The 56,802-nt window shown below is 70.8% G+C and carries 56 protein-coding genes (2 of these 56 running past the window's edge); 46 read left to right on the forward strand and 10 right to left on the reverse strand.

The annotated features are described in order from the left end of the window. A protein-coding gene (rpsD, locus tag H9Y04_RS24180; RefSeq protein ID WP_187816086.1) for a 30S ribosomal protein S4 crosses the window boundary here: on the forward strand, nt 1–475 show its 3' portion. Its footprint begins 140 nt before the window's first position; 475 of the gene's 615 nt are visible here — the last part of the coding sequence; the start codon falls outside the window, past its left edge; it ends in the stop codon at nt 473–475. A 20-nt stretch (nt 476–495) separates the two neighbouring features. On the opposite strand, the gene H9Y04_RS24185 is transcribed toward rpsD, so the two are convergent. Then, entirely contained in the window at nt 496–2,664 is a 2,169-nt protein-coding gene (locus tag H9Y04_RS24185; protein ID WP_187816087.1) for an ATP-binding protein, read from the reverse strand. Nucleotides 2,665–2,866: 202 nt separating this feature from the next. Between H9Y04_RS24185 and H9Y04_RS24190 the strand changes: the two genes are divergently transcribed. The 15 genes from H9Y04_RS24190 (at nt 2,867) to nusB (ending at nt 17,064) form a co-directional block, all read left to right on the forward strand. Then, nucleotides 2,867–3,334, forward strand: coding sequence for a DUF948 domain-containing protein (locus H9Y04_RS24190; protein WP_187816088.1), 468 nt, complete (start codon nt 2,867–2,869; stop codon nt 3,332–3,334). Nucleotides 3,335–3,341: 7 nt separating this feature from the next. Next, nucleotides 3,342–3,716 carry a DUF6167 family protein gene (locus H9Y04_RS24195; RefSeq protein ID WP_187816089.1) on the forward strand — a complete coding sequence of 125 codons (375 nt, stop codon included), beginning with the start codon at nt 3,342–3,344 and terminating at the stop codon, nt 3,714–3,716. Continuing rightward, nucleotides 3,716–6,385, forward strand: a complete 2,670-nt coding sequence (gene alaS / locus H9Y04_RS24200) for an alanine--tRNA ligase (protein ID WP_187816090.1) — start codon at nt 3,716–3,718, stop codon at nt 6,383–6,385. The genes H9Y04_RS24195 and alaS overlap by 1 nt, the downstream gene beginning before the upstream one ends. Beyond that, on the forward strand, nt 6,385–6,858 hold the full coding sequence (ruvX, locus tag H9Y04_RS24205; protein ID WP_187816091.1) for a Holliday junction resolvase RuvX: 474 nt from the start codon (nt 6,385–6,387) through the stop codon (nt 6,856–6,858). Before alaS ends, ruvX begins: the two co-directional genes overlap by 1 nt. Before the next feature lie 122 nt (nt 6,859–6,980). Then, nucleotides 6,981–8,696: an endolytic transglycosylase MltG gene (mltG, locus tag H9Y04_RS24210; protein WP_187816092.1), complete on the forward strand. Its 1,716-nt coding sequence runs from the start codon at nt 6,981–6,983 to the stop codon at nt 8,694–8,696. A 152-nt stretch (nt 8,697–8,848) separates the two neighbouring features. Beyond that, on the forward strand, nt 8,849–9,271 hold the full coding sequence (locus H9Y04_RS24215) for a hypothetical protein (RefSeq protein WP_187816093.1): 423 nt from the start codon (nt 8,849–8,851) through the stop codon (nt 9,269–9,271). A gap of 98 nt (nt 9,272–9,369) precedes the next feature. After that, on the forward strand, nt 9,370–10,191 hold the full coding sequence (locus H9Y04_RS24220) for a shikimate dehydrogenase (protein ID WP_187816094.1): 822 nt from the start codon (nt 9,370–9,372) through the stop codon (nt 10,189–10,191). A 40-nt stretch (nt 10,192–10,231) separates the two neighbouring features. Continuing rightward, nucleotides 10,232–10,591, forward strand: a complete 360-nt coding sequence (locus tag H9Y04_RS24225) for a hypothetical protein (RefSeq protein WP_187816095.1) — start codon at nt 10,232–10,234, stop codon at nt 10,589–10,591. 142 nt (nt 10,592–10,733) lie between these two features. Next, on the forward strand, nt 10,734–11,918 hold the full coding sequence (gene aroC / locus H9Y04_RS24230; RefSeq protein WP_187816096.1) for a chorismate synthase: 1,185 nt from the start codon (nt 10,734–10,736) through the stop codon (nt 11,916–11,918). Continuing rightward, entirely contained in the window at nt 11,915–12,436 is a 522-nt protein-coding gene (locus tag H9Y04_RS24235; RefSeq protein ID WP_187816097.1) for a shikimate kinase, read from the forward strand. Before aroC ends, H9Y04_RS24235 begins: the two co-directional genes overlap by 4 nt. Then, entirely contained in the window at nt 12,433–13,527 is a 1,095-nt protein-coding gene (aroB, locus tag H9Y04_RS24240; RefSeq protein WP_187816098.1) for a 3-dehydroquinate synthase, read from the forward strand. Before H9Y04_RS24235 ends, aroB begins: the two co-directional genes overlap by 4 nt. A gap of 163 nt (nt 13,528–13,690) precedes the next feature. Continuing rightward, nucleotides 13,691–14,626 (forward strand): AAA family ATPase, encoded by a 936-nt coding sequence (locus H9Y04_RS24245; protein ID WP_187816099.1) that lies wholly within the window; start codon nt 13,691–13,693, stop codon nt 14,624–14,626. A 280-nt stretch (nt 14,627–14,906) separates the two neighbouring features. Continuing rightward, on the forward strand, nt 14,907–16,013 hold the full coding sequence (locus H9Y04_RS24250) for an aminopeptidase P family protein (RefSeq protein ID WP_187816100.1): 1,107 nt from the start codon (nt 14,907–14,909) through the stop codon (nt 16,011–16,013). Between the two features lie 47 nt (nt 16,014–16,060). Continuing rightward, nucleotides 16,061–16,627 (forward strand): elongation factor P, encoded by a 567-nt coding sequence (gene efp, locus H9Y04_RS24255; protein ID WP_187816101.1) that lies wholly within the window; start codon nt 16,061–16,063, stop codon nt 16,625–16,627. Nucleotides 16,628–16,629: 2 nt separating this feature from the next. After that, a complete protein-coding gene (gene nusB / locus H9Y04_RS24260; protein ID WP_187816102.1) occupies nt 16,630–17,064 on the forward strand; it encodes a transcription antitermination factor NusB in 435 nt (144 codons plus the stop codon). A gap of 154 nt (nt 17,065–17,218) precedes the next feature. On the opposite strand, the gene H9Y04_RS24265 is transcribed toward nusB, so the two are convergent. Both H9Y04_RS24265 and bldD read right to left on the reverse strand, forming a co-directional pair. Beyond that, the gene (locus H9Y04_RS24265; protein WP_236071266.1) at nt 17,219–17,548 is read right to left on the reverse strand and encodes a cyclic-phosphate processing receiver domain-containing protein; all 330 of its coding nucleotides are present in this window, start codon (nt 17,546–17,548) and stop codon (nt 17,219–17,221) included. A 169-nt stretch (nt 17,549–17,717) separates the two neighbouring features. Beyond that, entirely contained in the window at nt 17,718–18,218 is a 501-nt protein-coding gene (gene bldD, locus H9Y04_RS24270; protein ID WP_093608484.1) for a transcriptional regulator BldD, read from the reverse strand. A gap of 228 nt (nt 18,219–18,446) precedes the next feature. On the opposite strand from bldD, the gene pyrR reads away from it, so the two are divergent. The 16 genes from pyrR (at nt 18,447) to H9Y04_RS24350 (ending at nt 37,189) form a co-directional block, all read left to right on the forward strand. Continuing rightward, complete coding sequence (gene pyrR, locus H9Y04_RS24275) at nt 18,447–19,025, forward strand: bifunctional pyr operon transcriptional regulator/uracil phosphoribosyltransferase PyrR (protein ID WP_187816103.1); 579 nt, start codon at nt 18,447–18,449, stop codon at nt 19,023–19,025. 103 nt (nt 19,026–19,128) lie between these two features. Then, a complete protein-coding gene (locus H9Y04_RS24280; RefSeq protein WP_187816104.1) occupies nt 19,129–20,115 on the forward strand; it encodes an aspartate carbamoyltransferase catalytic subunit in 987 nt (328 codons plus the stop codon). A gap of 2 nt (nt 20,116–20,117) precedes the next feature. Next, nucleotides 20,118–21,404, forward strand: coding sequence for a dihydroorotase (locus H9Y04_RS24285; protein WP_187816105.1), 1,287 nt, complete (start codon nt 20,118–20,120; stop codon nt 21,402–21,404). Then, nucleotides 21,401–21,970 carry a PH-like domain-containing protein gene (locus tag H9Y04_RS24290; RefSeq protein WP_187816106.1) on the forward strand — a complete coding sequence of 190 codons (570 nt, stop codon included), beginning with the start codon at nt 21,401–21,403 and terminating at the stop codon, nt 21,968–21,970. Before H9Y04_RS24285 ends, H9Y04_RS24290 begins: the two co-directional genes overlap by 4 nt. Beyond that, nucleotides 21,967–23,115 carry a glutamine-hydrolyzing carbamoyl-phosphate synthase small subunit gene (carA, locus tag H9Y04_RS24295; RefSeq protein WP_187816107.1) on the forward strand — a complete coding sequence of 383 codons (1,149 nt, stop codon included), beginning with the start codon at nt 21,967–21,969 and terminating at the stop codon, nt 23,113–23,115. The genes H9Y04_RS24290 and carA overlap by 4 nt, the downstream gene beginning before the upstream one ends. Beyond that, nucleotides 23,108–26,416 (forward strand): carbamoyl-phosphate synthase large subunit, encoded by a 3,309-nt coding sequence (gene carB / locus H9Y04_RS24300; RefSeq protein ID WP_187816108.1) that lies wholly within the window; start codon nt 23,108–23,110, stop codon nt 26,414–26,416. Before carA ends, carB begins: the two co-directional genes overlap by 8 nt. Nucleotides 26,417–26,470: 54 nt before the next feature. After that, entirely contained in the window at nt 26,471–27,574 is a 1,104-nt protein-coding gene (locus H9Y04_RS24305; RefSeq protein ID WP_187816109.1) for a quinone-dependent dihydroorotate dehydrogenase, read from the forward strand. Beyond that, nucleotides 27,571–28,413 (forward strand): orotidine-5'-phosphate decarboxylase, encoded by an 843-nt coding sequence (gene pyrF, locus H9Y04_RS24310; RefSeq protein ID WP_187816110.1) that lies wholly within the window; start codon nt 27,571–27,573, stop codon nt 28,411–28,413. The genes H9Y04_RS24305 and pyrF overlap by 4 nt, the downstream gene beginning before the upstream one ends. 225 nt (nt 28,414–28,638) lie before the next feature. Next, nucleotides 28,639–29,523, forward strand: coding sequence for a dihydroorotate dehydrogenase electron transfer subunit (locus H9Y04_RS24315; protein WP_236071269.1), 885 nt, complete (start codon nt 28,639–28,641; stop codon nt 29,521–29,523). Next, nucleotides 29,520–30,470, forward strand: coding sequence for a dihydroorotate dehydrogenase (locus tag H9Y04_RS24320; protein WP_187816112.1), 951 nt, complete (start codon nt 29,520–29,522; stop codon nt 30,468–30,470). Before H9Y04_RS24315 ends, H9Y04_RS24320 begins: the two co-directional genes overlap by 4 nt. 221 nt (nt 30,471–30,691) lie before the next feature. Then, nucleotides 30,692–31,015: an integration host factor gene (locus tag H9Y04_RS24325; RefSeq protein ID WP_005319887.1), complete on the forward strand. Its 324-nt coding sequence runs from the start codon at nt 30,692–30,694 to the stop codon at nt 31,013–31,015. Nucleotides 31,016–31,053: 38 nt separating this feature from the next. Continuing rightward, nucleotides 31,054–31,611: a guanylate kinase gene (gmk, locus tag H9Y04_RS24330; protein WP_187816113.1), complete on the forward strand. Its 558-nt coding sequence runs from the start codon at nt 31,054–31,056 to the stop codon at nt 31,609–31,611. A gap of 43 nt (nt 31,612–31,654) precedes the next feature. Next, complete coding sequence (rpoZ, locus tag H9Y04_RS24335; protein ID WP_052577452.1) at nt 31,655–31,927, forward strand: DNA-directed RNA polymerase subunit omega; 273 nt, start codon at nt 31,655–31,657, stop codon at nt 31,925–31,927. A gap of 124 nt (nt 31,928–32,051) precedes the next feature. Next, nucleotides 32,052–33,254: a bifunctional phosphopantothenoylcysteine decarboxylase/phosphopantothenate--cysteine ligase CoaBC gene (gene coaBC / locus H9Y04_RS24340; RefSeq protein ID WP_187816114.1), complete on the forward strand. Its 1,203-nt coding sequence runs from the start codon at nt 32,052–32,054 to the stop codon at nt 33,252–33,254. A gap of 258 nt (nt 33,255–33,512) precedes the next feature. Continuing rightward, nucleotides 33,513–34,721 (forward strand): methionine adenosyltransferase, encoded by a 1,209-nt coding sequence (gene metK, locus H9Y04_RS24345; protein WP_187816115.1) that lies wholly within the window; start codon nt 33,513–33,515, stop codon nt 34,719–34,721. A 305-nt stretch (nt 34,722–35,026) separates the two neighbouring features. Continuing rightward, nucleotides 35,027–37,189 carry a primosomal protein N' gene (locus tag H9Y04_RS24350; RefSeq protein ID WP_187816116.1) on the forward strand — a complete coding sequence of 721 codons (2,163 nt, stop codon included), beginning with the start codon at nt 35,027–35,029 and terminating at the stop codon, nt 37,187–37,189. A 156-nt stretch (nt 37,190–37,345) separates the two neighbouring features. Here H9Y04_RS24350 and H9Y04_RS24355 read toward each other — a convergent pair whose 3' ends face one another. Continuing rightward, nucleotides 37,346–37,714 (reverse strand): winged helix-turn-helix transcriptional regulator, encoded by a 369-nt coding sequence (locus H9Y04_RS24355; protein ID WP_187816117.1) that lies wholly within the window; start codon nt 37,712–37,714, stop codon nt 37,346–37,348. A 154-nt stretch (nt 37,715–37,868) separates the two neighbouring features. Here H9Y04_RS24355 and H9Y04_RS24360 point away from each other — a divergent pair, with 154 nt between their 5' ends. Continuing rightward, a complete protein-coding gene (locus tag H9Y04_RS24360) occupies nt 37,869–38,510 on the forward strand; it encodes an NADPH-dependent F420 reductase (RefSeq protein WP_187816184.1) in 642 nt (213 codons plus the stop codon). Nucleotides 38,511–38,641: 131 nt separating this feature from the next. Here H9Y04_RS24360 and H9Y04_RS24365 read toward each other — a convergent pair whose 3' ends face one another. After that, nucleotides 38,642–39,199, reverse strand: coding sequence for a hypothetical protein (locus H9Y04_RS24365; protein WP_187816118.1), 558 nt, complete (start codon nt 39,197–39,199; stop codon nt 38,642–38,644). A gap of 283 nt (nt 39,200–39,482) precedes the next feature. Here H9Y04_RS24365 and fmt point away from each other — a divergent pair, with 283 nt between their 5' ends. The 3 genes from fmt to H9Y04_RS24380 all read left to right on the forward strand — a co-directional run bounded on the left by fmt (nt 39,483) and on the right by H9Y04_RS24380 (nt 42,643). Further along, entirely contained in the window at nt 39,483–40,415 is a 933-nt protein-coding gene (gene fmt / locus H9Y04_RS24370; protein WP_187816119.1) for a methionyl-tRNA formyltransferase, read from the forward strand. A 111-nt stretch (nt 40,416–40,526) separates the two neighbouring features. After that, entirely contained in the window at nt 40,527–41,951 is a 1,425-nt protein-coding gene (locus H9Y04_RS24375) for an RsmB/NOP family class I SAM-dependent RNA methyltransferase (RefSeq protein ID WP_187816120.1), read from the forward strand. Nucleotides 41,952–42,154: 203 nt separating this feature from the next. After that, complete coding sequence (locus H9Y04_RS24380; protein WP_187816121.1) at nt 42,155–42,643, forward strand: hypothetical protein; 489 nt, start codon at nt 42,155–42,157, stop codon at nt 42,641–42,643. 39 nt (nt 42,644–42,682) lie between these two features. Here the strand turns inward: H9Y04_RS24380 and H9Y04_RS24385 are convergent, their stop codons facing one another. Next, entirely contained in the window at nt 42,683–44,884 is a 2,202-nt protein-coding gene (locus H9Y04_RS24385) for an MMPL family transporter (RefSeq protein WP_187816122.1), read from the reverse strand. Between the two features lie 159 nt (nt 44,885–45,043). Here H9Y04_RS24385 and rpe point away from each other — a divergent pair, with 159 nt between their 5' ends. After that, complete coding sequence (gene rpe, locus H9Y04_RS24390; RefSeq protein ID WP_187816123.1) at nt 45,044–45,730, forward strand: ribulose-phosphate 3-epimerase; 687 nt, start codon at nt 45,044–45,046, stop codon at nt 45,728–45,730. Between the two features lie 141 nt (nt 45,731–45,871). Further along, entirely contained in the window at nt 45,872–46,921 is a 1,050-nt protein-coding gene (locus H9Y04_RS24395; RefSeq protein WP_187816124.1) for a sugar-binding transcriptional regulator, read from the forward strand. 29 nt (nt 46,922–46,950) lie between these two features. Here H9Y04_RS24395 and H9Y04_RS24400 read toward each other — a convergent pair whose 3' ends face one another. Genes H9Y04_RS24400 through H9Y04_RS24410 form a run of 3 tightly spaced genes read right to left on the reverse strand, consistent with a single transcriptional unit; the run spans nt 46,951 to nt 51,117 of the window. Beyond that, on the reverse strand, nt 46,951–48,072 hold the full coding sequence (locus tag H9Y04_RS24400; RefSeq protein WP_187816125.1) for an amidohydrolase family protein: 1,122 nt from the start codon (nt 48,070–48,072) through the stop codon (nt 46,951–46,953). Then, a complete protein-coding gene (locus H9Y04_RS24405) occupies nt 48,072–49,568 on the reverse strand; it encodes a glutamine synthetase family protein (protein ID WP_236071274.1) in 1,497 nt (498 codons plus the stop codon). The genes H9Y04_RS24400 and H9Y04_RS24405 overlap by 1 nt, the downstream gene beginning before the upstream one ends. Nucleotides 49,569–49,581: 13 nt before the next feature. Continuing rightward, nucleotides 49,582–51,117, reverse strand: a complete 1,536-nt coding sequence (locus tag H9Y04_RS24410) for an ATP-dependent DNA ligase (RefSeq protein WP_187816126.1) — start codon at nt 51,115–51,117, stop codon at nt 49,582–49,584. A gap of 144 nt (nt 51,118–51,261) precedes the next feature. Between H9Y04_RS24410 and H9Y04_RS24415 the strand changes: the two genes are divergently transcribed. The 6 genes from H9Y04_RS24415 (at nt 51,262) to H9Y04_RS24435 (ending at nt 54,926) form a co-directional block, all read left to right on the forward strand. Further along, nucleotides 51,262–51,699 (forward strand): guanyl-specific ribonuclease, encoded by a 438-nt coding sequence (locus H9Y04_RS24415; protein WP_187816127.1) that lies wholly within the window; start codon nt 51,262–51,264, stop codon nt 51,697–51,699. Further along, a complete protein-coding gene (locus tag H9Y04_RS24420; protein WP_187816128.1) occupies nt 51,696–52,202 on the forward strand; it encodes a barstar family protein in 507 nt (168 codons plus the stop codon). Before H9Y04_RS24415 ends, H9Y04_RS24420 begins: the two co-directional genes overlap by 4 nt. 63 nt (nt 52,203–52,265) lie before the next feature. Next, complete coding sequence (locus H9Y04_RS24425) at nt 52,266–52,808, forward strand: nitrobindin family protein (RefSeq protein WP_187816129.1); 543 nt, start codon at nt 52,266–52,268, stop codon at nt 52,806–52,808. 123 nt (nt 52,809–52,931) lie between these two features. Next, nucleotides 52,932–53,849, forward strand: coding sequence for an LLM class F420-dependent oxidoreductase (locus H9Y04_RS24430; protein ID WP_187816130.1), 918 nt, complete (start codon nt 52,932–52,934; stop codon nt 53,847–53,849). 104 nt (nt 53,850–53,953) lie between these two features. After that, a complete protein-coding gene (locus tag H9Y04_RS47545; RefSeq protein ID WP_268980502.1) occupies nt 53,954–54,085 on the forward strand; it encodes a hypothetical protein in 132 nt (43 codons plus the stop codon). A 130-nt stretch (nt 54,086–54,215) separates the two neighbouring features. Further along, on the forward strand, nt 54,216–54,926 hold the full coding sequence (locus tag H9Y04_RS24435) for a VOC family protein (RefSeq protein WP_187816131.1): 711 nt from the start codon (nt 54,216–54,218) through the stop codon (nt 54,924–54,926). Here H9Y04_RS24435 and H9Y04_RS24440 read toward each other — a convergent pair. Next, nucleotides 54,920–55,513: a ThuA domain-containing protein gene (locus tag H9Y04_RS24440; RefSeq protein WP_214661497.1), complete on the reverse strand. Its 594-nt coding sequence runs from the start codon at nt 55,511–55,513 to the stop codon at nt 54,920–54,922. The genes H9Y04_RS24435 and H9Y04_RS24440 overlap by 7 nt on opposite strands. Between H9Y04_RS24440 and H9Y04_RS46220 the strand changes: the two genes are divergently transcribed. Beyond that, nucleotides 55,505–55,789: an alpha/beta hydrolase gene (locus H9Y04_RS46220; protein ID WP_214661498.1), complete on the forward strand. Its 285-nt coding sequence runs from the start codon at nt 55,505–55,507 to the stop codon at nt 55,787–55,789. The genes H9Y04_RS24440 and H9Y04_RS46220 overlap by 9 nt on opposite strands. A 582-nt stretch (nt 55,790–56,371) precedes the next feature. Continuing rightward, on the forward strand, nt 56,372–56,802 hold the start of the coding sequence (locus H9Y04_RS24445) for a DUF5655 domain-containing protein (RefSeq protein ID WP_187816132.1). Its footprint extends 460 nt past the window's final position; 431 of the gene's 891 nt are visible here — the first part of the coding sequence; the start codon lies at nt 56,372–56,374; its stop codon lies beyond the right edge, outside the window.

Below are 56,802 nucleotides of genomic sequence, written 5' to 3' on the forward strand. Positions count from 1 at the left end.
CAAGGTCCGTCTGCTCGAGAAGCAGCGTCTGCGCGCCCAGTACGACGTCTCGGAGCGCCAGCTGGTCCGTGCCTACGAGCGCGCCAGCAAGGTGCAGGGCAAGACCGGTGAGGCGCTGATCATCGAGCTCGAGCGCCGTCTCGACGCCCTGGTCCTGCGTTCGGGCATCGCCCGCACCATCTACCAGGCCCGTCAGATGGTCGTGCACGGCCACATCGAGGTCAACGGTGGCAAGGTCGACAAGCCGTCGTTCCGCGTCCGTCCCGACGACGTCGTGACCGTCCGCGAGCGCTCGCGTGAGAAGACCCTGTTCCAGGTCGCGCGTGAGGGTGGCTTCGCCCCCGACGGCGAGACCCCGCGTTACCTCCAGGTCAACCTGAAGGCCCTGGCCTTCCGCCTGGACCGTGACCCGAACCGCAAGGAAATCCCGGTCATCTGCGACGAGCAGCTCGTCGTCGAGTACTACGCCCGCTGATCAAGCGCGCGTAGGACCCTTCAGCGGTCAGCCCGCCGCTTCCCCGCCCTTGGCGGGGGAGCGGCGGGCTTTCGCGTGCCGTCGGAGCGCCCCGGACGCGGCACGCTCACCCTCGCGGTGGACGGGGCCGGCGCCTGGTGCGCGGCCAGCGCACGTGCCACGGCCTCGTCGAGCGTCAGCGCCTTGCCCTTCTCGACGCACCGCTTGTACCGCGCGCGCCCGAGCAGCTCGCCCGCCTGCTGCTGGCACAGGGCCCGCGGTGAACTGAAGTAGCCCGAGCCGAACAGCGGCAGTCCCACCGATCCCCACACCGGCTCGGCGGCGCCCTGCAGCACGGCGGCCTCCGCGGGATCGCCCTCGCTGGCCGTCACCAGCGCAAGCAGCTCGATCGCGAGCACCAGGCCCACCAGATCGTGGAAGGTGTGGTCGATGGTGATGCACTCGCGCAGCAGCTCCCTGGCGCGGGTGAACTCGCCCCGGGTCCAGGCCGCATACGCCAGCACGTACAGCGCGTACGCCCTGGTCCAGCGCTCGCCGTGCTCGCGGCAGATCTCCTCGACCTCCTCGCACAGCTTCAGGGCGGCCGCCAAGTCCCCTTGGAACACCAGGGACATGGCGAGCTCGACCTGCCCCATCAGGACATTGCTGTTGAGCTCGCCGAGCTTCCGGTAGCGCACCAGCGCCTCGCGGATCAGCTGCTCGGCGCGCTCCATGTCGTCGGAGATCAGCGCGAGACAGCCCATGCGATGCACGGCGTACGCGACGGCGAGCGGGTTGTCCGTACGGTCGGCCTCGTCGCGGCACTCCTGCAGTGCGGCCAGGGCGTCCACGGTGTCGCCCTGCAGGATCGCGACGTAACCGAGCACCCACAGGGCCTTGAGCCGGGATTCCGGACAGTCCTCGGCGCCGTCCAGTTCCACGCTGCGGTCCAGCCAGTGCCGGCCTTCCGCGAGACGTCCGCAGCCGACCCAGTAGAACCAGAGCGTGCCCGCGAGGTACTGGCCGAGGTGGGTCTCCTCCGGCTCGGTCAGACAGAACTCCAACGCGGCCCGCAGATTGGGCAGTTCGCCTTCCACGCGGGTGGCGACGGCCGTCTGCCGCGGCGAGAACCAGTCGAGCTCGCACCAGGTCGCCAGGCCCATGTACCAGTCGCGGTGTCTGCGCCGCATCCGGCCGCCCTCACCGGTCGACTCCAGCCATTCACCGCCGTACGCGCGCACCGTGTCGAGCATCCGGTAGCGCACACCGGCCGGGGACTCCTCGCGGGTGAGCACGGACTGGTCGAGCAGCTCGCCGAGTACGTCGAGGACGTCCTCGGCCGGCAGGCCGTGGCCGCCGCACACGTACTCGGCCGCGTCCAGGTCGAACGAGCCGGAGAACACGGACAGGCGCGACCAGAGCAGACGCTGGTCGGGGCCGCACAGTTCGTGGCTCCAGCCGATCGTGGTCCGCAGGGTCCGGTGCCGGGGGAGCGCGCCGCTGCTGCCGCCCGTCAGGAGGGCGAAGCGGTCGTCGAGCCGTTCGAGCAGCTGCCCCGGCGACAGGACGCGCAGCCGGCCCGCGGCCAGCTCCAGCGCCAGCGGGATCCCGTCGAGACGCTGGCAGACATCGAGGAGCGCCGCTTCGTCGGCGGCCGGCCCGCACAGGGCCGCGCGCGCGACGAGCAGCGCGGCCGCGTCCTGCGGGGGCAGCGGACCGAGCCTGAGCACGCGCTCGCCCGCGACATTGAGGGGGCGGCGGCCCACGGCGAGCACCCTGAGCCCGGGGGAGCGGCGGAGCAGTTCGCGCAGCAGGGCGCCGCAGGTCTCGGCGAGATGCTCGAACCCGTCGACGACGAGCAGCAGTTCACGCTCGGCCAGATGCTCCAGGAGGACGGCCCGCGGCGGGCGCCCGGTGTGGTCGGTCAGGCCGAAGGTCTCGACGAGCGCGTGCTCCACCAGGTCCGCTTCCCGTACCGAAGCGAGCTCCACCAGCCAGACACCGTCGGCAGGACCGCGGCACACCCCGGCCGCCCGCAGCGCGAGACGGGACTTCCCGACACCGCCCGGGCCGACGACGGTGACCAGGCGCGCCGCGCCCATCAGGGCGTCGAGCTCGGCCAGTTCGGCGGCGCGCCCGACGAAGGCGTCGAGTTCCAGAGGGAGATTGCCCGAGGCCGGGCCGGGCAGAAGGCGCTGAGACCGTCGCATGGGGAACGGAGCGTACTCAGCCATACGCGGTCCGTACAATCGGATGCCGCAACTCCCCTCGCGGCGAGCGGGAATCCGGTACGGTCCGCCGGATGCGGCGCGATAAGGTCTGACGACTACTTGTTCAATGGCCGAGAAGGCTCGCAAGCCCCACTTGAGAGCTCCGTAGCTCCAAGGCCCCGACAGCAGAGAGCGGTGCAGCGTGACCGGTGGAGAGGTGGCCGGGATCCTCGTGGCCGTCTTCTGGGCGATCCTGGTCTCGTTCCTCGCCGTCGCGCTGGCGAGGCTCGCCCAGACGCTCAAGGCGACCACCAAGCTCGTGGCGGACGTGACCGAGCAGGCCGTACCCCTGCTCTCCGACGCCTCGGCGACCGTGCGCTCCGCGCAGACCCAGCTCGACCGGGTCGACGCGATCGCCGCGGACGTCCAGGAGGTCACCTCCAACGCCTCCGCGCTGTCCACCACGGTCGCCTCCACCTTCGGCGGCCCCCTGGTGAAGGTCGCGGCCTTCGGCTACGGGGTGCGCAGGGCCGTCGCGGGGCGCAAGGGCGACGCGACGGGCGATTCGCAGAGAATGCCGCAAAAGGCGCCCAGGCGTACGGTGATCGTGGGCCGGGCCGTGCCTGCCGCTCGCCGGGGCAAGCGGAACGACAGGAACGCGAGGGACTGAGGCAGCCATGTTCCGCCGTACGTTCTGGTTCACCGCGGGCGCAGCCGCCGGTGTGTGGGCCACCACCAAGGTCAATCGCAAGCTGAAGCAGCTGACCCCCGAGAGCCTCGCGGCACAGGCCGCGAACAAGGCGATCGACGCGGGTCACCGCCTCAAGGACTTCGCACTCGACGTCCGCGACGGCATGGCCCAGCGCGAAGCCGAACTCGGCGAGGCGCTCGGCCTCGAGCACGATCCCGACGCCGAACTGCCCGCGCAGCGGCGCGTGGCCGCGATCGAGAACCGCAAGCTGCTCACCGCCAAGCCCGTTCAGCACCAGAACAACCCGAACTCGACGTACGAGAACGGCTCGTACACGTACAACCGGAATGAGGACCACTGATGGAGTCGGCTGAAATCCGCCGCCGCTGGCTGAGCTTCTTCGAGGAGCGTGGGCACAAGGTCGTGCCGTCGGCGTCGCTGATCGCAGACGACCCGACGCTGCTCCTCGTCCCCGCAGGCATGGTGCCGTTCAAGCCCTACTTCCTGGGCGAGACCAAGCCGCCCGCGCCGCGCGTGACCAGCGTGCAGAAGTGCGTGCGCACGCCCGATATCGAAGAGGTCGGCAAGACCACGCGTCACGGCACGTTCTTCCAGATGTGCGGCAACTTCTCCTTCGGCGACTACTTCAAGGAAGGCGCCATCAAGTACGCCTGGGAGCTGCTCACCAGCTCCGTGGCGGACGGCGGCTACGGCCTGGAGCCGGAGAAGCTCTGGATCACCGTCTACCTCGACGACGACGAGGCCGAGCGCATCTGGCACGAGGTCGTCGGCGTGCCGAAGGAGCGCATCCAGCGCCTGGGCAAGAAGGACAACTTCTGGTCCATGGGCGTCCCCGGCCCGTGCGGCCCGTGCTCCGAGATCAACTACGACCGCGGCCCCGAGTTCGGCGAAGAGGGCGGCCCGGCGGTCAACGACGAGCGCTACGTGGAGATCTGGAACCTGGTCTTCATGCAGTACGAGCGCGGCCCGGGCACCGGCAAGGACGACTTCGAGATCCTCGGCGACCTGCCCTCGCAGAACATCGACACGGGCCTCGGCCTCGAGCGCCTCGCCATGATCCTGCAGGGCGTACAGAACATGTACGAGACCGACACCCTGCGCGTCGTCATGGACAAGGCCACCGAGCTGACCGGCGTCCGCTACGGCGCCGACAAGGGCACGGACGTCTCGCTGCGCGTGGTCGCCGACCACATGCGCACCTCCACGATGCTCATCGGCGACGGCGTGACCCCCGGCAACGAGGGCCGCGGCTACGTCCTGCGCCGCATCATGCGCCGCGCGATCCGCAACATGCGCCTCATGGGTGCCACCGGTCCCGTCGTCCAGGACCTGATCAACGTCGTCATCGAGACGATGGGCCAGCAGTATCCCGAGCTCATCACCGACCGGAAGCGCATCGAGACGGTCGCGCTCGCCGAAGAGGCCGCCTTCCTCAAGGCTCTCAAGGGCGGCACCAACATCCTCGACACCGCCGTCACCGAGACCAAGGCCGCGGGCGGCACGGTCCTCGCCGGCGACAAGGCGTTCCTGCTCCACGACACCTGGGGCTTCCCGATCGACCTCACCCTCGAGATGGCCGCCGAACAGGGCCTCTCGGTGGACGAGGACGGCTTCCGCCGCCTGATGAAGGAGCAGCGCGACCGCGCCAAGGCGGACGCGCAGGCCAAGAAGACCGGCCACGCCGACATGTCCGGCTACCGCGAGATCGCGGACGAGGCCGGCGCCACCGACTTCATCGGCTACACCTCCACCGAGGGCGAGTCCAAGGTCGTCGGCATCCTCGTCAACGGAGTGCCCTCGCCCGCCGCCGTCGAGGGCGACGAGGTCGAGATCGTCCTCGACCGCACCCCCTTCTACGCGGAGGGCGGTGGCCAGATCGGCGACACCGGCAAGATCCGGCTGCACTCCGGCGCCGTCGTCGAGGTCCGCGACTGCCAGAAGCCCGTGCCCGGCGTCTACGTCCACAAGGGCGTCGTCCAGGTCGGCGAGGTCACGGTCGGCGCCCCGGCCCAGGCGATCATCGACGGCGCCCGCCGCCGCGCGATCGCCCGCGCCCACTCGGCCACGCACCTCACGCACCAGGCCCTGCGCGACGCGCTCGGCCCGCAGGCCGCCCAGGCCGGTTCCGAGAACCAGCCCGGCCGCTTCCGCTTCGACTTCGGTTCCCCGTCCGCCGTCCCGACGGCCGTGATGACGGACGTCGAGCAGAAGATCAACGAGGTCCTCGCCCGCGAACTCGACGTCCAGGCCGAGGTCATGTCGATCGACGAGGCCAAGAAGCAGGGCGCCATCGCCGAGTTCGGCGAGAAGTACGGCGAGCGCGTGCGCGTCGTGACCATCGGCGACTTCTCCAAGGAGCTGTGCGGCGGTACGCACGTCCACAACACCGCCCAGCTCGGCCTGGTGAAGCTGCTCGGCGAGTCCTCGATCGGCTCCGGCGTGCGCCGTATCGAAGCCCTCGTCGGCGTCGACGCGTACAACTTCCTCGCCCGTGAGCACACGGTCGTCGCCCAGATCCAGGAGCTGGTCAAGGGCCGTCCCGAGGAGCTCCCGGAGAAGATCTCCACCATGCTCGGCAAGTTGAAGGACGCCGAGAAGGAGATCGAGAAGTTCCGCGCGGAGAAGGTGCTGCAGGCCGCCGCCGGTCTGGCCCAGGGCGCCCAGGACGTACGGGGCGTCGCGCTCGTCACCGGTCAGGTGCCGGACGGCACCGGCGCCGACGACCTGCGCAAGCTGGTCCTCGACGTCCGCGGCCGCATCCCGTCGGACCGCCCGGCCGTCGTCGCGCTCTTCACGACCGTCAACGGCAAGCCGCTCACCGTGATCGCCACCAACGAGGCCGCCCGCGAGCGCGGCCTCAAGGCCGGCGACCTCGTCCGTACCGCGGCCAAGACTCTCGGCGGCGGCGGTGGCGGCAAGCCGGACGTCGCCCAGGGCGGCGGCCAGAACCCGGCCGCCATCGGCGAGGCCGTGGCCGCCGTCGAGCGCCTTGTGGCCGAGACCGCCTGATGACTCTGCTCAGGCGGGGTCGCCGGCTGGCGATCGACGTCGGGGACGCCCGGATCGGGGTCGCCTCGTGCGACCCCGACGGGATCCTCGCCACTCCGGTGGAGACCGTGCCGGGACGCGATGTCCCGGCCGCCCACCGCAGATTGCGACAGCTCGTCGAGGAATACGAACCCATCGAGGTGGTAGTCGGACTGCCTCGCTCCCTCAACGGGGGCGAGGGTCCGGCCGCGGCCAAGGTGCGCCGCTTCGCACAGGAGCTCGCGAAGGGCATCGCACCGATTCCCGTACGTCTGGTCGACGAGAGGATGACCACAGTGACGGCCAGTCAGGGACTGCGCGCCTCGGGCGTGAAGTCCAAAAAGGGCCGGTCTGTCATCGACCAGGCTGCCGCTGTGGTGATTCTTCAGAACGCTCTGGAGTCCGAACGGGCGTCAGGTAAAGCCCCGGGCGAGGGCGTCGAAGTGGTCATCTGATCGCGATACGGTAACGTTCCGCGCGATGCGCCGGTGTTCGAAAAGCAGGCGTGTGCAGGAGAGGCGGAAACGGATCCGGGCGCACAGCGTCCGGCGGCCGCCTCGCGGCATGTAGGGGATCGATGACTGAGTATGGCCGGGGCCAAGGCCCCGAACCGTGGCATCCCGAGGACCCGTTGTACGGGGACCAGGGATGGTCAGGACAGCAGGCCGCCGGTGGCCAGAGTCCGTACGGCGGCCAGCCGCAGCAGCACTACCCGCAGCAGCCGCAGCAACACCAGCAGTACGACACGGGCCAGCAGCATGGCTACCAGTCGTACGACACAGGCCAGCAGCCCTCGTACGGAGGGGGTTCGCACGGTGGGTACGACACCGGGCAGCAGGCCTCCTACGGCGGCGGTGCGCAGAGCGGCTATCCGCAGCACGACTACAACGGCGGCTGGGACACGGGCCAGCAGCCCTCCTACGGCGCGGGGCCCGACCCCTACGGGCAGCCCGCGCAGTACGGCGGCGAGCAGCCCGACCACTACCGCACGCCCGAGGCCTTCCCGCCGCCGCAGCCTCCGGGGCGCCGGCGCGCGGTGCCCGAGCAGAAGCCCGACTGGGATCCGGGCCCGGACCAGGGCGAGCACGCGTTCTTCGCCGGCGGCGGTGACGACGGCGACGACTATGACGACGACCGCGGTCGCGGCGGTGGCCGCGGAGACCGAAGAGGCCGCGGCGGCAAGGGCGGCAAGAAGCGCCGCAGCGGCTGCGCGTGCCTGGTCGTGGCGGCGGTGTTCGCCGGCGGTATCGGTGGGGTCGGGTACTTCGGGTACCAGTTCTACCAAGATCGTTTCGGTGAGGCCGCGGACTACGACGGCAGCGGCAATGGCGAGACCGTGGCCGTGGAGATCCCCAAGGGCGCGGGCGGCAATCAGATCGGCCAGATCCTGAAGGACGCCGGCGTCGTCGCGAGCGTGGACGCGTTCGCCGCCGCGCAGGCGGACAACCCCAAGGGCCTCAGCATTCAGGCCGGCGCGTACATCCTCCAGAAGGAGATGTCCGCCGAGGCCGCGGTCGCGATGCTGCTCGACCCCAAGAGCGGCAACAACCTCGTCGTGATTCCCGGTGCCCGCAACACGACGATCTACAAGGAGATCGACAAGCGCACCGGTCAGGAGCCGGGCACCACGGCGAAGTACGCCAAGGAGCACTGGAAAGAGCTCGGCGTGCCCAAGTGGGCCCTGTCTCCGGACAAGGACGTCAAGGATCCGCTCGAAGGCTTCCTGCACCCGGCGACGTACGCGGTGTCCGAGGGCATGAAGTCCGAGGACGTCCTCAAGAAGATGGTGGCGGGCGCCACGACGCAGTTCGAGGACTACAACCTCGAGTCCAAGGCGAAGGGCCTAGGCCTGGACAACGCGACCGACATCCTCACCGTCGCGAGCATCGTCCAGAAGGAAGGCAACAACAAGGCGGACTTCGAGAAGATCGCCCGCGTTGTCTACAACCGCCTCAAGCCGGGCAACACCGAGACCTACGGTCTGCTCGACATGGACTCGACGGTCAACTACGCACGGGGCGAGTCCAAGCTCGGTACCGGCAAGGTCGACGACCTGCGTAACTACGAGGACCCGTACAACACGTACTGGCCCGGCCCGAACGGCTCGAACAAGGGCCTGCCGCCCGGCCCGATCAGCACCATCAGCAAGGAAGCCCTTGATGCGGCGCTGAACCCGGCGAAGGGCAACTGGTACTACTTCGTCTCGATCGACAAGGACACCACGCTGTTCGCGGTGACGAACGAGGAGCACAACAAGAACCGCGAGAAGTACCTCAAGGGGCAGGGCGACTGATCAGGAAGGGGCGAGCCGCCGCGAATCGCGGCTCGCCCCTCCCGGTGGCTCTCTTTCCGTACTGAATGTTCACCGGCCTGCGGCCTGAGGTTCAGAGCTCGGCGCATGCATGTCATGATCACGTCAAGTTCTGTTGATCCAGGGGTGGACTCATGCGTGTACGTGCGAAGTTGGGTGTCGTCGGTGCGACGGCCGCCATGTTGTTCGGCGCGATGGCCGGTGTTGCGCATGCGGATTCGGGGGTCGCCGGGTGCGGTGCCGAGCCGAGTGACGCGGGCGGCGTCAGCTGCACGTTCTGGTTCTACAAGCCCGATGGCAACACCGAGGCGGGCATCGCCGGCTTCGTTGCCTACGGCGAGCACATCAGCGCTCAGGACCGGGACGTCGACGGCAGGGGCGTCTTCATCTCGGCTTCCTGGAGCGGTGGCTACAAGGAGCTTTGGGTGACCGGTGGGGACACCAGCCGCAAGGAGGCGAACCTGTCGATCGCCGAGGGCGTCTCGGTGACCGTCAAGGCCTGCCAGACGAACAACGGTTCGCTGATCAACTGCGCCACGAGGACGGCGAAGGCCTGACCAAGCCGCTGATGCGGCATGATTTAGGCGCCACGGAGCGCCAGGCGTTCGGTGGCCGCACCCAGTCCTCGAAGCGCCAGCAAGGAGAACAGCGTCAGATGCGTACCCGGTCGGCGGTTCTCGGCTCGCCCATCGCCCACTCGCTCTCGCCCGTCCTGCACCTGGCCGCCTACGAGCGGCTCGGGCTGCGGGACTGGTCGTACGAGCGGTTCGAGGTGGATGAGGCGGCGCTGCCCGGGTTCGTCGAAGGGCTCGGCGAGGAGTGGGCCGGGCTTTCGCTGACCATGCCGCTGAAGCGGGCTGTGCTGCCGCTGCTCGACGAGGTCAGCGAGACGGCCGCGTCGGTGGAGGCCGTGAACACGGTGGTCTTCACCGAGGACGGCCGCCGCGTCGGCGACAACACGGACATCCCAGGGATCGTCGAGGCGCTGCGCGAACACGGCGTCGAGCAGGTGGAGTCGGCGGCGATCCTCGGCGCCGGTGCCACTGCTTCCTCGGCGCTGGCCGCCCTCTCCCGTGTCTGTACGGGGGAGGTCGTCGCGTACGTGCGCAGCGAGGCGCGGGCCATGGAGATGAAGCAGTGGGGCGAGCGCCTCGATGTCGACGTGCGTACGGCGTCCTGGAGTGACGCGGCGGCGGCACTCGAGGCGCCGCTGGTGATCGCCACGACGCCGGCCGGGACGACCGACGATCTGGCGCGGTCCGTGCCCGAGCGGCCCGGCACGCTCTTCGACGTCCTGTACGAGCCGTGGCCGACCGAACTGGCCGCGCGCTGGTCGATGTTCGGCGGTGCGGTGGTCAGCGGTCTCGATCTGCTCGTGCACCAGGCGGTGCTGCAGGTGGAGCAGATGACGGGGCGTTCGCCTGCTCCGCTGAACGCGATGAGGGCCGCGGGGGAGCGAGCGCTCGTGGAGCGCTAGGATCCCCGCGTTCTCGTTGTGATCCCGTGGGGGGACCTTTATGTCTGCGGACGTGACGCTGGCCTCGGTCGGCAGCAGGATTTTCGATGGTGTGCTCGGGTTTCTCCCCGACTGGATCCAGATCACCTTTGTGGCGCTGGTGCTGCTCGCCCTCGTCGCGAGCTGGGTGATGAAGATCAAGCGCAAGATCGCCCACCGTCGCGCGCTGCGGTCGGGTGTGCCCGTCCAAGCGGCGGCTCAGCGCGGCCGGCGCTCCGGCGCCGACTATCTGGGGCAGTACGCCCCGGGAGCCCAGCAGCCTGTGGTTCCTCAGCAGCCCGTGGTGCCGCAGCAGCGCAGCGGCGCCGACTTCCTCGGCAGCTACGCCCCGCAGCAGGACGACGGGCGGCGCGACGCCTGAGCCCGCGGATCGGTACGCGCGTCCGCCTGCTGGACCGGCGCCCTGTGCAGGGTGCCGGTCATGGGAGGATCTAGGCAGGCGGGCCAGGGCCGCGCACCCGGTCGCGCCGCCGCTTTACCAGGCGCGAGCATGAGGAGCACCGTTGAGCAGGTTGCGTTGGCTGACCGCGGGCGAGTCCCACGGCCCCGCACTCGTGGCGACCCTTGAAGGGCTGCCCGCGGGCGTCCCGATCACCACGGAGATGGTGGCGGACCACCTGGCGAGGCGACGGCTCGGCTATGGACGCGGCGCGCGGATGAAGTTCGAGCAGGACGAGATCACCTTCCTCGGCGGCGTGCGCCACGGCCTGTCGATGGGCTCCCCGGTCGCGATCATGGTGGGCAACACCGAGTGGCCCAAGTGGGAGCAGGTCATGTCGGCCGATCCGGTCGACCCCGAGATCCTCGACGGTCTCGCGCGCAACGCGCCGCTGACCCGCCCGCGCCCCGGTCACGCCGACCTCGCCGGTATGCAGAAGTACGGCTTCGACGAGGCCCGGCCGATCCTGGAGCGAGCCTCCGCCCGTGAGACCGCGGCCCGTGTCGCGCTCGGTGCGGTCGCCCGGTCGTACCTCAAGGAGACCGCCGGGATCGAGATCGTCAGCCATGTCGTGGAACTGGCGGCGGCGAAGGCCCCGTACGGCGTGTACCCGACCCCGGCCGACGTCGAGAAGCTCGACGCCGACCCGGTGCGCTGCCTCGACGCCGACGCGTCGAAGCAGATGGTCGCGGAGATCGACCAGGCCCACAAGGACGGCGACACCCTCGGCGGTGTGGTCGAGGTGCTCGCGTACGGCGTGCCGGTCGGTCTCGGCTCGCATGTGCACTGGGACCGGCGCCTCGACGCGCGGCTCGCCGCCGCGCTCATGGGCATCCAGGCCATCAAGGGCGTCGAGGTCGGCGACGGCTTCGACCTCGCGCGCGTGCCCGGTTCCAAGGCGCACGACGAGATCGTGCAGACCGAGGACGGTGTGAAGCGTTCGTCCGGCCGCTCCGGCGGTACGGAGGGTGGTCTGACCACCGGTGAACTGCTGCGCGTACGGGCCGCGATGAAGCCCATCGCGACCGTGCCGCGCGCGCTCGCCACCATCGACGTGGCGACGGGCGAGGCCGCCAAGGCGCACCACCAGCGCTCCGACGTGTGCGCCGTGCCCGCCGCGGGCATCGTGGCCGAGGCCATGGTCGCTCTGGTGCTCGCGGACGCCGTGGCCGAGAAGTTCGGCGGCGACAGCGTCGGCGAGACCCGGCGCAATGTGCTGTCGTACCTCGACAACCTGCACATCCGATGAGCCCGCAGGGTCCGCGCATCGTCCTCGTCGGACCGATGGGCGTGGGCAAGACGACGGTCGGCGAGCTGCTTGCGGAGCGGCTCGGCTGTACCTTCCGTGACACCGACGCGGACATCGTGGCCGGTGAGGGCCGCGAGATCGCGGACATCTTCCTGGAGGACGGTGAGCCGCGCTTCCGCGAGCTGGAGCGCGCGGCGGTACGCGAGGCGCTCGCCGGCCACGAAGGGGTGCTCGCCCTCGGCGGCGGCGCCGTGCTGGACGACGGCACGCGCGAGCTCCTCGCCGAGCACACCGTCGTCTACCTGTCGATGGACGTCGACGAGGCGGTCAAGCGCACCGGTCTGAACGCGGCACGCCCGCTGCTCATGATCAATCCGCGCAAGCAGTGGCGTGAACTCATGGAAGCGCGCCGCCCGTTGTACCAGGAAGTCGCCCGCGTGGTGGTCGCCACCGACGGCCGGGCCCCCGAAGAGGTCGCCGAAGCGGTCCTCGAAGCACTGGAGTTGAAGCAGGCATGACCGAGCAGCAGGTGACCCGGATCCAGGTCGGCGGTACGGCCGGGAGCGATCCGTACGAGGTGCTCGTGGGCCGCTCGCTGCTCGGTGAGCTCGGCGGTCTGATCGGGAAGACGGCGCAGCGGGTCGCGGTCATCCACCCCGAGGCGCTCGCCGAGACCGGGGACGCCCTGCGGGCCGACCTCGCCGAACAGGGCTACGAGGCCGTGGCCATCCAGGTGCCCAACGCCGAGGAGGCCAAGACCGCCGAGGTGGCCGCGTACTGCTGGAAGGCCCTGGGCCAGACCGGCTTCACGCGTACCGATGTGATCGTGGGCGTGGGCGGCGGCGCGACCACCGACCTCGCCGGATTCGTGGCGGCCACCTGGCTGCGCGGGGTGCGCTGGATCGCCGTGCCCACCACGGTGCTCGGCATGGTGGACGCGGCCGTCGGCGGCAAGACCGGGATCAACACCGCCGAGGGCAAGAACCTCGTCGGCTCCTTCCACCCGCCGGCCGGTGTGCTCTGCGATCTGGCCGCGCTGGACTCGCTGCCGGTCAACGACTACGTGTCCGGGCTCGCCGAGATCATCAAGGCGGGCTTCATCGCCGACCCGGTGATCCTTGACCTGATCGAGCAGGACCCCGAGGCGGCCCGTACGCCCGCGGGTCCGCACACCGCCGAGCTGATCGAGCGATCGATTCGCGTCAAGGCGGAGGTCGTCTCCAGCGACCTCAAGGAGTCGGGTCTGCGCGAGATCCTGAACTACGGTCACACCCTGGCGCACGCGATCGAGAAGAACGAGCGCTACAAGTGGCGGCACGGTGCCGCGGTCTCCGTCGGTATGGCCTTCGCGGCCGAACTCGGCCGTCTCGCGGGCCGGCTGGACGACGCCACGGCCGACCGGCACCGCAGCGTCCTGGAGTCCGTCGGGCTGCCGCTGAGCTACCGCTACGACCAGTGGCCCAAGCTGCTCGAGACGATGAAGGTGGACAAGAAGTCCCGCGGCAACCTGCTGCGTTTCATTGTCCTCGACGGGCTCGGCAAGCCCTCGGTGCTCGAAGGCCCCGACCCGGCGATTCTGCTCGCCGCGTACGGCGAAGTTTCTTCGTAAACAAGCCATTTGGGAACTTCCTCCCGCCCCTGGCCGTTCACACAACGACGGCCGGGGGCGGTACCGTTCCCTCACGACCTGGGAAGCAGGGACCCGACGCCGAGTTCCGCCCGACGAGGCGCCGACCGGCGCCAGTCGCCTGCACGAGACGGAGTGGCACCGGATGCAGCACGCAGTGGGCAACCCGCTGCCGCCCCATCAGCCGGGGCACGGACCGGCCGGCACGCACCAGGTTCCGCCAGGGGCCGGACCGGTGTACCAGGGTTCCGTGACCCCGCCCGGCCCGCCGCATGGCGCGGTGCCTCCGCCCGGACCGGGCGGGCCCGCAGGGCCTGCGGGCCCGCCGCCGCCCGCGGCGAACTTCCACAACGGTCCCCCGCCTCAGCCCGCGCCGACCCCGCAGCGCGCTCCGGCCCCGCACCCGCCCGCGCAGCCCGCGCCGCCGCCTTCGCGTGACACGACGGGCCATGTGCAGCTGCCGCCCGGCGGCCCCGTCGCCGTTCCGAGCCCGCCGCAGGGCCAGGCGCCCGTCGACACCGGGGCGACCACGCTGGCCGTGCTCCTGATCGGCCCCGCGGGAGCGGGCAAGACCTCCGTCGCCAAGCACTGGGCCGAGCACCGCAGGGTGCCCACGGCGCACATCAGCCTGGACGACGTACGGGAATGGGTGCGGTCGGGGTTCGCGGATCCCCAGACCGGGTGGAACGACCACTCGGAGGCGCAGTACCGCCTCGCCCGCCGCACCTGCGGCTTCGCCGCGCGCAACTTCCTGGCCAACGGGATCTCCTGCATCCTCGACGACGCGGTCTTCCCCGACCGGCCCGTGGTGGGCCTCGGCGGCTGGAAGCGCCATGTGGGCCCCGGCCTGCTCCCGGTGGTCCTGCTGCCCGGCCTGGAGATCGTCCTGGAGCGCAATGCCCAGCGCAGCGGCAACCGGCGGCTCACGGACGAGGAAGTCGCCCGGATCCACGGCCGGATGGCTGGCTGGTACGGCTCGGGGCTGCCCATCATCGACAACTCGCACTACGACGTGCCGACGACGGCCCGGGTGCTCGACGAGGTGCTGGCCCGGTCGATAGCCAGTCCGCCGCAGTGGTGAGCTTTCGGGGTGTGGCGGCGGGTCCGTCGCCGTCGTGAGCCTCAGGGGTGCGGCCGTTGCCATTGTGGGCTTCAGAGTGCGGCAGCGAGCCTGCCGCCGTCGTGAGCCTCAGGGGTGCGGCGTCAGGTTGTACGCGCTGACTCCTGCGGGGGAGTACGTGGGCGAACGCGTTGACCTCCGTGGGCGCGGTGCCTGGTCGGTGGGCGGGCCTTTGCGGGGACGGCGCCCGGTCGGACGCGCTGACCGGGCGGGGCCGCGCCATCGTTCGTACGCTCGGCTCATGTCAGAGGTGTACGCGGCTCGCAGGGAGCGGCTGAGGGAACAGTGCACGGCAGGCGGCAGCGCCGCGGCCGTGGTGTCCCGGCCCGCCAACGTCCGTTATCTCGCGGGCGCCTCGCCCCGAGGAGCCGTGCTGCTGCTCGGCCCCCGCGAGGATCTGCTGCTCTGCAGCCAGGTGCCGACCGGCGAGCCCGTCGAGGGCAGGCCGGACGAACATCTGCGGCTGCAGGTGCTCGGTGCGCCGGACGGCGACGCGGCGGTGGCCGCGGCCGGCCTGGCCGCCGCCGCGGGCGCCGAGTCGCTCGCCGTGGAGGAGCACCATCTGACGGTCGCCCGCCATCGGGCGCTCACCTCGGTCGCACCCCGGCTGCGCCTGGCCGACTTGAGCTGCGCCGTGGAGCAGCTGCGGCTCGTCAAGGACGAGGAGGAGATCTCCTGCCTCCGTATCGCCTCGGAGATCACCGATCAGGCACTCGGTGAGCTGCTCGAATCGATCCTGGTCGGCCGCACCGAGCGGCACCTGGCCCTCGAACTCGAACGCCGGCTGGTCGACCACGGCGCCGACGGACCGGCCTTCGCGACATCCGTGGGAACCGGGCCGAACTCTGGGCGCGGCGGTCACCGTCCGTCGGACCGCCGGGTCGAGGAGGGCGACTTCCTGTCCGTCTCGCTCGGCGCCAACTACCGCGGCTACCGCTGTGAGATCGGCCGTACCTTCGTCATCGGCACCTCTCCGGCCGACTGGCAGATCGAGCTGTACGACCTCGTCTTCGCCGCGCAGCGGGCCGGTCGTGAGGCCCTTGCGCCCGGTGTCGCCTACCGGGATGTGGACCATGCGGCCCGGCAGGTTCTGGACTCCGCCGGGTACGCGGAACAGCTTCCCGCGGCCACCGGACACGGCGTCGGGCTCGAAATCGGTGAGGACCCGAAGTTGGCCCCCACGGCCATGGGTAAACTGGACGCTTGCGTGCCGGTCACCGTCGAACCAGGGGTACACCTCCCGGGACGGGGTGGTGTCCGGATCGATGACACGCTCGTCGTGCGCCCCGAGGCGGACGGCGGACCCGAGCTACTCACCATCACGACCAAGGAGCTGCTCGCGCTGTAGCGCGGCCTGCCCTCGGTCCACCAGTCCAGTCCAGGAGATCCGCAACCGTGGCTTCCACGAACGACCTCAAGAACGGCATGGTGCTCAAGCTCGACGGAGGCCAGCTCTGGTCCGTCGTCGAGTTCCAGCACGTCAAGCCCGGCAAGGGCCCGGCCTTCGTGCGCACCAAGCTGAAGAACGTGATGTCCGGCAAGGTCGTCGACAAGACGTTCAACGCCGGCGTGAAGGTCGACACGGCCACCATCGACAAGCGCGACATGCAGTTCTCGTACATGGACGGCGAGTACTTCGTCTTCATGGACATGGAGACCTACGACCAGCTGCACGTCGACAAGAAGGCTGTCGGCGACGCCGCCAACTTCCTGATCGAGGGCTTCACCGCCACCGTCGCGCAGCACGAGGGCTCGGTGCTCTTCGTCGAGCTGCCGGCCGCCGTCGAGCTCGTCATCCAGGAGACCGAGCCGGGCGTCCAGGGCGACCGCTCCACCGGTGGCACCAAGCCGGCGACGCTGGAGACCGGTCACCAGATCCAGGTCCCGCTGTTCATCACCACGGGCGAGAAGATCAAGGTCGACACCCGTGACAGCAGCTACCTCGGCCGGGTGAACAGCTAACCGTGGCTGCCCGCAATACGGCTCGTAAGCGCGCCTTCCAGATCCTCTTCGAGGCCGACCAGCGCGGCGCCGACGTGGCGACGGTCCTCGCGGACTGGATCCGGCTCTCGCGGTCGGACACGCGCCAGCCGCCGGTCAGCGAGTACACGATGGAGCTCGTCGAGGGATACGTGCAGCACGCTGCGCGGATCGACGAGCTGATCGCCCAGTACTCCGTCGGGTGGACGCTCGACCGGATGCCCGCCGTGGACCGCAACATCCTGCGGCTCGGTGCCTACGAGCTGGTCTGGGTCGACGGGACGCCGGACGCCGTCGTGCTCGACGAGGCCGTGCAGCTCGCCAAGGAGTTCTCCACGGACGAGTCTCCGTCCTTCATCAACGGCCTCCTGGGCCGCCTGAAGGACCTCAAGCCGTCACTGCGCCGGGACGAGGCGTAAGTTTTCGTCGCATCGGCCGGCATGGCAAGAGCCCGCAACGCGTTGTGCGTTGCGGGCTCTTGCCGTACGGGTGGGGCTCGGTGCACCGGTGACGCATTCGCGGCTTCCGGCCGCCTGGCAGCTCCGAGGCGGTGGTCGGCGTGAGGGCGGGCGGTCAGGCCGCAGCCCGTCGTACCCGGTAGTTCCAGCGGCTCAGTGAGCGGACCATCGTCTCGGCGCCGATCGGGTTGGCGCTGTGGACGTACACCGTCCCGATGCGGAACGGGCGGCCTTGGGAGGCTGCCTCCTCCAGGAGCGTGACCACCGGCATGATGCTGTCCTCGCCGCCCAGGTCGTGGTCGAGCCAGAGCTCGTCGACGTAGCTGTCGCGGTGCTCCAGGAGCAGCTCGACGCCTTCGCGGCTGGTCCGGGCGAGACGCGTGGTGTGCGGGAGGGGGCGGAGGTCGTCGATGCCGAGGACGAGGGGCGCCCGGTCTTCGTTCACCCGCACATCCTCACAGCGCCACCGGCATGCGCACCAGCCGATAAAGGATGCCTTGGCATACCAAGCTCTGGCCAAGGGGGATCGGCGGCGGCGGAGAGTTCAGGCCAATGAAAAAGCCGCCTGGGCGGGACCGGTGGTCCCGCCCAGGCGGCACGTTTCTGCAGTGCGGTCAGGCCTCTTCGTGGGCCACCGCGCGACGGGCGTCGGCGTCCAGGACGCCCCAGCTGATGAGCTGCTCGGTGAGGACCGAGGGCGACTGGTCGTAGATCACGGCGAGGGTGCGCAGATCGTCCTGACGGATCGAGAGCACCTTGCCGTTGTAGTCGCCGCGCTGCGACTGGATGGTCGCCGCATAGCGCTGCAGCGGGCCCGCCTTCTCCTGCGGGACGTGAGCAAGACGCTCGAGGTCAAGGACCAGCTTCGGCGGCGGCTCGGCGGCGCCACCGGGCGTCGTGCCCGGGAGGAGCTCCTGCACCGGCACCCCGTAGAAATCGGCCAGCTCGGCCAGGCGCTGCACCGTCACGGCACGGTCGCCGCGCTCGTACGACCCGACCACGACCGCCTTCCAGCGTCCCTGGGACTTCTCCTCCACACCGTGGAGGGAGAGGCCCTGCTGGGTGCGGATCGCTCGAAGCTTGGCCCCGAGCTGTTTGGCGTATTCGCTGGACATATAGCTCCCGGACACCGATTCGATCTGCGGCCGGTCCAAGCCTGCCGCATGGCTGGTAACTCACTGTGAGGTTACGCAGCGTTACGTCCATGCGTCAAGCCGAAAGGTCCGTACCGCCCCTTCGAAGGGGGTGTGATCAGCGCCGTTGTCATTTGCTGGTACCGTGGTTGGCGCAATTACGACGTCCTTTAAGGTCCGTCCCGTGAGGCGGAGAAGGAGGTCCTTTTCATGGACTCAAGCGCGCATTCCGACGCTGCCCGGCCCGTTCTCGAAGGCCCGGACATCGCGCGGGTACTGACCCGCATCGCCCACGAGATCGTCGAACGCGCCAAGGGCGCCGACGACGTGGTGCTCCTCGGCATTCCGACCCGCGGCGTGTTCCTCGCCCGGCGCCTGGCCGCCAAGCTCGAAGAAATCACCGGACGCAAGATCCCGGTCGGCTCCCTCGACATCACCATGTACCGCGACGACCTGCGGATGCACCCGCCGCGGGCCCTCGCGCGCACCGAGATCCCCTCCGACGGCCTCGACGGCCGCCTGGTCGTCCTCGTGGACGACGTCCTCTTCTCCGGCCGCACCATCCGCGCCGCCCTCGACGCCCTGAACGACATCGGCCGGCCGCGCGCCGTGCAGCTCGCCGTTCTGGTCGACCGCGGCCACCGCGAGCTGCCGATCCGCGCCGACTATGTCGGCAAGAACCTCCCGACGTCGCTGCGGGAGACGGTCAAGGTCCAGCTCGACGAGGAGGACGGCCGCGACGCCGTACTGCTCGGCGAGAAGCAGACCTCCCCGGCAGGCGAGCGCTAGCACTCCCGTGGTCCGCAAGGACCCCGTGTGCTCACGCACGCCCGCATGCCCGTGAATCCGGGGAGACCCGGAAACTCCTGAACTGCCTTACGGAGCCTTCCAGATGATGCGTCACCTCATCTCGGCCGCCGACCTCACGCGCGACGAAGCCGTCCTGATCCTCGACACCGCCGAGGAGATGGCCCGCGTCGCGGACCGGCCGATCAAGAAGCTGCCCGCGCTGCGCGGACGGACGATCTGCAACCTGTTCTTCGAGGACTCGACCCGGACCAGGATCTCTTTCGAGGCCGCCGAGAAGCGGCTCTCGGCGGATGTCATCAACTTCGCGGCCAAGGGGTCCTCGGTCTCCAAGGGCGAGTCCCTCAAGGACACCGCCCAGACCCTGGAGGCGATGGGCGTCGACGCCGTCGTCATCCGGCACGGCGCCTCGGGTGCCCCGTACCGCCTGGCGAACTCCGGCTGGATCGACGCACCCGTCATCAACGCCGGCGACGGCACCCACCAGCACCCCACGCAGGCGCTGCTCGACGCCTTCACCATGCGCCGCCGGCTGCTCGGTCCCGACGCCGGGATCGGCCAGGACCTGTCCGGCAAGCGCATCACGGTCGTCGGCGACATCCTGCACAGCCGGGTCGCCCGCTCGAACGTCGACCTGCTGCACACCCTCGGCGCCCAGGTCACGCTGGTCGCGCCGCCCACGCTGCTGCCGGTCGGCATGGACGACTGGCCCTGCGACGTCTCGTACGACCTGGACAGCACGCTGCCGAAGAGCGACGCCGTGATGATGCTGCGCGTCCAGCGCGAGCGCATGAACGCCGCGTTCTTTCCCACCGAGCGCGAGTACAGCCGCCGCTACGGCCTGGACGGCGACCGCATGGCCAAGATGCCGGAGCACGCGATCGTGATGCACCCCGGCCCGATGGTGCGCGGCATGGAGATCACCGCCGAGGTCGCGGACTCCCCGCGCTGCACGGTCATCGAGCAGGTCGCCAACGGCGTCCACACGCGCATGGCTGTCCTCTATCTGCTTCTCGGCGGCAATGAGCCCGCCGTCACCCATGCCCGCCCCACCGATTCGGAGAGCAAGTAACCATGAGCAAGATTCTGATCCGCGGTGCGAAGGTCCTGGGTGGCGAGCCGCAGGACGTGCTGATCGACGGCGAGACGATCGCCCAGGTCGGTACGGGTATCGAGGCGGGCGACGCCCAGGTGATCGAGGCCGACGGCAAGATCCTCCTGCCGGGCCTCGTCGACCTGCACACGCACCTGCGCGAGCCGGGCCGTGAGGACTCCGAGACCGTTCTGACCGGCACCAAGGCCGCCGCGCGCGGTGGCTGGACCGCCGTGCACGCGATGGCCAACACCTTCCCGGTCGCCGACACCGCCGGTGTCGTCGAGCAGGTCTGGCGGCTCGGCCGCGAGTCCGGCTACTGCGATGTGCAGCCGGTCGGCGCCGTCACCGTGGGCCTGGAGGGCAAGCAGCTCGCCGAGCTCGGTGCGATGCACGAGTCCGCCGCCGGTGTCGTGGTCTTCTCGGACGACGGCAAGTGCGTGGACGACGCCGTGATCATGCGGCGCGCGCTGGAGTACGTGAAGGCCTTCGACGGTGTCGTCGCCCAGCACGCGCAGGAGCCCCGTCTGACCGAGGGCGCCCAGATGAACGAGGGCGTCGTCTCCACCGAGCTGGGTCTCGGCGGCTGGCCGGCCGTCGCCGAGGAGTCGATCATCGCCCGCGATGTGCTGCTCGCCGAGCACGTCGGTTCCCGTGTGCACATCTGCCACCTGTCGACCGCGGGCTCCGTCGAGATCGTCCGCTGGGCCAAGTCCCGCGGCATCGACGTGACCGCCGAGGTCACCCCGCACCACCTGCTCCTCACCGACGAGATGGTGCGTACGTACAACCCGGTCTACAAGGTCAACCCGCCGCTGCGTACGCAGAACGACGTGATGGCGCTGCGCGAGGCGCTGGCCGACGGCACGATCGACATCGTCGCCACCGACCACGCCCCGCACCCGCACGAGGACAAGGACTGCGAGTGGGCCGCGGCCGCCATGGGCATGGTGGGCCTGGAGACCGCGCTCTCCGTGATCCAGCACACGATGGTCGACACCGGTCTCCTGGACTGGGCGGGCGTCGCCCAGCGCATGTCCGTGAACCCGGCGAAGATCGGCCGCCTGGCCGGCCATGGACGTCCCGTCTCGGCAGGTGAGCCGGCCAACCTCACCCTGGTCGACCCGGCATACCGTGGGCCCGTGGACTCCGCGGAATTCGCCTCCCGCAGCCGCAACACCCCGTACGAGGGTCTCGAGCTGCCCGGACGCGTCACCCACACCTTCCTGCGGGGCCGCGCGACGGTCATCGACGGGAAGCTGGCGTGAGCACCTACCTCATCACTGCAGAACAGAAATCCGCCGAGGTCACGGACTGGGCGGCGCGGATCGGCTGGGTCGTCGGACTCCTGCTGTTCATCGCCCTCGTCTACTGGCTGATGCGGCAGGGCTGGAAGTGGCGGGGCACGCTGCAGAGCGATCTGCCCGAGCTGCCCACCGCGCCCGAATCGGCGGGTCCGGCGAAACTGGAGCTGAGCGGCCGCTACCACGGGTCCACCACGGCCGGGCAGTGGCTCGACCGGATCGTGGCCCACGGGCTCGGCACGCGCAGCCGCGTCGAGCTGACGCTCACTGACGCCGGTCTGGATGTCGTACGTCCTGGGGCGCAGGACTTCTTCGTCCCGGCCGCGGCCCTGCGCGAGGCCCGGCTCGACAAGGGCATCGCCGGCAAGGTGCTCGCCGAGGGCGGTCTGCTGATCGTCACCTGGGAGCACGGCGGGAAGCTGCTCGACTCCGGCTTCCGGTCCGACCACGCCGCGGAGCACGCGGCCTGGGTGGAGGCCATCAACTCCATGAACACGACCACCACCAGCACGGAAGGCGCCGCACGATGACGACCTCCACCAGGGGAGCCCGCAAGCAGGCCGCTCCCGCCGTACTCGTCCTGGAGGACGGCCGTATCTTCCGCGGCCGCTCCTACGGGGCCGTGGGGGAGACCTTCGGCGAAGCCGTGTTCTCCACCGGCATGACCGGCTACCAGGAGACGCTGACCGACCCCTCGTACCACAAGCAGGTCGTCGTGATGACGGCTCCGCACGTGGGCAACACCGGTGTGAACGACGAGGACCCCGAGTCCTCCCGTATCTGGGTCTCGGGTTACGTCGTACGCGACCCCGCCCGCATGCCGTCCAACTGGCGCGCCAAGCGCACGCTGGACGAGGAGCTCGCGAACCAGGGCGTCGTCGGGATCTCCGGCATCGACACCCGCGCCCTCACCCGCCACCTGCGCGAGCGCGGCGCGATGCGCGTCGGCATCTTCTCCGGCGAGGCCGTCGCGGACGACGCGGCGCTGCTGGCCCGCGTGAAGGACGCGCCGCAGATGAAGGGCGCGAACCTCTCCGCCGAGGTCGCCACCAAGGAGACGTACGTCGTCCCCGCGATCGGCGCCAAGAAGTTCACGGTCGCCGCCGTGGACCTGGGCATCAAGGGCATGACCCCGCACCGCATGGCCGAGCGCGGCATCGAGGTGCACGTGCTGCCCGCGACCGCGACGGTTGAGGACGTGTACGCGGTCAACCCGGACGGCGTGTTCTTCTCCAACGGGCCGGGCGATCCGGCCACCGCCGACCACCCCGTCTCCGTCATGCAGGCCGTCCTGGAGCGCAAGACGCCGCTCTTCGGCATCTGCTTCGGCAACCAGATCCTCGGCCGCGCGCTGGGCTTCGGCACGTACAAGCTGAAGTACGGCCACCGCGGCATCAACCAGCCGGTGCAGGACCGCACCACCGGCAAGGTCGAGGTCACCGCGCACAACCACGGGTTCGCCGTGGACGCGCCCCTCGACAAGGTGAGCGAGACCCCCTACGGCCGCGCCGAGGTCTCGCATGTCTGCCTGAACGACCAGGTCGTGGAAGGACTGCAGCTGCTCGACCAGCCGGCCTTCTCCGTCCAGTACCACCCGGAGGCGGCGGCAGGTCCGCACGACGCCGCCTACCTGTTCGACCGTTTCGTATCGCTGATGGAGGCCGAGCGTGCCTAAGCGCACCGATATCCAGTCCGTCCTGGTCATCGGCTCCGGCCCGATCGTCATCGGCCAGGCCGCCGAGTTCGACTACTCCGGTACGCAGGCCTGCCGCGTCCTGAAGGCCGAAGGCCTGCGGGTCATCCTGGTCAACTCCAACCCGGCCACGATCATGACCGACCCGGAGATCGCCGACGCCACGTACGTCGAGCCGATCACCCCGGAGTTCGTCGAGAAGATCATCGCCAAGGAGCGCCCCGACGCGCTCCTTCCCACCCTCGGTGGCCAGACCGCGCTGAACACCGCGATCTCCATGCACGAGCAGGGTGTGCTCGAGAAGTACGGCGTCGAGCTGATCGGCGCCAACGTCGAGGCGATCAACAAGGGCGAGGACCGCGACCTGTTCAAGGAGGTCGTGGAGGAGGTCCGCAAGAAGATCGGGCACGGCGAGTCCGCCCGCTCGGTCATCTGCCACTCCATGGACGACGTCCTCAAGGGCGTGGAGACGCTGGGCGGTTACCCCGTCGTCGTGCGTCCCTCCTTCACCATGGGCGGCGCCGGATCCGGCTTCGCGCACGACGAGGAGGAGCTGCGCCGTATCGCCGGTCAGGGCCTCACGCTCTCGCCGACCACCGAGGTGCTCCTGGAGGAGTCCATCCTCGGCTGGAAGGAGTACGAGCTGGAGCTGATGCGCGACAAGAACGACAACGTCGTGGTCGTCTGCTCCATCGAGAACTTCGACCCGATGGGCGTGCACACCGGTGACTCGATCACCGTCGCCCCGGCGATGACGCTCACCGACCGCGAGTACCAGCGCCTTCGTGACGTCGGTATCGCGATCATCCGCGAGGTCGGCGTCGACACCGGCGGCTGCAACATCCAGTTCGCGATCGACCCGGTCGACGGCCGCGTCATCGTGATCGAGATGAACCCGCGTGTCTCCCGCTCCTCGGCGCTCGCGTCCAAGGCGACCGGCTTCCCGATCGCGAAGATCGCGGCGAAGCTCGCCGTCGGCTACACGCTGGACGAGATCCCCAACGACATCACGGAGAAGACCCCCGCGTCCTTCGAGCCGACGCTCGACTACGTGGTCGTCAAGGCTCCGCGGTTCGCGTTCGAGAAGTTCCCCTCCGCGGACTCCACGCTGACCACCACCATGAAGTCGGTCGGCGAGGCCATGGCCATCGGCCGCAACTTCACCGAGGCCCTGCAGAAGGCGCTGCGCTCCCTGGAGAAGAAGGGCTCGCAGTTCGACTTCACCGGGCCGGTCGGCGACAAGGCCGTCCTCCTGGAGGAGGCCAAGCGCCCCACCGACGGCCGGATCAACACCGTCATGCACGCGATCCGCGCCGGTGCCACGCAGGAGGAGGTCTTCGAGTCCACGAAGATCGACCCCTGGTTCGTGGACCAGCTGTTCCTCATCAAGGAGATCGCGGACGAGCTGGCCGAGGCCGAACGCCTCGACGCCGATCTGCTCGCCCACGCCAAGCGACACGGCTTCTCCGACGCCCAGATCGCGGACATCCGCGGCCTGCGCGAGGACGTGGTCCGCGAGGTACGGCACGCGCTCGGGGTCCGCCCGGTCTACAAGACGGTCGACACCTGCGCCGCCGAGTTCGCCGCCAAGACCCCGTACTTCTACTCCTCGTACGACGAGGAGTCCGAGGTCGCCAAGCGCACCAAGCCCGCGGTGATCATCCTGGGCTCGGGCCCGAACCGCATCGGCCAGGGCATCGAGTTCGACTACTCCTGTGTCCACGCCTCCTTCGCGCTGAGCGACGCGGGCTACGAGACCGTGATGGTCAACTGCAACCCGGAGACGGTCTCCACGGACTACGACACGTCCGACCGCCTCTACTTCGAGCCGCTGACGCTCGAGGACGTGCTCGAGATCGTGCACGCCGAGCAGCAGGCGGGCCCGCTCGCCGGTGTCATCGTGCAGCTCGGCGGCCAGACCCCGCTGGGTCTGTCGCAGGCGCTCAAGGACAACGGCGTCCCGGTCGTGGGCACCTCGCCCGAGGCCATCCACGCCGCAGAGGACCGCGGCGCCTTCGGCCGCGTCCTCGCCGAGGCCGGTCTGCCCGCGCCCAAGCACGGCACCGCGACCACCTTCGCCGAGGCGAAGGAGATCGCCGACGAGATCGGCTACCCGGTCCTCGTCCGCCCGTCGTACGTGCTCGGCGGCCGCGGCATGGAGATCGTGTACGACGAGGCCCGCCTCTCCTCGTACATCGAGGAGTCGACCGAGATCAGCCCGACCCGGCCGGTGCTCGTCGACCGCTTCCTCGACGACGCGATCGAGATCGACGTGGACGCGCTCTACGACGGCACCGAGCTCTACCTCGGCGGTGTGATGGAGCACATCGAGGAGGCCGGTATCCACTCCGGTGACTCCGCGTGTGCGCTGCCGCCGATCACGCTGGGCGGCTTCGACATCAAGCGGCTGCGCGCCTCCACCGAGGGCATCGCCAAGGGTGTCGGCGTGCGCGGACTGATCAACATCCAGTTCGCGATGGCCGGCGACATCCTGTACGTCCTGGAGGCCAACCCGCGCGCCTCGCGCACCGTCCCCTTCACCTCGAAGGCGACCGCGGTGCCGCTGGCGAAGGCCGCCGCGCGTATCTCGCTCGGCGCGACCATCGCCGAGCTGCGCGAGGAGGGCCTGCTCCCGAAGACCGGCGACGGCGGCACCCTGCCGATGGACGCGCCGATCTCCGTCAAGGAGGCCGTCATGCCGTGGTCGCGCTTCCGCGACATCCACGGCCGCGGCGTCGACACGGTGCTCGGCCCGGAGATGCGCTCGACCGGTGAGGTCATGGGCATCGACTCGGTCTTCGGCACGGCGTACGCCAAGTCGCAGGCCGGCGCGTACGGCCCGCTGCCCACCAAGGGCCGCGCGTTCATCTCGGTGGCCAACCGCGACAAGCGCTCGATGATCTTCCCGGCGCGTGAACTGGTCAGCCACGGCTTCGAGTTGATGGCCACGTCCGGCACGGCCGAGGTGCTCAAGCGCAACGGCATCAACGCCACGATCGTGCGCAAGCAGTCCGAGGGCGAGGGCCCGAACGGCGAGAAGACGATCGTCCAGCTGATCCACGAGGGTCAGGTCGACCTGATCGTGAACACCCCGTTCGGCACCGGTGGCCGCCTCGACGGCTACGAGATCCGCACCGCCGCCGTCGCGCGCAGCGTGCCCTGCCTGACCACGGTCCAGGCGCTCGCCGCCGCCGTCCAAGGCATCGACGCACTCAATGCCGGAGGAGTGGGGGTGCGTTCCCTCCAGGAACATGCCGACCATCTGACCGCGGCCCGCGACTAGCAGCCACGAGGGGGACACCGGAAACGGTGTCCCCCTCTTCATGAGGACACGGATATGTACAAGCTCTTCTTCAACCTCGTCTTCAAGCGGATGGACCCCGAGCAGGCCCACTACCTGGCCTTCCGGTGGATCCGGCTCGCCGCCCGCATCCCCGTCCTGCGCACCTTCGTCGCGGCCGTGCTCGCCCCGCGCTTCCGCGAGCTGCGCACCGAGGCGTTCGGCCTGCGGATGCACGGCCCGTTCGGCCTCGCCGCCGGCTTCGACAAGAACGCCGTCGCGATCGACGGCATGTCCATGCTCGGCTTCGACCATATCGAGATCGGCACGGTCACCGGGGAGGGCCAGGACGGCAACCCCAAGAAGCGGCTGTTCCGGCTGATCCCGGACCGCGCGCTGATCAACCGTATGGGCTTCAACAACGAGGGCTCCGCGGCCGTCGCAGAGCGTCTGGGCGCTCGCAAGGCGGCCTTCAAGACGGTCGTCGGCGTCAACATCGGCAAGACCAAGGTCGTCGAGGAGGCGGACGCCGTCGGCGACTACGTGAAGTCGACCGAGCGCCTCGCCGCCCATGCCGACTACCTGGTCGTGAACGTCTCCTCCCCGAACACCCCCGGCCTGCGCAACCTCCAGGCCGTCGACCACCTGCGTCCGCTGCTCACGGCGGTACGTGAGGCCGCGGACCGTACGGTGACTTCGCGCCGCGTCCCGCTCCTGGTCAAGATCGCCCCCGATCTCGCCGACGAGGACATCGACGCCGTGGCCGACCTGGCCGTGGAGCTCGGACTCGACGGCATCATCGCCACCAACACCACGATCGGCCGCGAAGGTCTGCTCTCCGACGCGGAGTTGGTCAAGGAGACCGGTGGTCTTTCGGGCGCGCCTTTGAAGGAGCGCTCCCTCGAGGTCCTGCGCCGCCTGTACGAGCGGGTCGGCGACCGGATCACCCTGGTCGGCGTCGGCGGCATCGAGAACGCCGAGGATGCCTGGCAGCGGATCCTCGCGGGCGCCACGCTGGTGCAGGGCTACAGCGCCTTCATCTACGAGGGCCCCTTCTGGATGCGCGCCATGCACAAGGGACTTGCGGCCCGCCTGAACAACTCCCCGTACGCCACGCTGGCCGAAGCGGTCGGCGCCGCCACGCGAAAGGTCTCCGCATGAGCATCGAATCCTTCGGTACGCGGCTCCGTCGAGTGATGGACGAGCGGGGGCCGCTGTGTGTCGGGATCGACCCGCATGCGTCGCTGCTGTCGGCCTGGGGGCTCGACGACACCCTCGCCGGTCTGGAGACCTTCACGCGGATCTCCGTCGAGGCGCTCGCGGAGACCGTGGCGGTCGTCAAGCCGCAGGCGGCGTTCTTCGAGCGCTTCGGGTCGCGCGGGGTCGCGGTCCTGGAGAAGGCCGTAGCGGAGCTGCGCTCGGCCGGGACGCTGGTCGTCATGGACGCCAAGCGCGGTGACATCGGCTCCACGATGGCCGCGTACGCCGAGGCCTTCCTGCGCAAGGACTCGCCGCTGTTCTCGGACGCGCTGACCGTCTCGCCGTACCTCGGGTACGGGTCGCTGCAGCCTGCGGTTTCTCTCGCTCGGGAGAACGGTGCGGGGCTCTTCGTGCTGGCGCTCACCTCCAACCCGGAGGGCGGGGAGGTGCAGCATGCGGTGCGCGCGGACGGGCGCAATATCGGCGCGACGATGCTGGCGCACCTTGCCGAGGAGAACTCCGGTGCGGAGCCCATGGGCTCGTTCGGCGCGGTCGTCGGGGCGACGCTCGGGGATCTGTCCTCCTACGAGCTGGACATCAACGGGCCGTTGCTCGCTCCCGGGATCGGGGCGCAGGGGGCGACTCCTGCGGATCTGCCCTCGGTGTTCGGCTCTGCGGTGCGCAACGTCGTCCCCAACGTGAGCCGGGGCGTGCTGAAGGCTGGGCCCTCGGTGCCTGCGCTGCGGTCGGCTGCGGAGCGGTTCGCCGACGAGGTGCGGGCCGCGGTGGCAGGGGCCTGATTTTCCTTCCCCCACCCCGCCCCTTCCCGAAACCGGGGCCTGGGGCGGAGCCCCGGTTTCGGGAAGGGGCGGGGTGGGGGAGAGAGCCCGCCGCAGGCGCCCCGCGTCCACAGGCCGCAGAAGGAGTGCGGGACCTTTGCCGGGCGAGGCGAGGACCTTGCCCGTACGCCGGGTGCGCAGGGCCGGTCGATCATGGACAGGGAGATCCAGCGATCGGAGAGCCCTTTGTCCCGGCAGTCCAGACCGACGCCCACGCAGTCCTCGGCCGAGATCCTCGCTCTCGAGCCGGTGGGCGCGTATCACCGGCTCGTGCTCGACACGGGCAGCGATGTCGCCGCCCGGGTGTCACCGGGACACTTCGCCGCCCTGGCCATCGGTGGCCGGGACTCGTCCATGCTGCTGCGGCGGGCGTTCTCCATCCATCGCGCCGACCCCGGGGCCGGCAGCATCGAGCTGGTCTTCGCTGTGCACGGCAGGGGGACCAAGGCGTTGGCCGCGCATCACGTCGGCGACAGCGTCGATCTGATCGCGCCGCTCGGCACACCGTTCCCGCTGTCCGGCGGTCCCGTGGCCGCCGTGCTCGTCGCCGGCGGCTACGGGAGCGCCCCCATGTTCGGGCTCGCCGAGCAGATCCTCGACCGCGGGGGCCGCGTCGGGTTCGTGCTCGGGGCCGCGAGCGCCGACAAGCTGTTCGGTGTCGGCCTCGCCCGCGCCCTTACGCCGCATGTGGCCGTGACGACCGACGACGGCTCGTACGGCAGCAAGGGCCGTGTCACCGACCCGCTGCCCGGCATGATCCGCGAACTCGGCGCCACCGAGGTGCACTCCTGCGGGCCGATGCCCATGCTCAGGGCCGTCACGGAGATCGCCACCGCGTACGGCGCCCGCAGCCACACGGCCGTCGAGGAGGCCATGGCCTGCGGGATCGGGATCTGCATGACCTGTGTCCTGCCGGTGGTCGGCGAGGACGGCGTGACCCGCTTCGAGCGCTCCTGCACCGCGGGCCCGGTCTTCGACGGGACGAAGGTGCGCTGGGAGGACGCCGGGACGCTGCCGGCCGGCCTCGAAGGCGCTGATGCCATGAACCCGCACCGGGTGCCCGCACGATGAGCAATATCGACATGTCGGCACCGCTGGGTTCGCACGTCACCCTGCCGAATCCGGTGAGCACGGCCTCCGGCTGTGCCGGTTACGGCCGTGAACTCCACCGCTTCGTTCCGCTCTCGTCGCTCGGCACGATCACCACGAAAACGATCATGCCGTACGTGCGCTCCGGGCGGCCCACGCCGCGGATGGCCGAGACTCCGAGCGGCATGCTCAACTCCATCGGGCTGCAGGGCTCCGGCATCGACCACTTCGTCGAGCACGAGCTGCCCTGGCTCGCGGAGCAGGGTGCCCGGGTGCTCGTGTCGATCGCGGGGGAGCGCACCGAGGAGTTCGCCGAGGCCGCCGCCCGCCTCAAGGGGCAGCCCGGGGTCGTGGGCATCGAGGCCAATATCTCCTGCCCGAACGTCGCCAACCGCGGACTCGTCTTCGCCTGCGACGCCTCCTCCGCGTACGAGACGGTCCGTGCCGTGCGCGACGCCGCCGATCCCGCGCAGCCGGTCTACGCGAAGCTCACGCCGGATGTCACCTCGATCGTGGACATCGCCGCGGCGTGCACCCAGGCCGGTGCGGACGGCCTCTCGATGATCAACACGCTGCTCGGCATGGTCGTCGACGCCGACACCCTGCGGCCACGGCTCGCGGGCACGACCGGCGGACTCTCCGGCCCCGCGATCCGGCCCGTCGCGGTGCGCTGCGTGTACCAGGTGTACGCGGCGATGCGCGCCGGATCCGTCCGGAAGGTGCCGATCCTCGGCATGGGCGGGATCACCTCCGGGCGCGACGCGCTGGAGTTCGTGCTCGCCGGCGCCTCCGGTGTCGCGCTCGGCACGGTGCTCTTCAACGACCCCTCCGCACCCGTACGCGTCCTGGAAGAGCTCGAATCCGCTCTGGCGGAGCGCGATTTCACATCGTTGCAGCAGGCAATCGGCTTCGCGCACACAGGTAATTGACGTACCGGACCCCCAAATCCGGGGTGAATTGCCCGATATGTATAGTTCGACTTCAGCTGACCTGGACTTTTCCGCTGTTCTCGCTGACTGGAGCGGTCCTGGCCGCTAGTCTCCGTCGGGAGTACTCGGGTGACTGCGTCGCTCGTTGCTCCCCAGGTGCGGGGCTATTAGGTTCCTCACCGGTCCGTATCCGACAGTTCGACAACCGAGGTGACGTAGGCGTGGCTCTTCCGCCCCTTACCCCTGAACAGCGCGCAGCCGCGCTCGAAAAGGCCGCCGCGGCTCGCCGGGAGCGGGCCGAGGTCAAGAATCGACTCAAGCACTCCGGCGCCTCCCTTCACGAGGTCATCAAGCAGGGCCAGGAGAACGACGTCATCGGGAAGATGAAGGTCTCCGCCCTCCTCGAGTCGCTGCCGGGCGTGGGCAAGGTCCGCGCCAAGCAGATCATGGAGCGTCTCGGTATTTCCGAGAGCCGGCGTGTGCGGGGCCTTGGCTCCAACCAGATCGCTTCTTTGGAGCGAGAGTTCGGCGGCGGTGCCGCCTGACGGTCTCAGGCACTCCTGAGAACCTGGATAATCGCTGCATGAGTGAACGTCCGCGGCTGACCGTGCTCTCCGGCCCCTCTGGAGTCGGCAAGAGCACGGTCGTCGCTCATATGCGCAAAGAACACCCCGAGGTCTGGCTCTCCGTCTCGGCGACGACTCGGAAGCCGCGTCCCGGGGAGAGGCACGGCGTCCAGTACTTCTTCGTCACCGACGAGGAGATGGACAAGCTGATCGCCAACGGCGAGCTGCTCGAGTGGGCCGAATTCGCGGGCAACCGCTACGGCACACCACGCGCCGCCGTCCTGGAGCGTCTCGAGGCCGGTGAGCCGGTGCTGCTCGAGATCGATCTGCAGGGCGCCCGTCTCGTGCGCGAGTCGATGCCCGAGGCCCAGCTGGTGTTCCTCGCCCCGCCCAGCTGGGACGAGCTCGTGCGCCGTCTCACCGGCCGCGGCACCGAGGCGCCGGAGGTCATCGAGCGCCGTCTGGCCGCGGCCCGTGTCGAGCTCGCCGCCGAGTCGGAGTTCGATACGACCCTTGTCAATACCTCCGTCGAGGACGTGGCCCGTGAGCTGCTAGCCTTGATGAACGTTGTCTGATCAGGCGTTGTCTGATCATTTTCCATTCTTCGGAAGGTAGAGCGTGTCCTCTTCCATCACCGCGCCCGAGGGCATCATCAACCCGCCGATCGACGAGCTCCTCGAGGCCACCGACTCGAAGTACAGCCTCGTGATCTACGCGGCCAAGCGTGCCCGTCAGATCAACGCGTACTACTCGCAGCTCGGCGAGGGTCTCCTCGAGTACGTCGGTCCGCTGGTGGACACCCACGTCCACGAGAAGCCGCTCTCGATCGCGCTGCGTGAGATCAACGCCGGCCTGCTCACCTCCGAGGCCATCGAGGCCCCGGCCACGTAAGCACGCCGACGTTCGGCAGTTTTTCCAGTACAGGCCCGGCAGCGCGACTGCCGGGCCTGTGGTGTGTCATGGGTACGGACCGGTCCGCGAGCGGAACATGTCGTACGGGAGATGGGGAGTGGCAGTGGACAAGCCGAAGGTCGTCCTGGGAGTCAGCGGCGGGATCGCCGCCTACAAGGCGTGCGAGCTGCTTCGCCGGCTGACCGAGTCGGGCCACGACGTCCGGGTCGTGCCGACCGAGTCCGCGCTCCACTTCGTCGGCGCGGCCACCTGGTCCGCACTCTCCGGCCACCCGGTCTCGACGGAGGTCTGGTCCGATGTCCACGAGGTGCCGCACGTACGGATCGGCCAGCACGCCGATCTCGTGATCGTGGCGCCCGCCACCGCCGACATGCTGGCGAAGGCCGCGCACGGCCTGGCCGACGACCTGCTCACCAACACGCTCCTGACCGCGCGCTGTCCCGTGGTGTTCGCACCCGCGATGCACACCGAGATGTGGGAGCACGCGGCCACCCAGGAGAACGTGGCCACCCTGCGCCGCCGCGGCGCCGTCGTCATCGAGCCCGCCGTCGGACGCCTCACCGGCGTCGACACGGGCAAGGGGCGGCTGCCCGACCCCGGCGAGATCTTCGAGGTCTGCCGCCGGGTACTTGCCCGCGGGAACGCCGACGCGGACCTCGCGGGCCGCCACGTCGTGGTCAGCGCCGGAGGCACCCGGGAGCCGATCGACCCGGTCCGCTTCCTGGGCAACCGCTCCTCCGGCAAGCAGGGCTACGCCCTCGCCCGTACGGCGGCGGCGCGCGGCGCCCGGGTCACCCTGGTCTCCGCGAACGCCGGCCTGCCCGACCCGGCCGGCGTCGACGTCGTGCACGTCGGGACCGCGGTGCAGCTGCGCGAGGCCGTGCTCAAGGCGGCGGCCGACGCGGACGCCGTCGTGATGGCGGCGGCGGTCGCGGACTTCCGGCCCGCCGAGTACGCGACCGGGAAGATCAAGAAGAAGGACGACCAGGCCGATCCGACGATCACCCTCGTCCGCAACCCCGACATCCTCGCCGAGATCTCCGCCGACCGTGCGCGCCCCGGCCAGGTCGTGGTCGGCTTCGCCGCCGAGACCGACGACGTGCTCGCCAACGGACGCACCAAGCTGGAGCGCAAGGGCTGCGATCTGCTCGTGGTCAACGAGGTCGGTGAGCGCAAGACCTTCGGCTCCGAGGAGAACGAGGCGGTCGTGCTCGGCTCCGACGGCTCCGAGACGCCCGTGCCGTACGGACCGAAGGAAGGCCTGGCGGACGTGGTGTGGGACCTGGTGCAGAAGCGACTCGACTGACTCCCGGGGCGCAGGTGAAGTGAATTTCGCCCGCCCGGGCGCCTCAAACCCGCGAAATTCGGACGTCAGCGCCCTGGCGGAGACCGATCGTCGTATCGCAGAATGCGGTGTCGCAGGTCACACGGCATCCAGCTAGCGAGACGCGGCGCCCAGTGGCCGGAAGCGACCGATAAACTGGTCGACGAAGCATCACCGGGCGCAGCTCCCGGTAGCCTCGCCAATGATCAGCCAGCAGCCGCTGCAACCCCAGGGAGCGTTGTGTCCCGTCGTCTCTTCACCTCGGAGTCCGTGACCGAGGGCCACCCCGACAAGATCGCTGACCAGATCAGCGACACCATTCTCGACGCACTGCTCCGCGAGGACCCGACGTCCCGCGTCGCCGTCGAGACTCTGATCACCACGGGTCTGGTGCACGTCGCGGGTGAGGTCACCACCAAGGCGTACGCGCCGATCGCGCAGCTGGTGCGCGAGAAGATCCTGGAGATCGGTTACGACTCCTCGAAGAAGGGCTTCGACGGCGCCTCCTGCGGTGTCTCGGTGTCCATCGGCGCGCAGTCCCCGGACATCGCGCAGGGCGTCGACACCGCTTACGAGAAGCGGGTCGAGGGCGACGACGACGAGCTGGACAAGCAGGGCGCCGGCGACCAGGGCCTCATGTTCGGTTACGCGACCGACGAGACCCCCGAGCTGATGCCGCTGCCGATCCACCTCGCGCACCGTCTGTCGCGCCGCCTGTCCGACGTGCGCAAGAACGGGACCATCCCGTACCTGCGTCCCGACGGCAAGACCCAGGTCACCATCGAGTACGACGGTGACAAGGCCGTCCGTCTCGACACCGTGGTCGTCTCCTCGCAGCACGCCTCCGACATCGACCTGGAGTCGCTGCTCGCGCCCGACATCCGCGAGTTCGTCGTCGAGCCCGAGCTCAAGGCGCTCCTCGAGGACGGCATCAAGCTGGAGACCGAGGGCTACCGCCTGCTGGTCAACCCGACCGGCCGCTTCGAGATCGGCGGCCCGATGGGTGACGCCGGTCTGACCGGCCGCAAGATCATCATCGACACCTACGGCGGTATGGCCCGCCACGGTGGCGGTGCCTTCTCGGGCAAGGACCCGTCCAAGGTGGACCGTTCGGCCGCGTACGCCATGCGCTGGGTCGCCAAGAACGTGGTCGCCGCGCAGCTCGCCTCGCGCTGCGAGGTGCAGGTCGCGTACGCGATCGGCAAGGCGGAGCCGGTCGGTCTGTTCGTCGAGACCTTCGGCACCAACACGGTCCCGGTGGAGAAGATCGAAGAGGCCATCTCCACGGTCTTCGACCTGCGCCCGGCCGCGATCATCCGCGACCTGGACCTGCTGCGCCCGATCTACTCCCAGACCGCCGCGTACGGCCACTTCGGCCGCGCGCTGCCGGACTTCACCTGGGAGCGCACGGACCGCGTGGACGCGCTGCGTACGGCCGCGGGTCTGTAGTACCTGACGCTCTGCGGTGACGGCCCCGGACCTTGTGGTCCGGGGCCGTTGTCGTGAGGGGGGCAAATGGTGTGCGGTGGGCGGGCGTTGGTGCGTACGGTGGGAGAGCCGGGGCGCCCGGTGCGCAGGCTGCGGATACTTCTGGTTCGGGACGTATGTCCCTCGCGGGTTCGAATCCCGTCGCCGCTCCCATGCGGAGCGGTGTGGCCGAGTGGGCGAAGGCAAACCCTTGTGCCTCAGGCGCGTTCCGCCGCCGACCTGATCTCGGGCGCCCGGTGTCAGTCCCTTCTGGTTAAGTTGGGGCTGTGAGCAGCGAGAACGGCAAGCCCGGCAGCGACGCGCAGGACGCGGCGCCGGAGCAGCTCGCGCTCATCAGGGAGACCGTGCGCAAGGCGGCCGTACCGCGGGCCAAGCCGCGTACGTGGCGTGGTGCGGAGCTGGCGCCCGAGCTGCCGGTGGCCCGTGTGCTCGTCGACAAGGGTGTGCTGCATCTCGACAGGTACTTCGACTATGCGGTGCCCGCCGAGCTCGATGCCGACGCCCAGCCGGGTGTGCGGGTGCGCGTGAGGTTCGGGGCCGGGCGCGGTCGTGTGCATGGCGGCCGGCGCGAGGGCGGCGGGCTGATCAGCGGGTTTCTGGTCGAGCGGGTCGCCGAGTCCGACTACTCCGGGCCGCTGGCCGCGCTCGCCCAAGTGGTGTCGCCCGAGCCGGTGTTGAGCCCCGAGCTGCTCGGGCTCGCGCGGGCCGTCGCCGACCGGTATGCGGGCAGCCTCGCCGACGTACTGACCTTGGCCGTACCGCCGCGCAATGCCCGTGCCGAGTCCAAGGCCTCGCCGCCGGCGCCCCCCGCACCGCCGAAGCCCGAGGTTGGCACGTGGGCGCGGTATGGGCAGGGACCGGCCTTTCTGGAGTCCCTCGCGTCCGGTGGAGCGCCGCGTGCCGTGTGGAACGCGCTGCCCGGGCCGCACTGGGGCGAGGAGCTCGCGCGGGCCGTCGCGGCCACGCTGGCCTCCGGCCGGGGCGCGCTGGTCGTCGTACCGGACGGGAAGACCGCGAGCCGGGTGGACGCCGCCCTGACCGCGGTGCTCGGCGAGGGCCGGCATGCGCTGCTCACGGCGGACGCGGGTCCGGAGAAGCGGTACGCGGAGTGGCTGGCCGTGCGGCGCGGCTCCGTGCGGGCCGTGGTGGGCACGCGGGCCGCGATGTTCGCGCCGGTGCAGAACCTCGGTCTGGTGGCCATCTGGGACGACGGCGACGGCAACCACAGCGAGCTGCACGCCCCGCAGCCGCACGCCCGCGATGTGCTGCTGCTGCGTGCCGCCCATGACAAGTGCGGCTTTCTGCTCGGGAGTTGGAGCTGCACCGTCGAGGCGGCGCAGCTGGTCGAGAGCGGCTGGGCCAAGCCGCTGGTCGCCGACCGGGAGCAGGTGCGGCTCGCCGCGCCCCTGGTGCGTACGGTCGGCGACACCGACGTGGCGCGGGACGCGGCGGCCCGCGCCGCACGCCTGCCCTCGCTCGCCTGGCAGGTCGCGAAGGAAGGACTCACGCGCGGGCCCGTCCTGGTGCAGGTGCCCCGGCGGGGTTACGTGCCACGGCTTGCGTGCGAGCGCTGCCGCGAGCCCGCTCGTTGCCGGGAGTGCGCCGGACCGCTGGAGGCCCAGGACGCGGGGCCCCTGCACTGTGCGTGGTGCGGGCGGACCGAGTCCGAGTGGCACTGCGGCGAGTGCGGCTCGTTCAGGCTGCGGGCGCAGATCGTGGGGGCGCGGCGCACCGCCGAGGAGCTGGGGCGGGCCTTTCCGTCCGTGCCGGTGCGGACGTCCGGGCGTGAGCACATCCTGGAGTCCGTCCCCGACCAGCCCTCGCTGGTCGTCTCGACGCCCGGCGCCGAGCCGGTCGCCGAGGGCGGGTATGCCGCCGCGCTGCTGCTCGACGGATGGACCATGCTCGGGCGGCCCGACCTGCGGGCGGCCGAGGACGCGCTGCGGCGGTGGATCGGGGCCTCCGCGCTCGTACGGGGGCAGGGGGACGGCGGCACCGTCGTGGTCGTCGGCGAGCCGACCCAGCGGCCCGTGCAGGCCCTTGTGCGATGGGACCCGGTCGGGCACGCGGTGCGGGAGCTGGCCGAGCGGGCCGAGCTCGGGTTCCCGCCGGTGTCGCGGATGGCCGCGGTGTCGGGGCGGCCCGAGGCCGTGGCCGAGTTCCTCGCGGGGGCCGAACTGCCCGCTGACGCCGAGGTGTTGGGGCCGGTGCCGCTGCCGGTGACGGATCCGTCGCGGCCCAAGCGCACGGGGGCGGCGCCGGTGGGGGAGCAGTGGGAGCGGGCTCTGGTCCGGGTGCGGCCCGGAAGCGGGGCCGCGCTCGCCGCGGCGCTCAAGGCGGCGCAGGCCGGGCGGATGGCCCGGGGGGCCGGGGTTTCGGCGGGGGAGTCCGGGGTGCGGATTCGTATTGATCCGCCGGACATTGGGTGAGTCGGGGGGATCGGGTGGCCGGGCGGCGGATGAGCTGAGGCTGCTCGGGTGGTTGGGGCGTGGCTGCTTGCATGGCTGGATGGCTGGATCGGTCCTTGGGGCATCGGCCGCGCGGATGGATCGGTTCGCCGGGTGCCTGCTGCGGGTGCGGCGCTTCTAGCGTGCGCCCGGTTGCTCGGTGTCCGCTGCCTCCTGCGCGGCCATCACCTTGTCTCCGTACGTGAAGGCCCAGGCGCCCACGGCATCGATCGGTCCCAGCAAGGTCCGTCCCAGCGCGGTGAGTTCGTATTCGACCCGGGGAGGCGCTCCGGGGTGTTCGTGCCGGTCGACGAGACCGTTGTACTGCAGCCGTCGCAAGGTCTCGGTGAGCACCTTGGAGCTGATGCCGCCGATCTGTTCCCGCAGGGCTACCGGACGCCTGGGGCCTTCGCGCAGAGCCCAGAGCACCACAGCGTTCCACGTGTGGGAGAGCAGGTCGAAGGCCAGGCGGGCGCGGCAGTCGGCGAGGAAGGCGTCGGTGGTCACGTACCAAATGGTGCCTGAGCCGCTCCCTAGCGTCGGTACGAACGGCGAACGATCGTCGGACGAACGCTGTGCCGGACTGCGGACGAGCGTCGTGACGACGGGCGATCGAGCGTCGTGGCGATCGGACGGAACCTGCGGGGAGAGGAATCGTATGATGAGAATCGGGATCCTGGGCACGGGGAACATGGCCGACGCACTGGCCACGCAATGGGCGCGTGCCGGACGCGAAGTGACCGTCGGCGGACGGGACATGCTCAAGGCGGAGCGGCTCGCGGAGCGCATCGGCGGCGGCGTGCTTGCCGGCGGTCTGCGCGCGGCCGCCGAGGCCGGTGACGTGGTGCTCGCCGCGCTGCCCTTCGGTGCGGGGGCACAGGTGGTACGGGATCTGCGGGCGGAGCTGGCCGGCAAGGTGCTCGTCGACTGCTCCAATCCCGTCGGCCCCGGCTTCCGGCTGCTGACCGAAGGCGGCCCGTCGGCCGCGCAGTTGCTGGCCGCCGCGGCGCCGGAGGCCCGGGTGGTCAAGGCCTTCAACCTCTGCCATGAGGATGTGTGGCGGCTGCGGCCGCCCGTCTTCGAGGGCCGTGCCCTGGCGGTGCCGGTCTGCGGGGACGACGAGCAGGCGCTCGTGGCCGTACGCGCGTTGGTACGGGATCTGGGCTGTGCACCCGTCGACGGTGGCGGTCTCGGACGGGCCGGGCTTCTCGAGGCCACCGCCGCGCTGTTCATCGGGCTGTGGGTGGGGGAGGGAGCGGACGCCCAGGCCATCGCTCCACCGCTCGCCCATGCGGCCGGCTGAGGTCCGCGCACGGAACCCACAGCCCCGTACGACAGAGATGCCCCCGCTCCCGGCGCCAAGCGCCGGGAGCGGGGGCATTTCAACTCGGCCTCAGGACAAGGCAGCAGTGTCGGCGTACCGCTGCCGTGCCGTCAGCCGTTGCGCGGACCCGGGAACGCGCCCGGGCGGGGTTCTTCGCGCAGGACGGATCCGGCGGGGGTCTCCCGCAGGACCGGGCTGCCCGCCGTCGGCTGGGTCGGCATGGAGCGGGCCGCGGGCACGGACGGCAGGCCCGCACCGATACCCACCGGACGTGCCCCGGTGTCCGTGGCACGCTCGGCCTCGGCGGCGGCCTGTGCCGTGGCCCGCCGGGCTCCGTAACGGCGGTGTACCGCCTGCTTGGTGACCCCGAGCGCGGAGCCCACCGCGTCCCAGGAGAAGCCGAGCGAGCGGTCGAAGTCCACCGCCGCCGTGACCAGGGTCTCCACGCTGTCGCGCAGCTCCTGGGCGAGACGGACGGTGGGGGCGGGGGCGCGCCCGTACACGACGAAGCCCGTGGAGGGGCCGGAGCGGCGCGGGCGGTAGACGTTGCCCAACTGGGCGGTGAGGGTACGCAGTGCGTCCACCTGCCGGCGGACCCGCTCGATGTCCCGCACAAGCAGATGCAGGCTGGCCCTTGCCTGGGCGTCGTGGGTTGCGTGGTCGGCCATGAACAAGCCTCTCGAACCGGCGATGAAAAGGGTCGGGCCGCCATCGCGGCCCCTGTCTGGTCAACTCTTTCTTGACCAACGCGTCAGCCCGGGATGTGGTCACGGTGGAGGGGCGTATGCGCATATGCGCGGGGCGCGCGGCTGCGCGCACGCCCCGGGGCCTGGGGCCGCGCCGCGCCTTCGGGAGGCGGACATCGCCCCCGGGGCGCACGGCGGACGCCGACCGCCTCATAGACTGGTGCGCTGCTCGTCACGTCCCCGCCCGAGAGGCCCTCCGCCACCGATGAAGCTGGTCTTCGCAGGCACCCCCGAGGTCGCCGTCCCCGCTCTTGACGCCCTGATCGCCTCCGGCCGGCACGAGGTGGCCGCCGTCGTCACCAGGCCGGACGCCCCCGCCGGGCGCGGCCGGCGGCTGGTCGCGAGCCCTGTCGCCCAGCGCGCCGAGGAGGCGGGCATCGAGGTGCTCAAGCCGCACCGGCCGCGCGACGAGGAGTTCCTCGCACGGCTGCGGGAGATCGCGCCCGACTGCTGTCCTGTGGTGGCGTACGGCGCGCTGCTGCCCAAGGTCGCCCTCGACGTGCCCACGCGCGGCTGGGTCAATCTGCACTTCTCGCTGCTGCCCGCCTGGCGCGGTGCCGCGCCCGTGCAGCACGCGATCATGGCGGGTGACCAGATCACCGGCGCCTCGACCTTCCTCATCGAGGAGGGGCTCGACTCGGGGCCGGTGTTCGGCACGATCACCGAAGAGGTGCGGGCCACCGACACCAGCGGTGACCTCCTGACCCGGCTCGCGTTCGCGGGCGCCGGGCTGCTCGAGGCGACGATGGACGGGATCGAAGACGGTTCCCTCAAGGCCGTGCCCCAGCCCGCCGACGGCATCTCGCTCGCGCCGAAGATCACCGTCGAGGACGCGCAGATCGACTGGTCCGCGCCCGCGATGCGGGTCGACCGCGTGGTCCGCGGCTGCACGCCCGCGCCCGGCGCCTGGACCGTGTTCCGCGGCGAGCGGCTCAAGCTGATCGCCGCCGTGCCCGTCCCCGACCGTACGGAGCTCGCGCCCGGCGCTGTGGAGGCCGGCAAGAACAACGTGTACGTGGGCACCGGCTCGCACGCCGTAGAGCTGCTCTGGGTCCAGCCGCAGGGCAAGAAGCCCATGAAGGCGGCGGACTGGGCGCGCGGTGTGCGGATCACCGCGGGCGAGCGCGTGGGCGCCTGACCTCACCTACCGGCACACGGCCCGGCTCCGGATATCCGGAGCCGGGCCGCGCCCGTGGCCCGCCCTTACGCTGGTAGGGCCTGAACGATTCAGAATCCGGAGCACCTTTTCGTGAACGACAAGCCCCGCAACCGTCCCCCGCGCAAGCACCGCAGGCCCCAGAAGGACCCGGTGCGCATCCTCGCGTTCGAGGCGCTGCGGGCGGTGGACGAGCGGGACGCGTACGCCAATCTCGTCCTGCCGCCGCTCCTTCGCAAGGCGCGCGAGAAGAACGAGAGCTTCGACGCGCGCGACGCCGCGCTCGCCACCGAGCTGGTGTACGGGACGCTGCGCCGCCAGGGCACCTACGACGCGATCATCGCGTCCTGCGTGGACCGGCCGCTGCGCGAGGTCGACCCGCCCGTGCTCGACGTGCTCAGCCTCGGCGCGCACCAGCTGCTCGGGACCCGTATCCCGACGCATGCTGCGGTGTCGGCCACCGTGGAGCTGGCGCGGGTGGTGCTCGGCGACGGACGCGCCAAGTTCGTCAACGCCGTGCTGCGCAAGGTCGCCGCGGACGACCTCGACGGCTGGGTGAACCGGGTCGCGCCGCCCTACGACGAGGATCCCGAGGACCACCTCGCGATCGTCCACTCGCATCCGCGCTGGGTGGTCGGTGCGCTGTGGGACGCGCTCGGCGGCGGCCGCGCGGGCATCGAGGACCTCCTGGAGGCCGACAACGAGCGGCCCGAGGTGACGCTCGTGGCGCGGCCGGGCCGGATCACGGGGGAGGAGCTGCTCGACTCCCTGCCCGAGGACTCCGCGCTCCCCGGCCGCTGGTCCCCGTACGCCGTGCGGCTCACCGAGGGCGGCGAGCCCGGTGCGCTCGATGCCGTACGGGAAGGGCGGGCCGGAGTGCAGGACGAGGGCAGCCAGTTGGTGGCGCTCGCGCTGGCCAACGTGCCCGTCGAGGGCTCCGACAAGCGCTGGCTCGACGGGTGCGCGGGTCCCGGCGGGAAGGCGGCCATGCTGGCCGGGCTCGCGTCCGAGCGCGGTGCGTTCCTGCTCGCGTCCGAGAAGCAGCCGCACCGGGCGGGACTGGTTGCCCAGGCCCTGTCCGGCAACCCCGGGCCGTACCAGGTGATCGCGGCCGACGGCACGCGTCCGCCGTGGCGGCCCGGCACCTTCGACCGGGTCCTGATGGACGTGCCCTGCACGGGACTCGGCGCCCTTCGCCGCCGTCCCGAGGCCCGCTGGCGGCGCCGTCCCGAGGACCTCGACGGCTTCGGTCCGTTGCAACGCGCGCTGCTCACCGAGGCGTTGGCCGCGGTCCGCGTCGGCGGCGTGGTCGGCTACGCGACCTGCTCCCCGCATCTGGCCGAGACCCGCGCGGTCGTGGACGACGTCCTCAAGCGCGTCCCGGGCACCGAACTCATCGACGCCCGCCCGCTGTTGCCGGGCGTACCGGCCCTGGGCGAGGGCCCGGACATCCAGCTGTGGCCGCATCTGCACGGCACGGACGCGATGTATCTGGCGCTGATTCGGCGGACGGGCTGAGGCCGGGCGTGGCCGCGCTCTGAGGCCGTGGGGGCCACACGTGCAGAATCGTCCCATGGGGACGGACATACACGGGGTGGTCGAGTGCCAGGCCTGGCGGGCGGGGCCGGGACCCGGCGAGCGGGACTGGCAGGCCGCCGTCGACCTGTCGTTGCTCGGCGTGGGGCGGGACTGCGACGCGTTTGCCTGCCTGTTCGGCGTGCGTGACTTCACGGGGGCAGTGGCATCCCGTTGCCCCGGACCGCGGCCTTCCGGCGGACGCCTCCGCCGAGACACGGGCCGCGTTCGCGGCCTGGGGAGACGCGGCCTTCGGGTCCACCTGGCTCGGCTGGGACGAGGCACGCGCGATCGACTGGGACGAACCGGCGCTCCCGCGTGCCACCGGCATCGCCCGCTATCGGCGCCATGCCGACGGCAGCCTGGAATTGCTGCACCGCAACGACTGGAGCCGGGGCTTCGCCCGCGTCAGCGGCGTCGACACGCGCACGGTCGACCCGGTGCGCGTGGGCGAACTCTGGGACGAGGGGACCGAATGGGCCACGGGCGCGACCGTCTTCCGCGCGGAACGTGCCCGGCGTCGTTATGCCGTGCCGGCCGACGGCATGTGGGCGCCGGTGTGGACCGTCATGCGCGCCCTCGGCGGCGTCCACGGGGACTTGCGCGTACGCCTGGTGATCTGGTTCGACGAGTAGGCGATCGGTGCGCGCCGGCGTTCGCGCCGCAGCCAAGTGCTACTCGCGCAGGGCCGGTTCGCTCACCGGAGTCGGCGCGGGCGTGCCGTCCTCCTTCGCCAGGCGGTGCGGCCACCACACCTTCGGGCCCACGTCCAGGAACAAGGACGTGACCAGGATGGACCGTACGACGAAGGTGTCCAGGAGGACGCCGAGGGCGACCGCGAAGCCGATTTCGGCGAAGGCGACCATCGGGAGCGTGGCCAGGGCCGCGAACGTGCCGGCCAGGACCAGACCCGCCGAGGTGATCACCGCGCCCGTGGCGGACAGGCCTGTCAGGACGCCGGGTCGGGTGCCCTTGCGCATCGCCTCCTCGCGGATACGGGTGGTCAGGAAGATGTTGTAGTCGATGCCGAGGGCCACCAGGAAGACGAAGACGAAGAGCGGGAAGTCCGTGGTCTCGCCCGCGTAGTCGAAGAGGTACCGGAAGGCCAGGGCGCTGATGCCGAGCGCCGCGGCGAAGGAGAGCACCACGGTCGCGATCAGCAGCAGCGGAGCGATCAGCGAGCGCAGCAGGACGATCAGGACGAGGAAGACCACCAGGAGGACGAGCGGGATGATCAGGATGTTGTCGTGCGTGGTCGCCTCGTCCATGTCCAGGAGCGCCGCCGTGTTGCCGCCGACCATGGCGTCCGCGTCCGGTACGGCGTGCACCGCCTCGCGGACGCGTTCCACCGTGTCCTTGGCCTCGGGGCTGTCCGAGGGCGAGTCCATGGTGGCTTCGAGCAGGATGCGGCCCTCGTGCTCGGCCTCGGCGCCCGCCGCAGGACGGATCGACTGATCGACGACTCCCTCCGTATCGGCGATCGCGCGGCCCACCGCCTCGCCCTGCGCGGCGGACGCGACGATGTACAGAGGGTCGCCCGAGCCGGCCGGGAAGTGTTCCTGCAGAACGCTCTGGCCGACGATCGAGTCCGGGGTGTCGGTGAAGGCGTCGGCGTTGCTCAGGCCCTCCGCGCGCAGCTGCATCAGGCCGAGCGAGAGCGCCGCGAGGACAAGGGCCGTCGCGGCCCAGATGGCCCGGGGACGTACGGCGATACGGCGGCCGATCCGGGCCCACAGGCCGGTCTCGGTCGGCTCCGCGGTGTCGTAGTGCGGAATGACCGGCCAGAAGATCCAGCGGCCGAAGATCACGAGCAGGGCCGGGAAGAGCGTCAGCATCGCGAGCAGTGCGACGGCGACGCCGATGGCGGCGACCGGTCCGAGGCCGCTGGTCGAGTTCATGTCGGCGAAGAGCAGCACCAGCATGCCGAGCATCACGGTCGCGCCTGAGGCGAGCACGGCGGGGCCGGCGCGGTGCAGGGCGAGGGCCATGGCCTCGTGGCGGTCCTCGTGGCGGTGGAGTTCCTCGCGGTAGCGGGCGACGAGCAGCAGGGCGTAGTCCGTGCCCGCGCCGAAGACGAGCACGGTGAGGATGCCCGCGCTCTGGCCGTTGACGGTCAGGCCCGCGTTCTCGGCGAGGAGATAGATGATCGCCTGCGCCGTGAACAGGGCGCCCACCACGGACAGCAGCGGTACGAGCAGCAGGGACGGGCTGCGGTACGTGATGAGGAGCATCACGATCACCACGGCCATCGCCGCGAACAGGAGCGTGGAGTCGATGCCCTCGAAGGCCTCGGAGAAGTCGGCGGTGGTGCCGCCCGGGCCGGTCATGTAGACCGTGAGGCCGCCCTCGCCCTCGCCCGCCACGTCGCGCAGTTCGTCCACGGCCGGAGCGATCCGCTCCCAGCCCTTCTCGTCCATCGTGATCGGCACGAAGACCTGCGCCGCGGCCCCGTCGTCGGAGTCGACCGGACCCTGGGTCTCGGCGCCGCGGATTCCGTGTGCGGTCAGCCCCTTGAACGCGGCCACATCGTCGGCGATCTTCGCCTTGTCGGCCTCGGTGAGTCCTCCGTCGCGTACGTAAAGGACCACCGTGGGCAGCTGCTCGGGCCTGAAGTCCTCCGAAAGCTCCAGGACTTGGGTGGACTCGGCGTCACCGGGCAGCCAGGACGCGTTGTCGTTGTCCTGGGCGTCGGTGAGCTTCGCGGCCAGGGGTGCCATCAGGACGATGGCCACCAGCCAGAGCGCGAGGACGACCCACTTCGAGCGCTTGCCGCACACGAGCCAGGCGACACCCCGTCGCTCGCCAGTTCCTTTTGGACCCGCCCCGGTGTGCCCGGGTACTTCCCCGATGGTGCCCGCCTCTTCTGCGTCCGCCATGACGCACCCCCCAAATAGGTGCCCACCCCACATAACGACCACGGCCGCCGCGCGACAGGATGGCACGCCGGACCGTGATCCCGGGAGGAATCGGCGGGTACCGGTCTATCGCCCCGTACCGCGGAAGGCAACGCTCCCTGGGCATGGCAGGCTTGGGGCATGGCCGTTCAGATCAGTCCCAGCATCCTGTCCGCCGACTTCGCGCGCCTCGCCGACGAGGCAAAGGCCGTGGAAGGCGCCGACTGGCTCCACGTCGACGTCATGGACAACCACTTCGTCCCGAATCTCACGCTCGGCGTCCCGGTCGTAGAGTCCCTGAGCCGGGCGACGGACACCCCGCTGGACTGCCACCTGATGATCGAGGACCCCGATCGCTGGGCGCCCCAGTACGTAGAAGCGGGGGCCTCCTCCGTCACCTTCCACGTCGAGGCCGCCGCGGCGCCCGTACGGCTCGCACGCGAGATCCGTGCCAAGGGCGCCCGCGCCTCGATGGCGCTGAAGCCGGGCACCCCCATCGAGCCGTACGAGGATCTGCTGCCCGAGCTGGACATGCTGCTGATCATGACCGTGGAGCCGGGCTTCGGCGGTCAGGCCTTCCTCGACATCATGCTGCCGAAGATCCGCCGCACCCGTGAGCTGATCTCCAAGCACGGTCTGGAGCTGTGGCTGCAGGTGGACGGCGGCGTAGCCGAGTCCACCATCGAGCGGTGCGCCGAGGCCGGCGCGGATGTGTTCGTGGCCGGTTCCGCCGTGTACGGCAAGGAGGACCCGGCCGCCGCGGTGGCCGCCCTGCGTGCCAAGGCCGAAGGGGCCACCGCTTCGGCGGGCTGGGCCTGCGGGCACTGACACCGACCGGGTGGCGCCCGGACGATCGGGAGATGAACGGGCGGGTTCGGCAGCGAACGGTGCCCTGCAGGACTGATCAAGCCCCGCCGGATCTGCAAGGATGAACGGCGAGTCGCCTATTGGCTTGTCTCAATCAAGCGTGTGAACAGCAGTGAGGAGATCGCCGTGACGGGCATGTCAGCGGGGAGGCCAGCCCTGCGGATGGGACCCGCTGAGCTGGTGCAGGCGGCAGCCATGGCGCGCCGCTTCTACCTGGAGGGCAAATCCAAGATCCAGATCGCGGAGGAGTTCGGCGTCAGCCGCTTCAAGGTCGCGCGGGTCCTGGAGACCGCTCTCGAAAGGGATCTCGTACGGATCGAGATCCGGGTTCCGGCGGAGCTTGACGCCGAGCGTTCCGACAAGCTGCGGGCCCGGTACGGGCTGCGGCACGCGGTCGTCGTCGAATCGCCCGCCGAGTCCGAGGAGACGACGTCGCCCGACCCCGAGAACCTCGGGGAGGTCGCCGCCGATCTGCTCGGTGAGCTGGTGAACGAGGGCGATGTGCTCGGCCTCGCCTGGGGCCGGTCCACCATCCATATGGCGGCCGCGCTCGACCGGCTTCCGCCGTGCACCGTGGTGCAGCTGACGGGTGTGTACGACGCCGGGACCGCCGAGCGCGGCTCCGTCGAGGCGGTGCGCCGTGCCGCCCAGGTCTCGGGCGGCGACGCCCACCCCATCTACGCGCCCATGCTGCTGCCGGACGCGGCCACCGCGGCCGCGCTGCGCAACCAGACCGGGATCGCGCGGGCCTTCGAGTACTTCGACAAGGTCACCGTCGCGTGCGTGTCGATCGGCTCGTGGGAGCCGGGTATCTCGACGGTGCACGACATGCTCAGCGACGAGGAGCGTGCGCACTACGCCTCGCTCGGCGTCGCCGCCGAGATGTCCGCGCACCTCTTCGACGCCGACGGCCGTCGCGTGGGGCGTGACCTGGGAGAGCGCTGCATCACGGTCGAGGCCGACCGGCTGCGCCGTATCCCCGAGGTCGTGGCCATCGCGGGCGGTCAGCGCAAGGCGTCGGCGATCGACGCGGTGCTCCGCTCCGGCCTGGTGACCAGCCTGGTGACCGACACCGCCGCGGCCGACCATCTGCTGTCCGCGGGCTCCGCGCCCAAGCCCGCGCTCGACCGCGCGGACCCGGACGGCGAGTAGGTCTCGCTCCTGCGCGGCCTCGTACGGGCTCACGCGTAGACCCTGCGGGCGTTCCCGGCGCCGATCAGGTCACTGACCCGGTCGGCGTCGGAGCCCTGCCACAGGCCGCGCTCCACCCAGCCGCCGAGCACCTCGGCGACCGCCTCGCGGAACAGCCGCGCCCCGACGAGATACAGCTCGGGCAACCCGTACGCGTCCGTCGAGAACAGCAGCTTCCCGAACGGCGCCAGTTCGAGGAACTCCGCGAGCACCGCAGCCGCCCGCGCTCCCGTGTGGCCGAGCGTGAGCCCCAGGTCCGCGTACACGTGCGGATAGACCTGCGCCAGACAGCCCGCGTGGCGGTGATACGGATAGCAGTGCAGCAGCACGAGTGTGCACCCTGTCGGCCGTACCGCCTCGACGAACTCCGTGAGCAGCAGCGGATCGGCGCGGTGCAGGCGCAGATCGGGGTCGCCGAAGCCGGTGTGCAGCTGGAGCGGGCGGCCGGTGCGGGCCGCCGACCACAGCAGATGCCGCAGCAGTACCGGGTCGGTGAGGCGGGCGCCGCCGGTCGGCAGCCAGCGGTGGAGAGCGTCCTCGACAGCTCGGCGCCCGGGTGGCTCGGGTGGCAGGTGGAGGCCGTGGCGGTAGGCGGCGACGGACTTGAAGCCGACCGCGGTGCGGGCGGCTTCTGCGATCCGGCGGTCGAGGGCGGCCAGGAACGCGTCGGGGTCCTCGGCTTCGGCGGCGGTGCGTTCGGCGAGGTGTTCCAGGCGCACGATCTCGTACGCCTTCGCTCCCGAGAGCTCGGCCAGTTCCTGCGGGGTCGTGAGGTCGCCGGGCAGGCCGGTGTCGACGTAGAACTCCGCGATGCCGGCGGCCCTCAGGAGCCGCCGTGCCGATTCGCGCGCGCCGAGTTCGGCGCGGCGTGCGAGGTAGGTGTCCGGGTCGCAGTGCGGTGCGAGGTCCAGTACGGGTGGGCACAACCGCCGTACGGCGAAGCCGAGTTGCGTGTCGAAGAAGCTGGTGCCGGGCGGGGCGGGGTCGGGGGACTCGGTGAGGAAGGACTCGAACGCGGCGCGGGTCAGGTCCTCGCGTACGAGGCCGTGGCAGTGGTGGTCGACGAGGGGTGGGTGGCCGGTGGGCCAGGGGCGGCCGGCGGGGTCGGGCATCAGTAGCGGTCCCTGGTCGCCTCGGCGAGCTGCTGCGGGGGCATGCCGTCGAAGAGCTCGACCTCCGCCGTACGGACGGCGATCACCGCGTCGAAGAGCGCTTCCCCGAGGGCCTCGCGCAGCACCGCGGAGGACGAGAAGGCCTTCACGGCCTCGGTCAGCGAGGTGGGCAGCCGGTCCTTGTCCTGGCGTACCGGATCGCCGGACACCGGTGCGGGCAGCGCGAGCCGGGCGTCGAGTCCGGCGAGGCCGGCCGCGATCACGCCGCCCGCCACCAGGTAGGGATTCGCCGCCGGGTCGAAACACTTCACCTCGGCGTTCGCGGACTGCGGGTCGTCGGGCCCGCCCGCGATGAAACGCAGCGCGGCCTCGCGGTTCTCCGGGCCCCAGCAGCGGTACGCGCCCGCCCAACGGGAAGGCCTGAGCCGCAGATAGCTCGCGGGGGAGGGAGCACCGATGGCCAGGAGCGCGGGCAGGGCGTACAGGACGCCCGACAGGAAGGCCTCGCATTGCGGGGTCATGCCGAACGGGCCGTCGCCGCCCCCGCAGAGATTGCGGCCGTCGCGCCACAGGCTCAGGTGCAGATGGCGGCCGTTGCCGACGGAGTCCGCGTCGACGGCGGGCCCGAAGCTCGCGGTGAGCCCGTGTTTCAGGGACGCGGCGCGGATCGTCTCGCGTACGAGCACGGCCTCGTCCGCCGCTCCCACCGGATCCGCCGGTGCCAGGGACACCTCGAACTGGCCCTGGGAGTACTCGGGATGGAGCTGCAGCACGTCGAGTCCCTGGGCGCGCAGGGCCGTGTGGACGTCGTCGAGGTACCCGGACAGTTCCACGACGCGCGCCATGCCGTACGCGGGGCCCGTGCAGGCGTACGTGTCGCCGCGCGAGACCACCCACTCCGTCTCGTACCCCATGCGCAGCTCGATGCCCTGCTCGGCGGCCCGTCGCGCCATCCGCCGGACGAAGAGCCGCTGGCAGGCCTCGTACGGGCGGCCGTCCTGGTGGTGGCGGTCGACCGGAGCCCAGGCCCAACCGGGCTGTCCCGCAAGGACGGTGAGACGGTCGAGGTCGGGCTTGAGGCGCAGATCGCCGTCGGGGCCGCCGATGTGCCGGCTGGTGGTGACCGAGTCGTCGACCAAGTAGACGTCGAAGACCGGCGACATGCCGACGCCGCGCTCGGCGACCTCGCGGAGCCGGGCCAGGGGCACGGTCTTCACACGGGTGATGCCGGCGACGTCGACCCAGGTCAGGGCGACGGCGTGGACGCCTGCCCGCTCGAGGTCCGGACCGGGTGCGGTCTCGTCGCCGAAGGGCTCGGAGAACGCGCCGTGTCGGCCGGCCCCGCCGTAGTCGCCCCGGTCGTCCATGCCGGACTCGTCGTTGAGCGCGTCCGCGAGGCGCCGTCCCTCGCCCGCCCCGCCCCGCAGCGGAATTTCGGGCGTGGACCTGGCCCCTTCACCGTCGCGGTCCTCGAAGCCGCCGCCCCACCTGCTCATGCCGCCTCCCCGTTCAGCGCCGCAGCGCGAGCACCGCGTCCACGGTGTCCGCCTCCGCGGCCGTCTTGTCCTCCCGGTAGCGCACCACCCGGGCGAAGCGCAGCGTCACGCCCTCCGGATAGCGCGTCGAACGCTGTACGCCGTCGAAGGCCACCTCGACCACCAGCTCGGGCCGTACCTTCACCGCCCAGCCGTCGTCCTCGACCGCCAGCTCCTGGAGCCGCTCGGTCTGCCAGGCGAGCACCGCGTCGGTCAGCCCCTTGAAGGTCTTGCCCAGCATCGCGAACGAACCGTCCGCCCGCCGCGCCCCCAGATGCAGATTCGACAGCTTCCCGGTGCGCCGCCCGTGCCCCCACTCCGCGGCGAGCACCACCAGATCCAGAGTGTGCACGGGCTTGACCTTCACCCAGGACGCCCCGCGCCTGCCCGCGCTGTACGGCGCGTCCAGACCCTTGACGACCACGCCCTCGTGCCCGCGTACGAGGGTCGCGTCCGCGAACTCCCGCGCGCCTTGCCGCAGTTGTCCGTCGTCGGGGTCGGTCACCTCGTACCGCCGTACGCGCCGTGGCTCGGGCGAGATGCGGGCCAGCTCGGCATGGCGTTCGCGGGCCGGCAGATCGAGCAGGTCGCGGCCGTCGACGCTCAGCAGGTCGAAGAACACGGGGAAGAGGGGCAACTCGGCCTGGGCGCCCGGGATGTCGAGCTTGGAGCCCACGCGCCCCGCGATGTCCTGGAACGGCATCGGGCGCCCCTCGGGGTCGAGCGCGATCACCTCGCCGTCCAGGACGGCCCGCGTCGCGGTCAACTCCTGCGCCGCCGCGACAACTTCGGGCAGCCGGGCGGTGATCTCGTCGAGCGTACGGGTGAACACCCGCACGCTGTCGCCGTCGCGATGCACCTGCACCCGGATGCCGTCCAGCTTCTCCTCCACCGCGCAGGCGCCCACCATGTCGATGGCCTCGTCCACGTCCTTCGCGGTCTTGGCCAGCATCGGCAGGACCGGGCGGCCCACATCGAGCCGGAAGGCGTCGAGCGCGGCCACGCCGTCCGCGATCAGCGCCTGCGCGACCGTGTCCAGGCGGCCCGCGAGCATCACGGCCCGGCGGACGGCCGCGGGCTCGGCGCCGTAGGCGGCGGCGAGGCCGTCCACGGCCAGGGCGTCGAGGGCGCCCTGGCGCAGCTCGCCGCCGATCAGGCCGAACAGGAAGTGCTGCTCGTCCCCGGTGGCGGCGGCGAGGAGCCCGTGCAGGAGCCGCTTGCGCTCGGCCTGCGCGCCCTTGCCCGCCACGGCTGCGATGCGGTCGAAGGTGTCGTGCACGCCCTGCACGGTGAGGGTCGCGGTCTCGGCGGGCTCCTGCTTCTCCCGGAACGCCGTCCAGCCCACATTGATCTTCCGCTGCGGCAGCCGCCCCGCGAGATACGAGACGACCAGCGGCGCCTCCTCGGGCGCCATCCGCCCGAACAGGTCGGCGAGCAGCGCGGTCTTCTCCTTGCGTGCGGCGGTGGCGGCGATCTCCCGTGAGGTCCTGGCCACATCGGCGAACAGCATGTCTTCATCGTGGACCAGTGAGGCGCGGGACGCAGGCGTTCCGTGGGGCGGGCTGAGCTCCTGGCGGCATCGGCCCCGGTCCCGGGGCGGTTCCCGGCCGCTTCCGACCGGCGGGCAGGCCGTGCTCGTGGCAGCATCGGCGGCATGCGCCACCTGCACCTCGTACGCGTTCTCGTGGGGGCGCTGTGTGCGCTGCTCCTCGTGGGTTGCTCCGGAGGCCGGGGCGGGGGCCCGAGCGCGGACCCCTCGGCATCCGCCGCTGCCTCCACCTCCCCGCCTGTGTCCACCCCTGCCTGGGCCAAGGGCTTCGTCACCGTCACCGAGGCGTCCCTGCCGGCCGAGGCGCGGCAGACGCTGCGTCTGATCGATGCCGGCGGGCCCTTCCCGTACGAGAAGGACGGTTCGACCTTCGGGAACTACGAGCGGGTCCTGCCGCGGCAGAAACGGGGCTACTACCGCGAGTACACGGTCCGCACACCCCGTGAGCGCGACCGCGGAGCCCGCCGTATCGTGACCGGCCGGGGCGGGGAGTTCTTCTATACGGACGATCACTACGACACGTTCAAGGCGGTCCTGCGATGACACGCGGTGCCAAGGCAACCGGCGGCGGATTCGGCGAGCCGGAACGCGAGGAGCCCTCCGGCGGCGGTGGCGGATTCGGCGAGCCGGAACGCGAGGAGCCCTCCGGCGGCGGTGGCGGGTTCGGCGAGCCGGAACGCGAGGGGCCCTCCGGCGGCGGTCCCGCGGGCTGTCCGCCCGGGCAGTGGGCCGGCCGTCCCGAACCCCTGGCCGCGCTCGTCGAGTCGGCCCGCGGCTCCGCGCTCCCGCTCCATGTCCTCGACCTGTCCGAGGTCACGGACAAGTCCGCCTTCCTGGCCGTCTGCGCCCGGGCGCTCGCCTTTCCTTCGTGGTTCGGCCACAACTGGGACGCCCTGGCCGACTGTCTGAGCGATCTCGCCCCGGGCACCGTCGTGGTGCTCTCGGACTGGAGCGCGTACGCGCAGGCGCGGCCCGGCGAATGGGAGACCGCGCGGGAGATCTTCGCCGAAGCCGTGCCCCTGACGGCGCTGCTCACGTTGGAGTGAGACGGGTGCGGGCCCGTGAAGCCCTACGCTTCCCGGGACGACCGCACTCCGAGGAGCGATCACGTGCCCGACCACGTCCCTGCCTATCCGTACTCCGAAGCATCGAGCCCCGACCAGGCGCCGAAGACCCACGAGCTGCTCAAGCCCGTCCTTTGGCTGCTCGGCACCTGGCGCGGCCGCGGCCGCGGGACCTATCCCACGCTCGCCGACGACTTCACGTACGCGCAGGAAGTGACGTTCTCGCACGACGGGCGGCCCTTCCTGCGGTACGAGGCGAAGGCCTGGCTCATCGACGGGCAGGACGGACCGCTGCGGCCCGCCGCGCGCGAGAGCGGCTGGTGGCGGGTGCAGCCCGAGGGGCGGGTCGAGGCGCTGATCACGCAGCCCACCGGCATCGTGGAGGTCATGGTCGGTGACGTGGGCGAAGGGCTTGCCGAGCTCGCCTCGCACACCGTGGCGCTGACGCCCACGGCCAAGGATGTGACCGCGACCCGCCGCCGTTACACGCTCACCGAAGGCGCGACCCTGGACTTCGTCCATGACCTTGCGGCGGTCGGGCAGCCGCTGCAGCATCACCTCGGGGCGCGGCTGGGCCGTGTGGCCTGAGACGCGGCGACGTGCGCGGCGCTGACGGGAGATGTGCGCGGCGCTGACGGGAGATGTGCGCGGTACTGATGGGTGACGTGCGCGGTACTGACAACTGACGGACCGTCAGTTACGGTCGGGCGCATGTTCTTCTCGCTGGGGCTTCCGACGCACAGGGTGGACGCGGGCGCCGATCTGATCGGCGCCGACGCGGTCATGGAGATGGCGCGCGCGGCGGAGGCCGCGGGCTTCGACGCTGTCTTCGTGACCGATCACCCCTTCCCCGGCGACAGTTGGCTCGCGCACGGCGGGCATCACACCCTGGACCCGATGGTCACGCTGTCGTTCGCGGCCGCCGCGACCTCCCGGCTGCGCCTGCACACCAACCTGTTCGTGCCCGCGTACCGCAATCCCTTCGTCTCGGCGAAGACCGTCTCCACCCTGGACGCCCTGTCCGGCGGCCGCGTGATCCTGGGGGTGGGCGCGGGCTATCTGGAGCCCGAATTCGCCGCCCTGGGCGCGGACTTCGCCGAGCGCAACGACCGGCTCGACGAGGCGCTGCGCGCCATGCGCGCCGCGTGGACCGGGGAGTCGGTGACCTTCGACGGCTCCGGGTACACGGCGGCGGGCAACACCATGCTGCCGAAGCCCGCACAGGAGCGGATACCGGTCTGGATCGGCGGCAACAGCAGGCGGGCGATCCGCCGCGTCGTCGACCTCGGCGACGGCTGGCTCCCGATGCCGGCCCCGGCCAAGGCATCCAAGGCTTTGCGCACGCCCGGCATCGAGAATCTCGACGATCTGCGGGGGCGGCTGGACTACTTGCGCGAGTACGCCGAGTCCGTGGGCCGTACCGATCCGGTCGACGTCACGTTCATGCCGCGGGGGCTGAGCATGTTCTCGGCGGGCGGGCTGGATGCCGACGCGCTCGTCGAGGATCTGGCCGAGCAGGCGGCGGCCGGGGTCACGGGGGTGACGATCGCGCTGCCGGCGGGGAACCGCGCGGAGTTCCTCGCGCAGGCCGCGCTCTTCGGCGAGCGCGTCATCCCGTACGTCGAGTAGCGCGCGCTCGACTCTCCTGGATCCGTACGCATCGCTGAGGCGCCGACGGTCTCCAAGCGCTCCCGCCGGGGCTCATCGACCGGTGGCGTCCGCTCCTCGTCGTCGTGGTGCCGGTGGCCGTCGGCTGGGCCTGGGGAGCCTTCGCGGTGCCGGGCGACCCGTCCCGCGGGGAGAGCGATGTGCGCACTCCCCAGGCCCTCGCCCATGACCGGATCGGCCGGCTGCTCAAGCACTGAGCACGCGGGCGGCCGGGCGTCCTCGTATGCCGGTATGCCCCGAGGAAATCCGGCTGCAGCCGGAACCTGTGCGGCCGTACGGTCCCTGTAGTCGTTCATTCGATTGACTGCAGACGAAAATGGGGGCGCCATGAGCAGCCGACTCTTCTCCATCTCCTTCGACGCGCAGGACCCCGAGCGCCTGGCGGAGTTCTGGGCCGGCACCCTCGGCCTCGGACGGGCCGAGGAGGTGCCCGCGTACGGCGGCGTCACCCTCCTCTCCGGGAACGACGCCGGGTACCGCATCGGCTTCCGTCACTCGGCCGCGCGGAAGACCGACCAGAACCGGCTCCACTTCGACCTGACCAGCTCCTCCGCGCAGGACCAGGAGGAGACCGTGGCCAGGGCGCTCGGGCTCGGCGCGCAGCGCATCGACATCGGGCAGGGGCCGGACGCGGCGCATGCGGTGCTCGCCGACCCCGAGGGCAACGAGTTCTGTGTCATCGAGCCCGGCAACAACTTCCTTGCGGGCTGCGGCCGTATCGGCGCGCTCGCCTGTGACGGTTCGCAGGCCGTCGGCTACTTCTGGAGCGAGACGCTGGCCTGGCCGCTGGTCTGGGACCAGGACGAGGAGACCGCGATCCAGTCGCCCGACGGCGGTACGAAGATCACCTGGGGCGGCCCGCCGCGTATGCCCGACCCGGGCCGTGAGCCGCACCTCGACCTCGTGGCGGACGGCGACCAGGAGGCGGAGGTGGAGCGCCTGATCGGCCTGGGGGCGAAGCGGCTCGGCGCCACGGACGGCGTGGTCCTCATGACGGACCCCGACGGCAATGAGTTCCGGGTGCTCGCCCTTCACTGACGTACGCAGGCGGCGCGACCGGCCCGATGCCTCGGGCCGGCCATCGCCGGACCGTCTCCTGACTCACCCCGTTCCGCAGAACGGCTTCTTGCCCGCGGCCGACTCGATGCGGCGAGCAGCAGGCGCTGGAACTCCTGTGCGCCGGGGTAACTGCCGTCGGTCGAGAAGGACTTGGCGTCGTGGCCGAGGGTCGTCAGCCATGCGCGGCCGCCGTCGTAGTAGTGGCACCAGGCGACGGGGTGGTTCGCGCCGTGGCCGGGGTGGCGGTAGTTGCCCCGTACGCCTTCCGTCAGGCTGGATTCGTCGACGCGGGCGAGGACGCGGACCCGGCTCGGTGCCGGCACGAGGTTGTACCACTCGTCGGTGAACGTCCAGGTCCGTGGCAGGCCCCGGGTGGAGGCGTCGCTGCGGTCGGCCGTGACGACCGTGCCCGGCGTGTTCGGTCCGTGGTCGTAGAAGTTCGCGCCGCCCAACAGGCCCTCGTGCCAAGGCCAGTTGTACTCCGTGCCGAAGGCGTTGTGGGCGCTGACGAAGCCGCCTCCGCCGCGTACGTACTGGCGCAGCGAGGTCTGTGCCGCTTGGTCCAATCGGCGTCGGCCTTCGGGGCCCGCGGTCAGTCCCTGGTCGACGGACCCGTCACCACGGCCACGTACAGCCCGTGCCGCAGCCTGCGCATCCGCTCCACCCTGCCGCGCTGCACCGGCCCCTGGAACAAGGGCAGCGCCCGCATCGTGCTCCTCAACGAGACCCACGACCAGAACACCACCTACCAGTGGGCGGCCGTGCGGATGCAGAAGCTGCTCGGCGCCCGCTCCCGTCTGGTCCCCGTCGACGGCTTCGGGCACGGTGTGCCCACCTGGTGAGCCTCCAGGTACGCATCAAACCGCATATTTCACCCAAACGGCCCGCATCCGCAGGCGTCCGCGGCGGTGCCATGGCAGCGGATTCCTGCCAGCCCCGGCCCTGGCGCGGATCGTGCCACTGGCAGATCCTACGAACGCCCGCGGTGACCCCTGGACGATCCGCCCGGGCAGCGCAATCCCGTGGGCATGGGAGAATGAAGTACGTGCGTTTTGCCTCGGCACACCTGCTCGAGGTCCCCTCCGATCGACTGGGATGTTCTGCACGTGCGTTTCCTCAATGCAAAGACGGCGCAGCGCCTAGCACGCTAGTAGCCGGAGTGCAAACATGCAGGTCAAGGCCGAGGTCCCGCCCGATGGGTGGGACCTCGCTGCGTTGCCGTGCTGGCTTCGTGCTGACCTGTCGGCACCCGTGATCACCTCTGGGAACCCGTACCGTGCTGGGTTGGTGCTGGGGCCCTCTGGCGACGGCTGAGTGATTAGCTTCCGCGTGGCCCTCACTCCATCTTCACGAGCCGGAAGCCCCGCGCGGAAACATTTGTCCCCTCGCTCGGCGTTAGTGATCTCCGAGCCGAGGAGGGGAAGTTGTCGGGTCTGAAGCTTTTTCACACGACGAATAGCGGCGTGACCGAGGTCACGCCGCATCTGGCTGCTGTCGAGGCGGATGTACAGGATCTCGTCGAGGCGCACATGGAGGCGATGCTGGGCGTCACGTTCCTCGCGAGCGAGTACGTGATCGACTGCGTCGACGGCGGGCGTATCGATTCGCTGGGGCTCGACGAGAACGGTGCGCCCGTGATCGTGGAGTACAAGCGCGGCACGGATGCCGGGGTCATCAACCAGGGACTCTTCTATATGGCCTGGCTGATGAGCCACAAGGACACCTTCCGGAGTCTGGTCCGTGACCGGCTCGGGGGGACGGCCGCGTCTCAGATCCTGTGGAGCGCACCTCGGCTGATCTGCGTGGCCGGCGACTTCACCCGCTACGACGCGCACGCCGTGCGGGAGCACCGGCG

Source organism: Streptomyces polyasparticus (assembly GCF_014493765.1).
Lineage (GTDB): Bacteria > Actinomycetota > Actinomycetes > Streptomycetales > Streptomycetaceae > Streptomyces > Streptomyces polyasparticus.

Coding starts and splice junctions, on each gene's coding strand:
- H9Y04_RS24235 (WP_187816097.1), top strand. CDS start 11,915: ATGAGCCCGCAGGGTCCGCGCATCGTCCTCGTCGGACCGATGGGCGTG.
- H9Y04_RS24435 (WP_187816131.1), top strand. CDS start 54,216: ATGAGCAGCCGACTCTTCTCCATCTCCTTCGACGCGCAGGACCCCGAG.
- H9Y04_RS24430 (WP_187816130.1), top strand. CDS start 52,932: ATGTTCTTCTCGCTGGGGCTTCCGACGCACAGGGTGGACGCGGGCGCC.
- H9Y04_RS24245 (WP_187816099.1), top strand. CDS start 13,691: ATGCAGCACGCAGTGGGCAACCCGCTGCCGCCCCATCAGCCGGGGCAC.
- H9Y04_RS24385 (WP_187816122.1), bottom strand. CDS start 44,884: ATGGCGGACGCAGAAGAGGCGGGCACCATCGGGGAAGTACCCGGGCAC.
- H9Y04_RS24215 (WP_187816093.1), top strand. CDS start 8,849: ATGCGTGTACGTGCGAAGTTGGGTGTCGTCGGTGCGACGGCCGCCATG.
- H9Y04_RS24225 (WP_187816095.1), top strand. CDS start 10,232: ATGTCTGCGGACGTGACGCTGGCCTCGGTCGGCAGCAGGATTTTCGAT.
- H9Y04_RS24410 (WP_187816126.1), bottom strand. CDS start 51,117: ATGCTGTTCGCCGATGTGGCCAGGACCTCACGGGAGATCGCCGCCACC.
- H9Y04_RS24400 (WP_187816125.1), bottom strand. CDS start 48,072: ATGCCCGACCCCGCCGGCCGCCCCTGGCCCACCGGCCACCCACCCCTC.
- alaS (WP_187816090.1), top strand. CDS start 3,716: ATGGAGTCGGCTGAAATCCGCCGCCGCTGGCTGAGCTTCTTCGAGGAG.
- H9Y04_RS24360 (WP_187816184.1), top strand. CDS start 37,869: ATGAGAATCGGGATCCTGGGCACGGGGAACATGGCCGACGCACTGGCC.
- H9Y04_RS24320 (WP_187816112.1), top strand. CDS start 29,520: ATGAGCAATATCGACATGTCGGCACCGCTGGGTTCGCACGTCACCCTG.
- carA (WP_187816107.1), top strand. CDS start 21,967: ATGACGACCTCCACCAGGGGAGCCCGCAAGCAGGCCGCTCCCGCCGTA.
- gmk (WP_187816113.1), top strand. CDS start 31,054: ATGAGTGAACGTCCGCGGCTGACCGTGCTCTCCGGCCCCTCTGGAGTC.
- fmt (WP_187816119.1), top strand. CDS start 39,483: ATGAAGCTGGTCTTCGCAGGCACCCCCGAGGTCGCCGTCCCCGCTCTT.
- H9Y04_RS24280 (WP_187816104.1), top strand. CDS start 19,129: ATGATGCGTCACCTCATCTCGGCCGCCGACCTCACGCGCGACGAAGCC.
- H9Y04_RS24285 (WP_187816105.1), top strand. CDS start 20,118: ATGAGCAAGATTCTGATCCGCGGTGCGAAGGTCCTGGGTGGCGAGCCG.
- rpe (WP_187816123.1), top strand. CDS start 45,044: ATGGCCGTTCAGATCAGTCCCAGCATCCTGTCCGCCGACTTCGCGCGC.
- H9Y04_RS24305 (WP_187816109.1), top strand. CDS start 26,471: ATGTACAAGCTCTTCTTCAACCTCGTCTTCAAGCGGATGGACCCCGAG.
- pyrF (WP_187816110.1), top strand. CDS start 27,571: ATGAGCATCGAATCCTTCGGTACGCGGCTCCGTCGAGTGATGGACGAG.
- H9Y04_RS24195 (WP_187816089.1), top strand. CDS start 3,342: ATGTTCCGCCGTACGTTCTGGTTCACCGCGGGCGCAGCCGCCGGTGTG.
- H9Y04_RS24250 (WP_187816100.1), top strand. CDS start 14,907: ATGTCAGAGGTGTACGCGGCTCGCAGGGAGCGGCTGAGGGAACAGTGC.
- bldD (WP_093608484.1), bottom strand. CDS start 18,218: ATGTCCAGCGAATACGCCAAACAGCTCGGGGCCAAGCTTCGAGCGATC.
- mltG (WP_187816092.1), top strand. CDS start 6,981: ATGACTGAGTATGGCCGGGGCCAAGGCCCCGAACCGTGGCATCCCGAG.
- pyrR (WP_187816103.1), top strand. CDS start 18,447: ATGGACTCAAGCGCGCATTCCGACGCTGCCCGGCCCGTTCTCGAAGGC.
- H9Y04_RS24415 (WP_187816127.1), top strand. CDS start 51,262: ATGCGCCACCTGCACCTCGTACGCGTTCTCGTGGGGGCGCTGTGTGCG.
- H9Y04_RS24220 (WP_187816094.1), top strand. CDS start 9,370: ATGCGTACCCGGTCGGCGGTTCTCGGCTCGCCCATCGCCCACTCGCTC.
- H9Y04_RS24420 (WP_187816128.1), top strand. CDS start 51,696: ATGACACGCGGTGCCAAGGCAACCGGCGGCGGATTCGGCGAGCCGGAA.
- H9Y04_RS24405 (WP_236071274.1), bottom strand. CDS start 49,568: ATGAGCAGGTGGGGCGGCGGCTTCGAGGACCGCGACGGTGAAGGGGCC.
- ruvX (WP_187816091.1), top strand. CDS start 6,385: ATGACTCTGCTCAGGCGGGGTCGCCGGCTGGCGATCGACGTCGGGGAC.
- aroB (WP_187816098.1), top strand. CDS start 12,433: ATGACCGAGCAGCAGGTGACCCGGATCCAGGTCGGCGGTACGGCCGGG.
- H9Y04_RS24365 (WP_187816118.1), bottom strand. CDS start 39,199: ATGGCCGACCACGCAACCCACGACGCCCAGGCAAGGGCCAGCCTGCAT.
- H9Y04_RS24185 (WP_187816087.1), bottom strand. CDS start 2,664: ATGCGACGGTCTCAGCGCCTTCTGCCCGGCCCGGCCTCGGGCAATCTC.